At 40.2% G+C, this 55,857-nt stretch carries 65 protein-coding genes (1 of these 65 only partly in view); 35 read left to right on the top strand and 30 right to left on the bottom strand.

All coding sequences use genetic code 11. From position 1 onward, the window contains the following. Positions 1–103: 103 nt before the first annotated feature. The 3 genes from C2M33_RS11110 to C2M33_RS11120 form a co-directional block, all read right to left on the bottom strand. The gene (locus C2M33_RS11110; RefSeq protein ID WP_063702752.1) at positions 104–529 is read right to left on the bottom strand and encodes a secondary thiamine-phosphate synthase enzyme YjbQ; all 426 of its coding nucleotides are present in this window, start codon (positions 527–529) and stop codon (positions 104–106) included. Then, positions 526–993, bottom strand: a complete 468-nt coding sequence (locus C2M33_RS11115) for a chemotaxis protein CheX (protein WP_063702750.1) — start codon at positions 991–993, stop codon at positions 526–528. The genes C2M33_RS11110 and C2M33_RS11115 overlap by 4 nt, the downstream gene beginning before the upstream one ends. A 75-nt stretch (positions 994–1,068) precedes the next feature. Continuing rightward, positions 1,069–1,503: a transcriptional repressor gene (locus C2M33_RS11120; RefSeq protein ID WP_063702748.1), complete on the bottom strand. Its 435-nt coding sequence runs from the start codon at positions 1,501–1,503 to the stop codon at positions 1,069–1,071. A gap of 95 nt (positions 1,504–1,598) precedes the next feature. Here C2M33_RS11120 and C2M33_RS11125 point away from each other — a divergent pair, with 95 nt between their 5' ends. The 5 genes from C2M33_RS11125 (at position 1,599) to C2M33_RS11145 (ending at position 4,993) form a co-directional block, all read left to right on the top strand. Then, positions 1,599–2,219, top strand: a complete 621-nt coding sequence (locus tag C2M33_RS11125) for a MarC family protein (RefSeq protein WP_063702745.1) — start codon at positions 1,599–1,601, stop codon at positions 2,217–2,219. A gap of 97 nt (positions 2,220–2,316) precedes the next feature. Next, entirely contained in the window at positions 2,317–2,799 is a 483-nt protein-coding gene (locus tag C2M33_RS11130; RefSeq protein ID WP_063702743.1) for a hypothetical protein, read from the top strand. 530 nt (positions 2,800–3,329) lie between these two features. Beyond that, the gene (locus C2M33_RS11135) at positions 3,330–4,022 is read left to right on the top strand and encodes a hypothetical protein (RefSeq protein WP_105174465.1); all 693 of its coding nucleotides are present in this window, start codon (positions 3,330–3,332) and stop codon (positions 4,020–4,022) included. A 66-nt stretch (positions 4,023–4,088) separates the two neighbouring features. Beyond that, positions 4,089–4,418, top strand: coding sequence for a hypothetical protein (locus tag C2M33_RS11140; RefSeq protein ID WP_105174466.1), 330 nt, complete (start codon positions 4,089–4,091; stop codon positions 4,416–4,418). Positions 4,419–4,474: 56 nt separating this feature from the next. Continuing rightward, positions 4,475–4,993, top strand: coding sequence for an HD domain-containing protein (locus C2M33_RS11145; RefSeq protein WP_158685583.1), 519 nt, complete (start codon positions 4,475–4,477; stop codon positions 4,991–4,993). Positions 4,994–5,092: 99 nt separating this feature from the next. Here the strand turns inward: C2M33_RS11145 and C2M33_RS11150 are convergent, their stop codons facing one another. Then, positions 5,093–5,350 (bottom strand): pyocin activator PrtN family protein, encoded by a 258-nt coding sequence (locus tag C2M33_RS11150; protein ID WP_105174468.1) that lies wholly within the window; start codon positions 5,348–5,350, stop codon positions 5,093–5,095. Positions 5,351–5,613: 263 nt separating this feature from the next. Further along, positions 5,614–5,961, bottom strand: coding sequence for a helix-turn-helix transcriptional regulator (locus tag C2M33_RS11155; protein WP_105174469.1), 348 nt, complete (start codon positions 5,959–5,961; stop codon positions 5,614–5,616). A gap of 523 nt (positions 5,962–6,484) precedes the next feature. On the opposite strand from C2M33_RS11155, the gene C2M33_RS11160 reads away from it, so the two are divergent. Then, a complete protein-coding gene (locus C2M33_RS11160) occupies positions 6,485–7,105 on the top strand; it encodes a recombinase family protein (RefSeq protein ID WP_233999167.1) in 621 nt (206 codons plus the stop codon). 161 nt (positions 7,106–7,266) lie between these two features. Here C2M33_RS11160 and C2M33_RS11165 read toward each other — a convergent pair whose 3' ends face one another. Beyond that, positions 7,267–8,205, bottom strand: a complete 939-nt coding sequence (locus tag C2M33_RS11165) for a hypothetical protein (protein ID WP_105174471.1) — start codon at positions 8,203–8,205, stop codon at positions 7,267–7,269. A 453-nt stretch (positions 8,206–8,658) separates the two neighbouring features. Here C2M33_RS11165 and C2M33_RS11170 point away from each other — a divergent pair, with 453 nt between their 5' ends. The 5 genes from C2M33_RS11170 (at position 8,659) to C2M33_RS11190 (ending at position 14,427) form a co-directional block, all read left to right on the top strand. Beyond that, positions 8,659–9,798 (top strand): SIR2 family protein, encoded by a 1,140-nt coding sequence (locus C2M33_RS11170; RefSeq protein WP_105174472.1) that lies wholly within the window; start codon positions 8,659–8,661, stop codon positions 9,796–9,798. After that, positions 9,795–11,573, top strand: a complete 1,779-nt coding sequence (locus tag C2M33_RS11175) for an ATP-binding protein (RefSeq protein WP_105174473.1) — start codon at positions 9,795–9,797, stop codon at positions 11,571–11,573. Before C2M33_RS11170 ends, C2M33_RS11175 begins: the two co-directional genes overlap by 4 nt. A 673-nt stretch (positions 11,574–12,246) precedes the next feature. Then, on the top strand, positions 12,247–13,365 hold the full coding sequence (locus C2M33_RS11180; protein ID WP_105174474.1) for an SEC-C metal-binding domain-containing protein: 1,119 nt from the start codon (positions 12,247–12,249) through the stop codon (positions 13,363–13,365). A 211-nt stretch (positions 13,366–13,576) separates the two neighbouring features. Beyond that, positions 13,577–14,056 (top strand): Panacea domain-containing protein, encoded by a 480-nt coding sequence (locus tag C2M33_RS11185; RefSeq protein WP_105174475.1) that lies wholly within the window; start codon positions 13,577–13,579, stop codon positions 14,054–14,056. Further along, positions 14,053–14,427, top strand: coding sequence for a hypothetical protein (locus C2M33_RS11190; protein WP_105174476.1), 375 nt, complete (start codon positions 14,053–14,055; stop codon positions 14,425–14,427). Before C2M33_RS11185 ends, C2M33_RS11190 begins: the two co-directional genes overlap by 4 nt. 107 nt (positions 14,428–14,534) lie before the next feature. Here C2M33_RS11190 and C2M33_RS11195 read toward each other — a convergent pair whose 3' ends face one another. From C2M33_RS11195 to C2M33_RS11205, 3 genes are all read right to left on the bottom strand, one after another. After that, positions 14,535–15,251 (bottom strand): YagK/YfjJ domain-containing protein, encoded by a 717-nt coding sequence (locus C2M33_RS11195; RefSeq protein ID WP_105174477.1) that lies wholly within the window; start codon positions 15,249–15,251, stop codon positions 14,535–14,537. 141 nt (positions 15,252–15,392) lie between these two features. Further along, positions 15,393–16,835 (bottom strand): hypothetical protein, encoded by a 1,443-nt coding sequence (locus C2M33_RS11200; protein WP_105174478.1) that lies wholly within the window; start codon positions 16,833–16,835, stop codon positions 15,393–15,395. A gap of 260 nt (positions 16,836–17,095) precedes the next feature. Beyond that, positions 17,096–18,166, bottom strand: coding sequence for a tyrosine-type recombinase/integrase (locus C2M33_RS11205; RefSeq protein WP_105174479.1), 1,071 nt, complete (start codon positions 18,164–18,166; stop codon positions 17,096–17,098). A 231-nt stretch (positions 18,167–18,397) separates the two neighbouring features. On the opposite strand from C2M33_RS11205, the gene dusA reads away from it, so the two are divergent. The 7 genes from dusA to C2M33_RS11240 all read left to right on the top strand — a co-directional run bounded on the left by dusA (position 18,398) and on the right by C2M33_RS11240 (position 23,208). Then, positions 18,398–19,390, top strand: a complete 993-nt coding sequence (dusA, locus tag C2M33_RS11210) for a tRNA dihydrouridine(20/20a) synthase DusA (RefSeq protein WP_105174480.1) — start codon at positions 18,398–18,400, stop codon at positions 19,388–19,390. Positions 19,391–19,626: 236 nt separating this feature from the next. Next, on the top strand, positions 19,627–20,301 hold the full coding sequence (locus C2M33_RS11215) for a PspA/IM30 family protein (RefSeq protein ID WP_063702741.1): 675 nt from the start codon (positions 19,627–19,629) through the stop codon (positions 20,299–20,301). 10 nt (positions 20,302–20,311) lie between these two features. Continuing rightward, positions 20,312–20,518: a PspC domain-containing protein gene (locus tag C2M33_RS11220; protein WP_054554145.1), complete on the top strand. Its 207-nt coding sequence runs from the start codon at positions 20,312–20,314 to the stop codon at positions 20,516–20,518. Positions 20,519–20,527: 9 nt separating this feature from the next. Continuing rightward, positions 20,528–20,854, top strand: coding sequence for a hypothetical protein (locus tag C2M33_RS11225; RefSeq protein ID WP_063702739.1), 327 nt, complete (start codon positions 20,528–20,530; stop codon positions 20,852–20,854). An 80-nt stretch (positions 20,855–20,934) separates the two neighbouring features. After that, positions 20,935–21,441 carry a copper chaperone PCu(A)C gene (locus C2M33_RS11230; RefSeq protein ID WP_063702737.1) on the top strand — a complete coding sequence of 169 codons (507 nt, stop codon included), beginning with the start codon at positions 20,935–20,937 and terminating at the stop codon, positions 21,439–21,441. 8 nt (positions 21,442–21,449) lie between these two features. Continuing rightward, positions 21,450–22,436: a DUF2333 family protein gene (locus tag C2M33_RS11235; RefSeq protein WP_063702735.1), complete on the top strand. Its 987-nt coding sequence runs from the start codon at positions 21,450–21,452 to the stop codon at positions 22,434–22,436. 4 nt (positions 22,437–22,440) lie between these two features. Further along, a complete protein-coding gene (locus C2M33_RS11240) occupies positions 22,441–23,208 on the top strand; it encodes a TIGR04219 family outer membrane beta-barrel protein (RefSeq protein ID WP_063702733.1) in 768 nt (255 codons plus the stop codon). Positions 23,209–23,241: 33 nt separating this feature from the next. Here the strand turns inward: C2M33_RS11240 and C2M33_RS11245 are convergent, their stop codons facing one another. Next, positions 23,242–24,129, bottom strand: a complete 888-nt coding sequence (locus C2M33_RS11245; protein ID WP_105174481.1) for a TIGR03899 family protein — start codon at positions 24,127–24,129, stop codon at positions 23,242–23,244. After that, positions 24,098–24,604, bottom strand: coding sequence for an SRPBCC family protein (locus C2M33_RS11250; protein WP_082874024.1), 507 nt, complete (start codon positions 24,602–24,604; stop codon positions 24,098–24,100). The genes C2M33_RS11245 and C2M33_RS11250 overlap by 32 nt, the downstream gene beginning before the upstream one ends. Positions 24,605–24,863: 259 nt before the next feature. Here C2M33_RS11250 and C2M33_RS11255 point away from each other — a divergent pair, with 259 nt between their 5' ends. Together C2M33_RS11255 and C2M33_RS11260 are read left to right on the top strand one after the other, a co-directional pair. Next, complete coding sequence (locus tag C2M33_RS11255) at positions 24,864–27,059, top strand: bifunctional diguanylate cyclase/phosphodiesterase (RefSeq protein ID WP_105174482.1); 2,196 nt, start codon at positions 24,864–24,866, stop codon at positions 27,057–27,059. A 284-nt stretch (positions 27,060–27,343) separates the two neighbouring features. Next, the gene (locus C2M33_RS11260) at positions 27,344–29,521 is read left to right on the top strand and encodes a YgiQ family radical SAM protein (RefSeq protein WP_063702727.1); all 2,178 of its coding nucleotides are present in this window, start codon (positions 27,344–27,346) and stop codon (positions 29,519–29,521) included. A 78-nt stretch (positions 29,522–29,599) separates the two neighbouring features. Here C2M33_RS11260 and mgtE read toward each other — a convergent pair whose 3' ends face one another. The 12 genes from mgtE to C2M33_RS11320 form a co-directional block, all read right to left on the bottom strand. Continuing rightward, complete coding sequence (gene mgtE / locus C2M33_RS11265; protein ID WP_063702725.1) at positions 29,600–30,958, bottom strand: magnesium transporter; 1,359 nt, start codon at positions 30,956–30,958, stop codon at positions 29,600–29,602. Between the two features lie 210 nt (positions 30,959–31,168). Beyond that, positions 31,169–31,441: an HPr family phosphocarrier protein gene (locus C2M33_RS11270; RefSeq protein WP_054561108.1), complete on the bottom strand. Its 273-nt coding sequence runs from the start codon at positions 31,439–31,441 to the stop codon at positions 31,169–31,171. A gap of 13 nt (positions 31,442–31,454) precedes the next feature. Next, positions 31,455–32,300, bottom strand: coding sequence for an RNase adapter RapZ (rapZ, locus tag C2M33_RS11275; RefSeq protein WP_054561107.1), 846 nt, complete (start codon positions 32,298–32,300; stop codon positions 31,455–31,457). Then, complete coding sequence (ptsN, locus tag C2M33_RS11280; protein WP_063702723.1) at positions 32,301–32,753, bottom strand: PTS IIA-like nitrogen regulatory protein PtsN; 453 nt, start codon at positions 32,751–32,753, stop codon at positions 32,301–32,303. It lies immediately after the preceding gene. Between the two features lie 3 nt (positions 32,754–32,756). After that, positions 32,757–33,044 carry a ribosome hibernation promoting factor gene (gene hpf / locus C2M33_RS11285; RefSeq protein ID WP_036971325.1) on the bottom strand — a complete coding sequence of 96 codons (288 nt, stop codon included), beginning with the start codon at positions 33,042–33,044 and terminating at the stop codon, positions 32,757–32,759. A 27-nt stretch (positions 33,045–33,071) separates the two neighbouring features. Then, positions 33,072–34,568: an RNA polymerase factor sigma-54 gene (locus C2M33_RS11290; RefSeq protein ID WP_063702721.1), complete on the bottom strand. Its 1,497-nt coding sequence runs from the start codon at positions 34,566–34,568 to the stop codon at positions 33,072–33,074. Positions 34,569–34,683: 115 nt separating this feature from the next. Then, complete coding sequence (gene lptB, locus C2M33_RS11295; RefSeq protein ID WP_062566533.1) at positions 34,684–35,409, bottom strand: LPS export ABC transporter ATP-binding protein; 726 nt, start codon at positions 35,407–35,409, stop codon at positions 34,684–34,686. After that, a complete protein-coding gene (gene lptA, locus C2M33_RS11300) occupies positions 35,406–35,927 on the bottom strand; it encodes a lipopolysaccharide transport periplasmic protein LptA (protein ID WP_063702719.1) in 522 nt (173 codons plus the stop codon). Before lptA ends, lptB begins: the two co-directional genes overlap by 4 nt. Then, complete coding sequence (lptC, locus tag C2M33_RS11305; protein WP_063702717.1) at positions 35,917–36,471, bottom strand: LPS export ABC transporter periplasmic protein LptC; 555 nt, start codon at positions 36,469–36,471, stop codon at positions 35,917–35,919. The genes lptA and lptC overlap by 11 nt, the downstream gene beginning before the upstream one ends. Further along, positions 36,468–37,019: a 3-deoxy-manno-octulosonate-8-phosphatase KdsC gene (kdsC, locus tag C2M33_RS11310; RefSeq protein ID WP_063702715.1), complete on the bottom strand. Its 552-nt coding sequence runs from the start codon at positions 37,017–37,019 to the stop codon at positions 36,468–36,470. Before kdsC ends, lptC begins: the two co-directional genes overlap by 4 nt. A gap of 3 nt (positions 37,020–37,022) precedes the next feature. Then, entirely contained in the window at positions 37,023–37,994 is a 972-nt protein-coding gene (locus tag C2M33_RS11315) for a KpsF/GutQ family sugar-phosphate isomerase (RefSeq protein ID WP_063702714.1), read from the bottom strand. Between the two features lie 3 nt (positions 37,995–37,997). After that, positions 37,998–38,966 carry a calcium/sodium antiporter gene (locus C2M33_RS11320; protein WP_063702712.1) on the bottom strand — a complete coding sequence of 323 codons (969 nt, stop codon included), beginning with the start codon at positions 38,964–38,966 and terminating at the stop codon, positions 37,998–38,000. A gap of 248 nt (positions 38,967–39,214) precedes the next feature. Here C2M33_RS11320 and C2M33_RS11325 point away from each other — a divergent pair, with 248 nt between their 5' ends. From C2M33_RS11325 to murA, 7 genes are read left to right on the top strand one after another with little or no spacing between them, the layout of a single operon-like run. Beyond that, positions 39,215–40,033, top strand: coding sequence for an ATP-binding cassette domain-containing protein (locus C2M33_RS11325; protein ID WP_105174568.1), 819 nt, complete (start codon positions 39,215–39,217; stop codon positions 40,031–40,033). Continuing rightward, positions 40,026–40,805: a lipid asymmetry maintenance ABC transporter permease subunit MlaE gene (gene mlaE, locus C2M33_RS11330; protein WP_105174483.1), complete on the top strand. Its 780-nt coding sequence runs from the start codon at positions 40,026–40,028 to the stop codon at positions 40,803–40,805. The genes C2M33_RS11325 and mlaE overlap by 8 nt, the downstream gene beginning before the upstream one ends. Before the next feature lie 13 nt (positions 40,806–40,818). After that, complete coding sequence (gene mlaD / locus C2M33_RS11335) at positions 40,819–41,367, top strand: outer membrane lipid asymmetry maintenance protein MlaD (protein WP_063702708.1); 549 nt, start codon at positions 40,819–40,821, stop codon at positions 41,365–41,367. Between the two features lie 2 nt (positions 41,368–41,369). Further along, entirely contained in the window at positions 41,370–42,047 is a 678-nt protein-coding gene (locus C2M33_RS11340) for an MlaC/ttg2D family ABC transporter substrate-binding protein (protein ID WP_063702706.1), read from the top strand. Continuing rightward, complete coding sequence (locus C2M33_RS11345; RefSeq protein ID WP_105174484.1) at positions 42,040–42,333, top strand: STAS domain-containing protein; 294 nt, start codon at positions 42,040–42,042, stop codon at positions 42,331–42,333. The genes C2M33_RS11340 and C2M33_RS11345 overlap by 8 nt, the downstream gene beginning before the upstream one ends. Before the next feature lie 5 nt (positions 42,334–42,338). Continuing rightward, a complete protein-coding gene (locus C2M33_RS11350; RefSeq protein ID WP_063702702.1) occupies positions 42,339–42,596 on the top strand; it encodes a BolA family protein in 258 nt (85 codons plus the stop codon). A 15-nt stretch (positions 42,597–42,611) separates the two neighbouring features. Further along, entirely contained in the window at positions 42,612–43,871 is a 1,260-nt protein-coding gene (murA, locus tag C2M33_RS11355) for a UDP-N-acetylglucosamine 1-carboxyvinyltransferase (RefSeq protein WP_105174485.1), read from the top strand. A gap of 67 nt (positions 43,872–43,938) precedes the next feature. Here the strand turns inward: murA and C2M33_RS11360 are convergent, their stop codons facing one another. The 3 genes from C2M33_RS11360 to C2M33_RS11370 all read right to left on the bottom strand — a co-directional run bounded on the left by C2M33_RS11360 (position 43,939) and on the right by C2M33_RS11370 (position 47,039). After that, positions 43,939–45,021: a trypsin-like peptidase domain-containing protein gene (locus C2M33_RS11360; RefSeq protein ID WP_105174486.1), complete on the bottom strand. Its 1,083-nt coding sequence runs from the start codon at positions 45,019–45,021 to the stop codon at positions 43,939–43,941. Between the two features lie 98 nt (positions 45,022–45,119). Further along, positions 45,120–46,472: a Do family serine endopeptidase gene (locus C2M33_RS11365; protein ID WP_063702696.1), complete on the bottom strand. Its 1,353-nt coding sequence runs from the start codon at positions 46,470–46,472 to the stop codon at positions 45,120–45,122. Positions 46,473–46,595: 123 nt separating this feature from the next. Next, a complete protein-coding gene (locus C2M33_RS11370) occupies positions 46,596–47,039 on the bottom strand; it encodes a YhcB family protein (RefSeq protein WP_063702694.1) in 444 nt (147 codons plus the stop codon). Positions 47,040–47,207: 168 nt separating this feature from the next. On the opposite strand from C2M33_RS11370, the gene zapE reads away from it, so the two are divergent. From zapE to C2M33_RS11410, 8 genes are all read left to right on the top strand, one after another. Beyond that, positions 47,208–48,296, top strand: coding sequence for a cell division protein ZapE (zapE, locus tag C2M33_RS11375; RefSeq protein WP_105174487.1), 1,089 nt, complete (start codon positions 47,208–47,210; stop codon positions 48,294–48,296). A 355-nt stretch (positions 48,297–48,651) separates the two neighbouring features. After that, a complete protein-coding gene (rplM, locus tag C2M33_RS11380; protein WP_062568574.1) occupies positions 48,652–49,080 on the top strand; it encodes a 50S ribosomal protein L13 in 429 nt (142 codons plus the stop codon). A gap of 8 nt (positions 49,081–49,088) precedes the next feature. Next, positions 49,089–49,481 carry a 30S ribosomal protein S9 gene (gene rpsI, locus C2M33_RS11385; protein WP_095209788.1) on the top strand — a complete coding sequence of 131 codons (393 nt, stop codon included), beginning with the start codon at positions 49,089–49,091 and terminating at the stop codon, positions 49,479–49,481. A 668-nt stretch (positions 49,482–50,149) separates the two neighbouring features. Next, positions 50,150–50,740 carry a ubiquinol-cytochrome c reductase iron-sulfur subunit gene (petA, locus tag C2M33_RS11390; RefSeq protein WP_063702692.1) on the top strand — a complete coding sequence of 197 codons (591 nt, stop codon included), beginning with the start codon at positions 50,150–50,152 and terminating at the stop codon, positions 50,738–50,740. Next, a complete protein-coding gene (locus C2M33_RS11395) occupies positions 50,740–52,005 on the top strand; it encodes a cytochrome b (RefSeq protein WP_063702690.1) in 1,266 nt (421 codons plus the stop codon). Before petA ends, C2M33_RS11395 begins: the two co-directional genes overlap by 1 nt. Further along, a complete protein-coding gene (locus tag C2M33_RS11400; protein WP_063702688.1) occupies positions 52,002–52,739 on the top strand; it encodes a cytochrome c1 in 738 nt (245 codons plus the stop codon). The genes C2M33_RS11395 and C2M33_RS11400 overlap by 4 nt, the downstream gene beginning before the upstream one ends. Before the next feature lie 79 nt (positions 52,740–52,818). Next, on the top strand, positions 52,819–53,445 hold the full coding sequence (sspA, locus tag C2M33_RS11405) for a stringent starvation protein SspA (protein ID WP_063702686.1): 627 nt from the start codon (positions 52,819–52,821) through the stop codon (positions 53,443–53,445). Continuing rightward, positions 53,445–53,885, top strand: a complete 441-nt coding sequence (locus C2M33_RS11410; protein ID WP_063702684.1) for a ClpXP protease specificity-enhancing factor — start codon at positions 53,445–53,447, stop codon at positions 53,883–53,885. The genes sspA and C2M33_RS11410 overlap by 1 nt, the downstream gene beginning before the upstream one ends. A gap of 65 nt (positions 53,886–53,950) precedes the next feature. Here the strand turns inward: C2M33_RS11410 and dolP are convergent, their stop codons facing one another. The 4 genes in view from dolP to C2M33_RS11430 are tightly spaced (at most 37 nt apart) and all read right to left on the bottom strand, a layout consistent with a single transcriptional unit that may run on beyond the window. Continuing rightward, a complete protein-coding gene (gene dolP, locus C2M33_RS11415; RefSeq protein WP_063702681.1) occupies positions 53,951–54,517 on the bottom strand; it encodes a division/outer membrane stress-associated lipid-binding lipoprotein in 567 nt (188 codons plus the stop codon). Continuing rightward, complete coding sequence (locus C2M33_RS11420) at positions 54,517–55,104, bottom strand: SIS domain-containing protein (RefSeq protein WP_063702679.1); 588 nt, start codon at positions 55,102–55,104, stop codon at positions 54,517–54,519. Before C2M33_RS11420 ends, dolP begins: the two co-directional genes overlap by 1 nt. Before the next feature lie 32 nt (positions 55,105–55,136). Continuing rightward, a complete protein-coding gene (locus tag C2M33_RS11425) occupies positions 55,137–55,508 on the bottom strand; it encodes a YraN family protein (RefSeq protein WP_063702677.1) in 372 nt (123 codons plus the stop codon). Between the two features lie 37 nt (positions 55,509–55,545). Next, positions 55,546–55,857: the end of a penicillin-binding protein activator gene (locus C2M33_RS11430; protein WP_105174488.1), read on the bottom strand. The gene runs 1,566 nt beyond the window's last position; the window shows 312 of its 1,878 coding nt (coding positions 1,567–1,878); its start codon lies beyond the right edge, outside the window — the gene reads right to left on this strand; its stop codon occupies positions 55,546–55,548.

The raw sequence follows: 55,857 nt of genomic DNA on the forward strand, positions 1-55,857 counted from the left end.
CTCTAAAAAATCCCAAAAACACTTTCTTAAATAATTTAGTTAATACCAAGATTTGCTTACAGCTTACAGCTTACAGCTTACAGCTTACAGCTTACAGCTAGTTTTAGATCTGACCTTGAATCGTCGCGACAATGCGTCTAGCGCCACCATGATCACGGTGTTCACCTAAATAGATGCCTTGCCATGTGCCAAGCATTAAGCGGCCTTGGTTAATAGGTATGGTGAGTTCAGCACCTAATGTACTGCTTTTTATGTGGGCTGGCATGTCGTCATCACCTTCATAATCATGACGATAATAACTTTGTCGTTCTGGTACGAAGTGATTGAAGTGACTTTCCATATCCATTCGCACAGTGGGATCGGCATTTTCGTTAATTGTTAAACTTGCAGACGTATGCTGAATGAACAGGTGTAATAAACCGACTTTGTATTGCGTTATTTCTGGAAGTTGACGAAGTAGCTCGTCATCAATGATGTGAAAGCCTCGCGAGCGAGGCTTCAATTGAATGGTTTTTTGCTGCCAGCTCATAGTTTATCAAAGCTAACTTCAATATTGGCGTTACCATCAGCAGACGTGAATGGAATTAACACCTTGGCACCTTCACATTTATGGGCAATTGTATGTCCTTTACCAGACACCACAACTGGCGTTGCCATATCAAACTCGTAGCCTTTTTCGCCGAGTAAGTTTTTAGCACCACCTGTTACCATATTGGTAATTTCGCCTACCATGTCAGTGACTTCTTCATTGACTGAGTCTGGACGCTCACCGAGCATTCTTTCCATAATAGTCAGTGCTAGGCTTTCATCGAATGAGATTGAAAGTGAACCTTTAGTTTGTGGGCCAACCATACCAATTAAACCCGATACATCGCCACGGGCTAATTCGTCTTTCTTTAAGCTAGGTTTGCCCGGTTTTAATTCTGTTTGAGCCATCGTGCTCAATACATTTAATAATGATGATAAAAAAGGGTTGATGAACTCCACATTCATTATTTTCTTTCCCTTAGGTTTGCAGAAATGCCGTTAATCATACTTTAAGTGTAGTGGTTGTTTCAAACACCGCACTTAATCTTTGCATTTTTCGCACTTGCCGTGCGCTTCAATTGTTTGTCCAGAGACAATAAATCCACTTTCTGCAGCTAAGTTATTAAGTTCATGAGAAATTACTGTTGAATGTAATTCTTTTACATAACCACAGCTGTCACAAATTAATAATTGTACAGGGTGAATGTGATCAAAATGATGGCACAACATAAATGAGTTGGTGCTTTCAATTTTGTGAATAAAGCCAAGTTCCGATAAGAAATCGAGCGCGCGATAAATGGTTGCTGGTTTTGCGCCTGACTCAGTTAATTTGAGTTGTTCTAATAAGTCATAAGCACCTACACCACCTTGCGCACTAGCGAGCAGGCGGAATACTTTTTCACGGATAGGTGTGAAACGTGCACCACGATTATCGCATACTTGTTTTGCTTTACTGACGAGTGATTCTATGTTCATCTTCTCTTATCCTTACGCTACCGTGATATACTAACATACTGTATTGTAGTTGCAGTGTTTTTATTCGCTAACACGTTTTCAAGGGAGTTTTCTTAATGAGTGAATTGCTAGCTGCATTCATTTTCTTTTTCGCTGTCATTGATCCTATTGGTACTGTGCCTGTCTTTATTGCCGTTACACGCGGGGATGATGCCAAATTCAAACGAAAAGTCGCGCTAAAAGCGGTTGGCGTTTCGGCATTAGTTTTATTATTTTTTGTGCTTGCGGGTGAAGTACTTTTAAATGCGATCAATATTCCGCTTTCTGCGTTTCAAATTGCCGGGGGGATCGTATTATTACTTTTCGCTTTATCGATGATTTTCGGTGAAAGTAAGCCAGAAACTGAGATTAAAAGTGTTCGTAACAGTACCGAAACCGCAATTTTTCCATTAGCAATTCCTTCTATTGCCAGCCCCGGTGCCATGCTTGCGGCAGTTTTGATGACCCGAAATACTGAATACACGTGGTATGAGCAACTTATCACTTCATCAATCATGCTCTCAGTATTAGTGATTGTATTGCTGTTATTGCTACTGGCGACACATGTTCATAAGTTAATTGGTGATAGTGGCGCGAGTATTATTAGTCGAGTGATGGGGTTAATTTTATCGTCAGTCGCGGTTAACAATATCTTAGGTGGTATTGCTCACTACTTTGGTTTGAGTGTTGTTGCTTAGTTTAATTTAAAGTGCATTTTCAGTGATTTAAACTTTGAATTATTGCCTTCTTTTATCTAACTTAAAAGAAGGCAATATAAAATTTAAGGAACAAAGAATGCTAATCAAAAATGTAGTTATATCAGTATTTCTGATTTTTAGTTTGGGCGCCTGTACGGAGCCACCACCGGAAGATACCGGTAAACTTCGCGTGATTGAAGTCACAGACCATGAGTTTAAAATTAACGGTGAGAGTGCCGTAACATTAATTATTGGTCGAGGCCATGTTGCTGAATACAGTTTTTCAATTCGTAAAAGCGATCTTAAAAAGGGCACGTTATTACAATCAGTGTCTGACAGTAACCCTAATGTGAGAGCTGACGCGACATTCTTTAGTGAATATTATGTGCAATCCAAAGATCACGACACCCATGTATCGGTCGAAATTGTTGAAATTGACCCCGTAGAAGAAGTTGCCCGCATTGCAGTAGGTGCTAAATTAGTTAACTTAAAAGATAAAGATTTCAAAGAATTAGAAATAATTATTTTTGAACTCACAGGACAAAATCTAGAAAATTTATTGAATGAAGTGAAAATTTAGTCTTTTCACTTTTAACGTATCAATCACAGAAGTGAGTTTGCAGTACACTTCTTCACCTCTTTTCATCATTTGATCTTCGATTAAGCCATGCCGTGAGCGTGCTTCGGTGGTATAATAAGCCCAATTTTTCATTCCGACACATAGCTAACTTTTGATGTGTCAGCGCTATTGATTAGCGTTAATCGTATTAGGTAATTTAAGTTGCAAGTAAACGCATTGATCTTTAAAGGGGCCATGTTATGAGCACGACGACATTAAACCGCCGTTTTTCAGTGGCACCCATGTTAGATTGGATGTTTTGTCATTATTAATCAATGAGTTAGGTTTGGTGTGGGAGACTCTAGGGAGACCGAAACTCAAATCAATCCTCCAATATTTTCCATTATTTTTTTTCGTGTGTCTTGCCACATAGTATTTACTGTAGTACTTTAAAACCTCACAAATCGAAATCGATACTTAGATACAGATTTCACTCAATAAACATTGGGTGGAGCGTCTAAGTTCGTCTCGCTCCGCCCCTAGGAGCAAATATGAATATGTTGTACAACGATTCCCACAAAAGCATCTATTTCGCTTTATGTCAAAATTACAAACCAGTTTTATTTCGGAAAAAGGCTCTGGTTGAGGAATTTAAATCTAAGTACTATCAAGAGTTAGTTTTAACTTTTGGCAACTTAATAGGCGATGAGAAAGGTATAGAAAAATTCGCTCTCTTCAAACTTTTGACCGAAGGTTTTACTGATTCAGATTCAGGATATATTGAGCACTTTTATAAAGTGCTTTGTGATGGCAGCTTTATTATTAAAGAGAAGCTTATTGAAAATCGCTCAGATGTTAATTCCGTTGTAAGTAAACTCGAAGTTGATTTCGTAAGAAATACTAAACTAAGGTTAGCATCCTTCGTAAAGGATATAATAAAAGAAGAACAGAGAAAAGCTTCAAGGCCGCCATATGCTACAGAACAACAACTAGGTTTTAAAAAGAAATTTAGCTTCGGTTGTGAATATTTAGGTATCTCAACTTATGGCCATTTACATGCTTACTTGAAAGAAGATGGTAATTATCACTTTGAGTATGAGTTCTACGAACTTGAATTTTGTGATCAACACGCTGAAAAATCACATAACTTAGCTAATTTCTTAGCTAGTCTATATAACGCAGGTATTGAAGAGCTGGATCTAACAGCTCCTGAATTAGTTGTGCAGAACAAAGAGCAATACTAAAACGGTGCCGTATCGTTATTTAATTAACTTAGTAAATGGCAAGCTATTGGAAGGTGGGGATTACCCATGAATAATGTTTTTAAACTTAGTTTTATCAAAAAATCACCTAGAGTACCCTTTAGTGAGTTAAAACTTGTGAAACGAAAAGATGGTGGCTTTAGAGAGCATCCTTCTATGTTTTTTAAGAGACGTTGCCTACATAAGTTTACTGATATGAGTTTGCAAGACATTGCTGCTTTTTTAGATATCGAGTATGCGGTCATGGAGTTGTTTATGGAAGCTAAGTTGGCAGTTGATCCAGTGTTTGCTGAGAAGCTTAGCAAAGGTACAAACTTTTGTGCTGCAACATGGTTGGAGATACAGCGCCAATATGATGAGTACATCAAACAGCTTTGATGAAGTGGATACATAACTGTAACAGTAGAACAGTTCAATGTTTAGAAGGTGCTAATATGAGCTCTCACAAGCTTTTAATAAAGTCACTGAATTTGGCTTCAAACTATCATGCGCAGCAAAAGCGAAAGTCAGATGGCTCTCCTTATATTAATCATTTAATAGAAGTGGCAGCTTTACTTACTGATATAGCTGAAATTGATGATTCCGATGAGCTAAGCGCCGCAATACTTCATGACATCTTAGAAGATACTGATGTTACTAAAGAAGAGGTACATAAAGCCTGTGGTGAACGTACTCTCAAGTTGGTAGAAGCGCTTTCTGATAATAAGTCGCTATCATTGGAAGAGAGACGTAAAGAAACGCTTAGAATGCTTCCTAATAAGCCTACTGAGGTAAAGCGGATCAAGTTAGCAGATTTATGTTCTAATGCTTCTGCAATTCCATCAGGGTGGACATTTGAGCGGCAGAGAGAATATTTTCGATGGTTAGATCAAGTTGCTGAAATTTGCAAAGAATCTAGTCAGCCTTTGTATAGTGAGTATTTGAGAAGAAGAGCTGTACATATTACTGAATAGTGTTCTCAAGTTGGTTATCATTTGTAACAATATTAAGAATTGCCAGATAAGTCTTCGATTTGAATCTAATCTGGCATTTTATACTTCAAAGTTAAGTTCTTAATGGTAACTAACTTTTGCAAATTCTTGCTTTGCTTTTTCCCTCTGCTCATCAATGAAATTGGCTAGGTCTATCAAGTGCACATAATACGGTGCCTTCGCAGATTCAGATAGTTTAAATACGCTGATAGGTAATTGACCTAGATTAGCTTTATTCATCGCAGTTCGATATGAGCAACCGAAGTATGTCTCACAAATATCAAATAATGGGATGATTGTTTGTTCGTATTGAGCCAACAACATAAATGAGGTTTTCATAATACTTGTCCTACTAATTTCGATTCAACGGTAAAGTTGAAGCCACTTTTGAATATAGACATAAGCGAGAAATGCGAACTTAGTAGGTGGAATGGATAAGTTATTATTCAGGTTATCTCGTCGCGAGCTGGTACGAGGCCTATGCTGGAACAATGAGTTATCAAATATTAAGAGTTTATTATTGCTACTTACGTCTTTTGGTTTTTTGTTTTTTAAGAGAGTTTATATACTAATTATGCAGCAAACATACACTTGCTATATAGTTAGGCTGTGTAATCAGTGATGTAAGTTGAATCATACATCCATTCAAGAATGTCACTTAAAAGCCACTTATGATTATCATTGCCAAATGTTCGTCGAGGTGGAAAAAGTGCGTTCTTTTCAAGTTTATCTATTTCATTATTGGTTAAGCCTGCCATCTTCATACAGTCTTCTAAATTGATAAACATATCCAACACTCCAGTATAGCGGTATATTGTTGGTGTGTTGTCCTTGTTTGAACTCAAGCCATCACGCCTTTCTTCTAATTTTATGGCTCGTTGTTCTACAATAAAGCTATTAGAATTCATATAAATCTCATTTTTTATTGAATCGATGTCTATATCACACATTTATTTCTCCAATATTTTTCTAAAATTGATTAACAAGTCACTAGTGACTAAATTCCTGTCATCAGCCACTTGTACTTTTTAAGGCTGCGAATTAAGTGTTAATAAACTATTTTATTTCGCAAATTTTTCGTACATCCCGATGACATTGGCTAGCACATTAAAAATCTCTACAGACACTGTCAATACTGGTTTTTCGGTGTTTTTTGATAAGCGTTATGACGGTTTGATGAAAGTTGCTGCGGCACAGGAAAGTTCGCTAAAAAGTAGTTTTTTATTACATTGAATCGAACGGTTGTATTTTATACAACAAAGCGATGGTTGTTTGGAAACTTTATGAGTTTGTTTGCAATTGGAAGAAGCTCTCTTGTTTAGTAGTCGCAATCAACTATAGCCTAATTAGATTTTATGCAGCCTCTCTATTCTTAGTTTTAACCTATCAATAGGTATTGTTTTTTATACCTATTGATATTTTATCAATAGGGGCTATCATGATGGAACCTAATGAGAGTGAGAGTTGAGAATTGTGAATACAAGGATATATCTAAGAGCAAGTACAATAGAGCAGGATGCTAGCCGAGCAGAAGAGCTTCTACTTTCATTCTGTGCTAACCATAACCTTAATGTTGTTGCATGTTATGTTGAAAATTACACTGGCACACAACTAGCACGACCTAAACTTAGTCAACTATTAATGGAGTCTTGCCAAGGTGAGATTCTTCTGGTGGAGAGTGTTGACCGATTATCTCGTCTGCCATTTGATAAGTGGCAAGAACTGAAATCAATAATCAATCAAAAAGGGCTGCGCCTAGTTGTTGCTGATCTTCCTACCACGCATGCTCTTATGAATGGAGATGAATTGACTAATAATATTCTGAGTATTATTAACAATATGCTGCTTGATTTAATGGCAACAATGGCCCAGTTGGACAATGATAAGCGCAAAGAGAGGATTAAGCAGGGGCAAGAAAGAGCAAAAGCAGCAGGTAAAGTGATTGGCGGTAGAAGCAAAAATCCTGAGATACGTGAAAGATTGGTCAGCTACTTTGAAAAAGGGCTCAGTGTTGAAGATATGGCTAAATTAGCAGGGTGCAGTGTTGCAACAGTATATAGGGTTAAGAAAGAATACAGGCAGAGTGCAGATTAATTGAGCATTTTGCTTTAACACTGCTTTTCAATTACATCCAAAGGTAGATTCACTTCAATGTTATGGTCTACAAAAGTTTGTGATTGAAAGCGAACAATAGAGAGGGCTTAGAACATGATTAAAAGGGGAGATGTATAGCCAATTGCCTTCATCTAATTACTCTACCGTAAAGGGGAGGTAGCACTTTTCTCTATGTTTAAAATGATCTCTACAGCCTCTTTCATTGACTCGTCTAACTGCCCTTGTGTGGGTAATTCCGATGCTACCTCATTAATATTCAAAAGTGCAGAATATAATTCAAATTTATAAAATGGGTTTAGCCCAATGATGTTTCCTAGCTCGTTATTATCAGATTCTTTGCAGTGGATAATTTCATTACACATGTTAATGCTTTCTTCAATGTTCCATTTATTTATAAATAGAAGTAAGCCACAAAATGCTTGTAAAATAGAGGTGTCTCTTATTCCGTTTAGAGGTGCTCTAAAGCTATCTAACATTGCATTGCCCAGCGTGATAACACTAAAGTATTCGTTTACTAACTTCCTAACATCAAAAATAGGCTTACCTATATGATTTCGAAGCTTTTCAATATCACGTCGTTTAAAATTGAAGTTTGTCTGATTAATTATTTTTTTTAGAGTACCTTGGTCATTAGCTATAATCATATCTAATGCTAATTTATTAATTACAGAGTCAGCGTTAATGACCGGAGATAGAGCTGATTGTATATCCAAGTCTTTTCTGAGGCGGTAAACTTGATATGTAAAAATTTTATCTGCTGTGAAGTCTAAATGAACAATGTTGTTCTTTTTAATATTAAAGTGCCAGTGTCTAAACTCTATAATATCACTTTTTTTTATAATTTTGTTGGTTAGAGCTTTCGATATCAATCCCCCAATAATCCTTGTTAAATGCGAATTGGATTTACTAAAAGTGAAGCTTTGATAGTTCGAAGTTTTATCCTTAAACGGCTTTATTGTTTTTAAGTCACAAAACTCATGGTGTGATTCATTTCCATGAATATCAATAAAGCGAAAATGGGGTTGGCGTAATGCGGTGTTGCGGTGGCCTTTGGCTCCAGAAACAATAGTTGCGTTCATAGCTGCGCATGAAGGGCATTGAACATCTTTGCGAACAATAGCTCTTTCATTGTCAGTAATTTGAGTTAACTCTGGGTCCTTTTTTAATGTTATGACCAATCAATGAAAAGTATTGAAGCGCATCAATTTCTCGAGAAAAACGTTTACTAAATCCTGTTATTGCCAATGTAGCCTCCGAGAGTCTTAAAATCTAATATCGACTAAATGGATCTTCTAACACCCAAGAATGACTTCACTTTAGGTTCATTATTGTTGTAACACTTATTCTAACTTATTTCTATTGCTACATTTTCTAGCACAGTAATCTATATCCCAAGAGCCACTTCGATAAATTGTGTATATCTAAAATAAGCCAAACTCTACTACATTGATCATTGTAGAGTTTATCGATAATCTGCATATCAATAGTGTAAATAATCGCCACTTCAATAATTATTGTGAGAACTTGCCCCTATGAAGGCTTTGAAAATAGATCTGAACGACCTACATGATAAAAACATAAGCTATTTGATCGGTGCAGGAGCATCAGCAGATTTGTTTCCTACTCTTGCATTGGACATGCAAACAGGTGATGAGTGGGAAACGATTGAGACCCTTGCTACAAAGTTTGACACTCAAGATGCTAAACATCTAAAAACCCTATTATTCATGTATTACTACAAGGAATGTATTGAGCCTGTAAGTTCTATAGATTTCGAGAAGCTCAATGATAAAGAAAAAGTAGTAATAGATAATTACAAAAAATTCATGGAATTGAATCTAGAAATCCTTCGTAGAAAGCAGGGGTATGATAGAAAAATTAATTTTTTTACTACAAACTATGATTCCTGTTTAGCTTATGTTGCTGATAAATTATTTGAAGAAAAAACCTTTCGATTCAATATTAATGATGGTTCTAGAGGCTTTCACAAAAAAGTTCTTGAGGCTCGAAACTTCAATTGCATGACTCTCGAATCTGGTATTTTCGATAGAAATAGAGAGGTGCAGCGGCAAATTAATCTCATTCATCTCCATGGTTCTGCTTACTGGCGGAAGCATAACGAATCTATCCTTGTAGATTATTCTTCTGTGGATCAAATTGTTTCAGAAGAGTCAATCGACAGCATGTATTATGGTGAATTTAAAGAAATGTTGGAAAGCGGCACATGTACAATAGTTGACTTGCTTTCAATAACCATCGATACACATAACGCTGATACATTTAATGAAGTGCAGGAGAAATTTTATAAAGAGTACAATGAACTGCCAATAGTGAATCCTACAAAATGGAAGTTTCATGAAACAGTTTTTGAGGAGCATTATTATCAGATGTTGCGACATTTAAGTTATGAGTTGGAAAAGCCAAATAGTGTTTTAATAGCATTTGGCTTCTCTTTTGCTGATGAGCACATAAGAAACCTGATTAAGCGCTCTTTAGTTAACCCTACCCTAGAAGTCTATATCTGTTGCTACAAAGAGTCGATGATCAATGAATTGCAAACTTATTTTTCTGATTTTAATAATATTAAATATATTGTTCATGAAGCCGGAGATAAATTAAATTTCACTTACTTTAATTCTCGAGTTTTAACGCTTGGTGAAGGTGAGGTATGAGCATTTCCGTAGGTGAGGTTACAGCAGTAAATGGTATTCAGATTACGTTAACAGTTGACGAGACATCTAATAAAGACACTATTTTTTATGAAGGACATCGGTATAAAGGTATTTCAATCAGGGAGTACATCTCAATTCAGAGAGGCTTCCGTGACATCATATGCATTGTCGAGGGAGAGTACTTAGATGAAAGGCGCTTTCAAGAGAGCCCTGATAAAATTTTTTTCGTAAGAAGGGTGAATGTTCGTCCTATTGGCTATATTGAAAATGGTAAATTTTTTGAAGGTATAAAGTTCTTACCTTTGATTTGTGATCCCGCATTTTTATTACCAGAAAAGGTATTAAAAACAGTTTACTCATCTAGTGCAGAGTCCGATTTCTGTATTGGTTCGTTGCTAAAGGAAGGTATCGCAATCTCATTACCTTGGCAAAAGTTGTTTAATACCCATATTGGTATTTTTGGGAATACAGGTAGTGGTAAATCTAATACCTTAACGAAGTTATTCACTACTTTGTTTGATGAAAAACATGAACAAATCAAAGCTGTGAGTAAATTTGTCCTTCTCGATTTTAATGGTGAATATATCAAAAACCAAATAGTGCCGTATGAACATAAGCACGCAATAGATCTGAATACCAGTACTTCAAGAGATAAGTTTCCATTGGCAGAAAATGAATTCTGGAATACAGAGACGTTATCAATTTTATTTCAAGCTACCACAAATACCCAAAAGCCATTCATTAATAGAGTTCTGAAAGGGCGTTCTAAATACGGAACAGGCCAAGCAAGCGTTCTACAATATTTGAAATATACAATTAAATTTTGCTTTACTTCATCGTCACAGAAACCCGAAGTTCTTGATCTCCTGAAAAGTGTCTTAAAGTGTACAAATAGCGAAGCAATTCTTAATAAAATCAGTTGGCATGGAAGCAAATATAAACTCTCACTGGCGAATCGAAATGAGGTGTTTTTTAACGGAGAAAATCAATACGAGATCTACCTTAGAAATACAGTTGATAACATTCAAATCTATGACCTTGATGCATTCCAAGAGTTTAAAGCTCTATGCAAATTGAGGCTAATTAATGACTTGATGTTTAACTTTGTTCAATTCGATCATATACAACCACTTTTAAAACGAGCTGAGTCTTCATTAGGAGGGTTATCTAAGGTAATTAAAGTTGAGGCACAAACTGCGACTGATAAAAAGGCAATAACTGTTATCTCACTTCGCAACTGCAATCCAGATGTAAAGAAAATAATCCCTCTTCTAGTTACTAAGCACTATTACAATTTACACAAGAAACTGATCAAATTAAGTCCACCAGAAAAGACACTGCATTTAATAATTGATGAAGCTCACAACATCCTCTCTCAGCAATCCGTTCGCGAACAGAGTAGCTGGAAAGATTATCGTTTAGAGCTGTTTGAAGAGCTAATTAAGGAAGGTCGAAAGTTCGGTGTGTTCTTAACATTATCTAGCCAGCGTCCAGCAGATATATCGGCGACTATCATGTCTCAGTTACATAATTTCTTTATCCATAGATTGGTTAATGACCGTGATTTATTCTTGTTAGATAACACTATAAGTACATTAGATTCTGTTTCTCGGTCATTAATCCCAAATCTATCAAGAGGCTCTTGCATTATAACAGGTACATCTTTTGATTTACCGATGCTTATAAAAGTTGATGAGCTTAGTGATAGTAGTAAACCAGATAGTAATGATGTTGCGTTAGAAGAGCTATGGTCAAAAAAAGATAAACAGAATTAATAGCTGGGATAGCGCTTTGTAAATTGGTGCCTAAATTAGCAATGTTTAAATAGACTGCTAGTTACTAAAGACAGTATTTTGTATAACTATAGGCTTTCATAGCGTTTATTTTTGGAGAAGAAGTTGCGGTTACGGCAACTGGCTAGGTATGGCTAATGGCATTAATTTAACTGCGCCGCAGAGGGCTAACTTTTCGTACCGCCATCGACTCCCTTGATTCGACTGTAATAAAAAAAACCTTTTAACTTAAATGAAATACAGTATAGAGGGACACGACGCTTGTTATTAAAGCTTTATGAGTAGAAGTGAAAATAGCTTGAGTTCGAAAACAACTGTGCCAGAGTAGGTTTCGACATTTATAGAGACAGTTATTATATCAATACAGGATAACGACAAGGGGTAGCACAAAATACATATCGACTACCCCTCTGATTTGACCATCAAAATTTAAATAGTCTTTGGCTAGCGTAATTTAAAACCTTTGCACCGCAGCTTTTCTCAACAATATTTGAAATAGTTTGTCTTGCCGTGTAATTGGTCAGAATTAATTACGCAGCTATTAGCTGGCACTATTTTGAAAAATTAATTATAACAGTTAGTTACTGGTGGTATGTTTTGAATTGCTTATATTTTTCACATTTAATTGAGTCAGTAAGTTAGGGGGAGGGAATATATGAAAATGGGACGCAATGAGAGTTGTTGGTGCGGTTCAAATAAGAAATTTAAGCACTGTCATTATGGGCGAGAGAAGCAAGCTTCGATAACTAAAGGGGAGGCTATTGACTATAGCCAAAAAAATGCTTTACGAAAATATTGTAGTGTTCCAGATGAGCTTAAACATGAATGTAGCAAAAAAATTATCAATGCCCATACCATATCGAAAAGTGGAAGCCTTAAAGAGATTGCAGATGAGAGTAATCATGTATTAGGTTTAAAAATCAGCTTGCCAAACTTAATTAAAAGCGAAGGAAAACTAACTCCTGAAAAGATAGGGATCAATCAGGCATCTACATTTAAAGGGTTTTGCTCAGTACACGATAAATCGCTTTTTGCCTGCATTGAGGATAGAGAGTTTGTTGGAGATGAAGAGCAATGTCTGGCATTAATGTATCGGTCAATTGCGAAAGAGCTTTATGCTAAAGAGGGAGGGTTAAACACATCCGAATTTATTAAAGGAGGTGACAAAGGTAAAGGGCTAATGGAGCAACTGTTCATCCAAAAATTCGTTTTAGATCAACAGAAAGGGATTAAAGCTGCAATTCAAGAACTCTCGGAAGTGAAATCAAAGCTTGACGATCAGCTTCTAAAAAAATCTTACGGTAATTTGAGTCACCTTATTATTGAATCTGAATCACCTATGCCAGTCGCTGTTTCCTCGGTGGTAGCCCCAATTACTGATTTCGATGGTAATTTTATTCAAGACTTGGGTGACTTAAATGTTGTAGCGGAACAGTTAATCTTTAACTCCTTTTCTAGTAATGGTAAAGGATATGTAGTTTTTAGTTGGTTAACAAGCTCAACTAAAGTTCTAGCATTTATTAACTCTCTACTAGCTAAAGATACTGATAAAATTTTTAGTGGACTAATTCGGTTTTTCTACGGGGCTGCTGAAAATACATTTACATCACCTGAGTGGTGGAATGATTTAACGGTTGAACAAAAAGGTAAAATTGAGGAACTAATAATGTCAGGAGTAAACCCGTTTGAATTTGAGGCTCAAAACCTACTGAGAGATGATGGTATTGACTTTTCAGGGTGGGAAATTGGTAGTTTGAGAAAAGTGAATTTCTAATACCTTATCCAAGCTAACGAAACATAGCGTTATGTTTGTGCTTTGTTTTAAGTTTCAAGCTTGCGCTTCTAGTATTGAGAAATGTTAAAGCAATCGGGTCTCAACGTTTTAAATGGTAGGTAAAGCAGAAGTGCTTACACATACTACTGGACAGGATAATAGTTGAGTATGATAATAACTGTAAGAAATTTGAGTTTGGAGTTAGGGGACTATGGCTAACGCAGTTGATGTTGCAAGAGAGTTTTTGAGACTAGCTAAAGACGCTGGTCAGCCTTTAACTAATATGCAAATACAAAAATTAGTATATATAGCTCATGGAGTCCACTTAGCAAGAGAGGACGAAGCCTTACTTGATGAAGAGGTTAATGCTTGGAAGCATGGACCTGTAATTCCTGCGGTATACCTTGCCTTTAAGCAATATCTTAATAAAGAAATCGATTTATCAAAAGAAGCTAGAGAGAATGTTCCTTTATCACTAAAAGAAAAAGATAGCGTTAAATTTACTTTTGATAATTTTGCAAAATATAACGGCTGGACATTAAGAGATATAACGCATAAAGAAGGTAGTCCTTGGCATAAAATATGGTTTGATGGCAATGGGTATGAGACATACAACGCTGAGATTCCAAACCGTACTATTAAAGAGCATTATAAGAATATTTTTAGAACAAATAAGGTAACTGCATTGTGAGTTTGGACTTAACAGGGATCGTTAGTTTAGATGATACTCCTCCCAACGCTGAGCAGGAAATTTCTGATGACAGCCAAGAAATAAAGCTTCAAAAATTGCAAGCTGAGATAGATGCCTTAAAAGCTAGTACTGAGAATACAAGAAACAATACTCAATTAAAAAAAGAATTAGCATTCAAAATATTTGAATTTATGATTCAGTTTACGACATTTATAGGGGTCATTTTAGGAGCTTATGTTGCCCAACATATATTCCAAAATAAATCTATACCAGATAATGTGTTAATAACTCTTATTACAACTACTTTTGCTACCGTCATTGGGTTAATGGTAATTATTCTTAAAGGATTATTCGGATCAAAGGGAAGCTAGCCAACTAGACTTTCATTTTACTTGTGAGCTTTATTATTGATACAACCCAATTGTTATGCTCAATAATATAAGGTTACTGATTACATTAAAAGTTTATCATCTCAATATTAAGCCATAGAATCGAAAAGTTTCACTGTGAGCGTTTGCTTTTCATCTACATACGGCCGCCAGTTACTATCAGTTTTTGCATTAGCTTTGCTTGAATGGTAGTCGTTAGTCTTATCACCTCGTAAATAGTTATCTTTAGTTCTTACTTTTGCGAGATATGACAATCGAAATATTTCTTCTAAGTATGCTTTTTTATTAGCGCTAGTGTTTATAGCCCTTAATTTTTTGAAAGCAGGTAGCCCTGTGTTGACTTGCTTATCATGAGCTTTGCTCCACCTTACTGAAACCCCTAAACTTTGCTCTAAGCTTGTAACAAGAGCTTTCAGGTGCTTTCTCGTTAAATATAACTTGGCATCTAAACACAGAACAAAATGATAATGTTGGTTAGTATTGTTAGTCGTATTCTCACGAACCCAAACATAGCGAAGTTGGGTATCTTTTTTAATTCTATGTATTTTAGCCGCTAGCCTTTTGATAAAAGTTGATGCAGTTCGGTTATCACTTGGCAAACATGTGTCTTTTGCGGCACGTAGGTCAAATCTATAAACTCTTACTTCTTCACAATGACTTAAAATTGCGTCCAGTTGCCCCTTTATGGATTGTAAAATTTCTACGTACATACCGTGGCCATGCAGGTTTTCAAAAGCAGGGTCATTTTGTACTTTACAGGTTAATTCGTCTAACTTAATGAACTTACTTTTATCTATTCTCTTCATGTCTCAAATCGCATTGATTCCCTTAATAATATAGGGCTCTCATAAACCATTGTGGGTTTTATCTTGTATTTATTGGGATTTTGCCACGTTCATGAGTGTTTTTATAAGACACTTATAGAAGGAGCAAATTAAATATTTCATTTAGTCGAACGCCATCGAGTCTCGAGGTCTCTTGTTAAGTTGTTTTATTAATTCATGGACTGAACTAAGTTCATCATTAACCCATTCGTTTAAAGCGTTATCTAACAGGTCTTTTGGTTTGTCTTTAGCCATATTTATTAGGTAGTTAACTAATGAAAAATTAAGCTGGGGCATTTCAGTTTTATTGAGTAATTCACACACGATACTGTGTAAATGTTTATGTATACCCTCTGAGGTTTTAAAAGATGCAGCTATCCAGCTTCCAAACATTTTTAACTCGGCTTCTGTAATAGGTAAGTGTTCTGGGTTTATATAGTATTTACTATTAGTTGATGAATACATTGATTCAAAACGGTAACTATTATCAGGGTGATGAAAGTGATGTATGACTGTACGATTATCTGGAGTTCTAACAATAGCTCTGTTGTCGTCATAAGCTACTCTAACTTTTTTGCCCGTTAACTCCATTGGGAGAGATATTACTTTGTTCAGTTCGGCTATAGTCGCTAACTGAGCCTTGTTTACTTTAAAAGTCTTTAATCTTGTTAAAGGTAACTCAGCCTTCGATTTAAGTATGGCTGTGCTCGTGATTTCATTAATTGATGAGTCAGGTCGTATATAGCCTTGTTGTTGACAGTATGAAATGAAATTGGGGCAAAAGCTGCTTATTTTACCACAGTACTTATTACTAAATTCTTGGGCTTGACTTCTCAATTGTAAAAAAGGGGAGCGAGTCCTTCTACTAATCCGTTTAACTATTTGTATTTTATTACCTTGCAAACTCTGAAAGTTAGCTGCTAAGTCATTATTGATTGAGTTAAATACGCTATTGTGGAAACGCACATTTACTTTTATTACGGACTCACTTGCATTGTGGCAAGCGTATACAAGCATAGCAAAAAGAGTGCTGTAGTCATTTTTTTCACATATACCAACAAGTATGTTATCTGTCAGTGTTTGCTGTGCGAAGAAAATAACTGCCTTTTTGAGTTCACCTGTTTCTGTATCCAGCGCAGCATTTTTCAGCACTACATACTCACAATTTAGTACTCCATATTGCTGCCTTGTTTTCTTTGGTAAGGGTGAGCTTTTAGACCAGTCCTTATATTTCTTTAAGAATGTCGTATAGCCATAGGTTTTTCCTTTAGTATGCTTTAGGTAATGCGTGTATAAACTTTTAACTGATGCTTTGTTACGTATATCAAGGTAATACAGTTGCTCAAAATCAGGCTCCACTCTTTGATATACAAGGGTAAGCAGTTCATCATCAGTAATGTTTTGAAGCTTTTTTTTACTTAAAGCTGAATCACAGCTGGTGATTACTTTATGTGCTGTTGATTTAGAAATTCTTAATGATTTACTAATTACGCCTACAGATTTAGCTTCACCTCTAAGTTGAAGCACTTTGCGTATAATTTCAGCATCTAATTTTGAGTACCGCATTGTGTTGCCAAGGATTAAAAAAGTAGGCGCACATTACCTCAATTTCAAATGTGAAGTCAAACCTTTAAGTTGTTGTTATATAAAGAAAATCATTGTACAACGATTTGTTTTTTACACATGAATTAGTAATTAAAAGCAACGTTGTACAACGATTTTTGCAGGACCTTTACATTTTAAAGTTAGGGATATCGGCTATGAATTAGTTGCGTAGTCTTGATTAGTAGCCACACTCTTCTGGGAAAAGATATTTACGTAAGCCCTTAACTAACAGTTACATTATCACGATGTAAATCCTCAGGGTTTAAAGAGGTATAGACATTCCAAAGTACCTTTAAATCCTTATGGCCAGTTACTTGAGCTACTTGTTCAAGACGATACCCCTCTTCAAATAGTCGGCTAGCGCCTTCTCGTCTAAGGTCATGATAACGCAAGTCCTGAATGCCAAGTTTTGTTCTGACCCTTTGAAAAGCACTTGAGACAGATTTTGACTTGTATGGAAAAACTAATTCACTATGTTTAGGTTGTTTCATTAGTATTAGAAAGGCGTCGCCCAGTAATGGAACCCTCATATGGTTACCAATTTTCTTTCTTGGGTCTTTTCGGTCACGAACTAATATAGTTCGCTTTACTTTGTCTAAGTCATCCCACCTGAGAGCGCAGATCTCCCCAATTCTCATGCATGTTAAAATGCTAAACTGAAAAATATCGCTTAAAGGAATTGTCGCTGATTTATGCATCTCGCGTTTTTTTATTTCAGGAAGCAGGCGATCAATTTCTTCATTTGTTGGGCGGCGGCTCCGCCTCTTGCTTTTACCTATTAGCTGCATATGCTCTAACATTGGCTTTGCTTCTATAAAGGGAGCGTCTGATATATTTAAATTCCATACTGGTTTGGCAGCAGAAAATACTGATTTCAAGTAAGAGAAGTCATGATAGGTTGTTGCAGGGCTTATACCCGTTTCTATACGTTCTCTCATATGTTTAATAATGTCAGAGGCATGAAAGTCACAAACTAAATATGATGAAATGTCGTATCTCCTAAGCATTTCTAAGCATTTTCGCTTTGTTCTTTTTAGCTCATTTCCAAGCTTGGGATCATCTAAGTATCTATCGATAAGTTCCCCAACAGTTATGTTCTCAACAGGCCTAGAGATACCATTTAAGTTAATCTCATTCCTTCGGCGTATGCCCCAAGTATTAGCAAATGCTTTTTTGTCAAAAGTTTTACTCTCTTGATGTATGACTCTACCTTTTTCTTTTACGACTACCTTGCAGCGGTAATTGGTAGTTCCATCAGATTTTTTTCGTTTTTCGATGTAATGTGATGCCATGGCTATTCCTATACCACAAGCTCAACTTGAGGAATAAATTGACCATGACCAATCGAACTGTTTTTTATATAATACATACTCATGTGCAGGTACCTTAATTCATTATTCATTCGGTTTCTTGGGAGACTATTGGGAGACCGAGAGTGTTAAAATAGCTAAAAAACGCGAAGAATAATGAAAGATAACCAACCTGTTATCAAGCTTTAAATTGTTGATGTATAAGGTAAATTAATGAAAAACCCTGCGCCACAGTCGAATACGTTAGATAGAAAATTTTCCGTGGCACCCATGTTAGATTGGACTGATCGTCACTGTCGAACCTTTCACCGTAAAATGACTAAGCATGCTGTGCTGTACACTGAGATGGTGACAACCGGCGCTATTTTATTTGGTAAAGGCGATTACCTACACTTTAATGAGCATGAAGGCCCTGTGGCATTGCAACTTGGTGGCTCAGATCCTGAAGCATTAGCTAAGTGTGCAAAATTAGCAGCAGAGCGTGGCTATCATGAAGTAAATTTAAATGTCGGCTGTCCGTCTGATCGCGTGCAAAATGGCCGCTTTGGTGCTTGTTTAATGGCAGAGCCTAAACTGGTTGCTGACTGCGTTGCTGCAATGAAGGCCGAAGTGACTATTCCTGTTACAGTTAAAACGCGCATTGGTATTGATGAGCAAGACTCGTATGAGTTTTTATGTGCTTTAATTGAAGCGAGTCACGATGTTGGTTGTGATGACTTTATAATTCATGCGCGTAAAGCGTGGTTAAATGGTTTAAGCCCGAAAGAAAATCGTGAGATCCCACCACTTGATTACCCGCGCGTTTACCAGTTGAAAAAAGATTATCCGCAACTGCACCTAAGCTTAAATGGTGGGGTGAAAACAATTGCTGATAGCGTAGCTCACCTTGATTATGTTGATGGCATTATGATTGGTCGTGAGGCGTATAGTAATCCGTTTATTTTGTCTGAGGTTGACGAAAACATTTATGGTGATGACGCATTTACGCTGAGTCGCCATCAGGTTGTGCGCTCTATGTATGACTATATTGAAGATGAAATGAGTAAAGGCGCTAACTTTTGGCATATTGCTCGCCATATGTTGGGGATTTTCCAAGGCCAACCTGGCGCGCGTGGTTTTAGACGCCATCTTTCAGAAAAAGGTCATGGTAAAACGGCTGACTTATCTGTTATGGATAAAGCTTTAAGTTTTGTCCCAGAAGCCTAATCACAAAGCCTATTAAAAAAGCCACATATTGTGGCTTTTTTTGATCCTAAAATTTGGTGAAAAAGTTAATTTTTTAGTCAAATTAGTTATTTCTCATTCAGCCATTAGTCAGTCAAAATTTTAATTCTATTTATTCAACTTATTGTATTTAAGTAATAAATTTATTTTATTTGTTAGTTGGCACAAGAATTGGAATCTCCTAGCTGTATTAACCCAATAATCAACAGGAGAGTCACATGGGTGTATTAAATCGCGTAAATGACATTATTCAGGCAAACCTTTCTGCAGCACTAGACAAAGCTGAAGATCCTGAAAAGTTACTTAATCTACTCGTGCAAGAAATGCAGGATGCACTGACTGAATGCCGTGCAACCGCTGCGACATTTTTAACGCAAGAAAAGCAAATGAAGCGCGAAATTGCAGCCAAACAAGCAAAAGTAGCTGACTGGCAAGCGAAAGCAGAAAAAGCACTCAGTAAAGATCGTGATGATCTTGCTAAAGCTGCACTGATTGAAAAGCAGCGCATAACGACAGAAATCGAAGCGCAACAAGCTGAAATGGATAAAGTGGCAGAGTCACTCGCAAAATTGACTGAAGATTGTCAGCGTTTACAAAATAAGCTTGCTGATGCAAAAGCTAAACAGCTGACTTATATGCAAAAAGAGCGCGTTGTTACAGCACGTTTAAAAGTAAAAGAGCAGCTACATAGCAGCAAAGTTGCAGATGCATTAGCGCGTTTTGACTACTTAGAGCAGCGCGTTGAAAACATTGAATCACAAGTTGAAGCGTACGAGCTTACGCAAAGTGATGCAGCAAATTCAACAGCAGCACAAATTGCGGCTCTTGAGAAAAATGATGCAATCGATAAAGAGCTTGCTGATTTAAAAGCAACGATGAAGCAGTCGGCTTAGGAGGTAAATGATGAATACTTATCATACATCAACACGTTGGTACCGAGATCTAAGTAACAAAAAGATATCGGGTGTGTGTAGCGGATTGGCTGCGCGCTTGGGCTTCCCTGTATGGTCAACACGTTTAGTCATGATCATATTGCTTATTCAAATGCCACTGTTAATTGGCGTGGGTTATTTAGTGGCTCATTGCACTTTACCAGTGAAAGGTTACTAGGAGTCGATTATGAAAACGTTAGCTATCATCGTCTTGGCAATGCTTTTACTGTGTACTGATGCGGTTTCTTTTGTCTCGTTCGACTCATGGCAGTTACCTTTATCAATTGCTGATATGAGTTGGGCTGGACTTGAAGTCATCGGAGCAATAGTAGCTGTGATTGCTGTTGTGGCGGGTGTTGCGCTATTCACTATTGGGCTGCTTGGCGCAGGTGTTGTTGCTCTGATTGGTGTTGTGCTTGCGTTTTTATTCGGCTCAATAATGATTGCATGGCCACTATTACTAATCGCAGCATTGTGTTGGTTGATTGCTGATAACAAAAAATCGCCAGCTTAAGGTACTAATAAACTGCCTTAATACATAAAATATGCTAAATTTAGCGGGTAAGTTAATGTCTTAACAAGGATTAAAACATAATGAAACTGTGGCCCGCATTCTCTTTTCTTACCGCAAGTTTATTCTTTAGTACTTTTTCATCTGCCCATAGTGGTCATGACCATAGCGATGTTGCCGAAGTCACTGTAAGCAACGCGCAGGTACGTGAGTTTTTACCAGCCAGTAAAGCCAGCGTGGCTTATTTAACTATTACCAACCCGAGTGAGCAGGCAACAGTATTAACTAAAGCTGAGCTTGATGGTTTAGGACGCGTTGAAATTCATCAGCACACTCATGTAGATGGCATGATGAAAATGGAACAGGTTTTATCATTAAAGATTGATGGTCATAGCAGTGTTGAGTTTAAACCCGGTGGTTATCACTTGATGGTGTTTGAACCTGAAGATCAACTAAAAGCAGGGCAAGAACGAAAACTCACGCTATATTTTAATGATGGCAATCGAGTTTTTACTCAAGCCAAGGTTGTGTCTTTGCAAGAGATGTCTGAACAGGCATCACAAAAAAGTAAAGAGCACTCACATCACTAGGAGGTATCATGTCTGAGCATAAAGGAAAAATAGCCAGTGCATTACTTATTATACTAATTGTTTTTTACGCGATTGCTGTTTACTGGAGTAGTGAACCAGCTCGTATGGATGTTGTTGGCAAGGCAAAACAAGAAGCGCAAATGCGCGGCGAAAAATTTGTCACCGGCTACACAACAACAACGACGTTAATCAATGTAGCAAGTACATTATTAAATAAACCTGGCGGCTATTTATCTAACGATATGATGCCACCAAGTGTGATGATGGATAACATGCCGGCATGGGAATATGGCGCGCTTGAGATGACCCGTGATTTGGTGTTGTCGATGCGTAAAGATTTCAGCCGTTCACAGTCTCAATCAACTGAGCACGAAGCACTTAAAAAAGCCCAGCCGCAATTTAATATTAGCTCGGTAGCATGGGCGTGGCCAAGCGCTGAAACTGAGTATCAAAAGGGTATTGATTTACTTATCGTATACCGTACTCAAATTGCTGATCAGAACGATCGTGATAGCCAATTTTATGCCCGCGCAGATAACTTACGTGGCTGGTTAAAAGAAGCAGAAAAACGCCTTGGTAGTTTAAGCCAGCGTTTAAGCGCAAGTGTTGGTCAAGATCGTTTAAACACTGATTTAGCAGGTGATACTGCGGCTCATCAAGCAACTTATGCACCTTTGCAAAACCAAGTGAAAACATCTTGGTGGCAAATTGACGATGTGTTTTATGAATCGCGTGGTGCAACGTGGGCATTACTGCACTTTCTACAAGCGGTTGAATATGATTTTGCCGATGTCTTAGAAAAGAAAAACGCCCGTGTTAGTCTGCAACAAATTATTCGTGAATTAGAGGCCACGCAAGAAACGGTGTGGAGCCCAATGATCTTAAATGGCAGTGGTTTTGGCTTTGTAGCTAACCACTCATTGGTCATGGCGAATTATATTTCTCGAGCCAATGCGGCTCTAATTGAACTTAGCGAACTTTTAGCGCAAGGATAAAATGATGAAAAAGTACTGTTTAGCAGCTGCCCTTTCAATGGCCTGTTTAGCTCCAACAGCGCAAGCTGATACATTATTAGGCTTATACCTAGGTGTTGATGGCTGGCAATCAGATAACAGCGGTAGTTTTGCTCAAGACGGAAATCTACAAAGCTTTAAATTTGATGATGAAACGTTTACGAGCTACTACGCAGCACTTGAGCACCCAGTGCCGTTAGTACCAAACCTTAAACTAAAATACACTGAGCTTGAGTTAAATGGTGACACTACACTTGATGAAACGTTTAGCTTTGGCGGTTCAGATTATGTGGTAGGTACACAAGTAGGCACAGTAAGTGATTTATCACACATCGACTACATCCTATATTACGAAATCTTTGATAATGATTTGGTTTCTATTGATTTAGGTGTGAATGCTAAACAATTTGATGGTGAAATTGTTGTAACTGGTACATCGCAAGACGGTGGCCAAAATACCACTGAGCGCGTTGATTTTTCTGGTTTTGTACCGTTAGTGTATGGCCGTGCTGAAGTTGGCTTACCATTTACTGGTTTAAGCGTATTCTTTGAAGGTAGTTTACTGGCTATCGATGATAGCAAAATTCAAGATTACCAAGCAGGTATCGCATACGCTTTACTTGATAACTTAGCAATTGATATGGACATTAAAGCGGGCTACCGCTCAATGACCTTAGAGCTTGATGATATTGATGACATCTACACAGATTTAGATGCGTCAGGCCCATTTGCGGGTATTCAAATCCACTTCTAATCGAGTCTTTCGATTTATATTTAGCTGGCAGCTTTATTTTAGAGTTTGCCAGCTAACTTCAAATTCATCTTCTAATGATGTTGAAAGTATCTGTTTATAAGCTTTATTTATGGGCGATGCGATTAGCTTTCTTAACTCGTCACCCGTTTGAGTAAATTTATAATAACTGAGTACTAAGTCATTGCTTTTTGCTTTTAAAACCAAGCGTTGATTCATAAAGCTCAGTACCAGCTCTTGGCCTGCTTTTAAAACTGCTGATTCGATTTCTTTTCGATACAGCAAGTTAATATCCATCAGGGTAAGAATGTCAGGAAAGCTCACTGGGGTTTTCCCTAGGTTAAATGACACCTTGTTACCTTTTCTAAGCAAATCAAATAGCGATGGTTTCTTGTAAAAGCCGAGTAAAATTAGGTGGCTGTTATCTTTTTCATTAAAGCCACACAGTGATGTACAACGCTGAAGGGCATCTGCTTCGCGCTGAGTCATGTGCTTAAGTGTTTGCAAGCTTTTAATTGAAAAGGTACCCGGTGACACGGTTTCACCGGCTAATATTTTAGCCCACAGTTTTTGCATTGAAGAGTTTGCTGTGTCTTCGCACAAACTAATAAAACGCTCTATCCAATCAAAATCCGGTTGTTGTTGCCCTGTGACATCCGGGCAAAAAGCCATAGCCATCGCCATAATGGTTTCGATATTTTCTTGGCGTTTTATAAATTGAATTTCTTGGCGAGTGTGCGCACGCTCTAAAAGAGTCGCTTGCGCTTTAATTTGATAGGCAAGCTGCTGTTGACCTTGTGGTGAATAGCTGTCATCACCAGCATGATTAATCCTGACCGATGAGGCTTTATGAATAGGGTAGCCGAGTTGGTTTTCTATGATATTGGCAAGATTAACTCTCGCTTGAGCCGCTTTCACTGTCATCGCTCACAATGGCCTTGTTTGTTGTTGCTAACTGCGCATGGGTTTTAATGTTATTGAGTGCCAACGTCACCGTGTTATTGAGAATATATTGGCTTAATAAAGCAAGGTAGCCACCAATGATAGGGGTGTTTACCTCTCCTTGTAACGAACACTCGATAGTTACCTCATTACCCGCACCTGTAAAGCGGATTGTGCCCTGAGCAATGTGTTCTTGGTTAAATAGAATATTAAACGAAAGCTGAGTGTTGTCGAGTTGCGTGATGGTCATCTCGCCTTCGCCAAAACGACTTTGCCAAAATTGATGCGCACCCACACCTTGGCTAGGCTCTGCAATGGTAAATTTAATACTTGGATCAACTGCTTGCCAAGGTTGCCATTTTGGCCATTGGCTAAAGTCACCAACAAGGCTGGCAATTTCTGCACGACTAGCATTCACTTTAATTGATTTGTGAACGGTATACTGTGGTGAAAGCATCAGCCCTATCACAAGCGCAATTAGCGTACTGAAAAAAATCGCTTTTAGGGTAAAAATGAGTATTTTAATAATCTCACCTCAGGCAATTGTTTTATAACTTTCATAACATTATACGTAACATAGACTATAATCTGTTTGATACTATATAAGCTATCACTAATGTATCATAGTTAAATAAGTGATAGAATTTTGAGCATCGCTGTAAAATGGAGTGGCGCCATAGTTACAGTATTACGGGGATCACTCTAAGGAATTATTAATGGCATCAGAGAGTAACGACTTTTTGTTTAGTGACCAAGATGACGAACAGTTAGTGGATGAAACTGTCTCTGATTTTTGGGACGTATTAATTGTCGATGATGATCCAGAAATACATTCAGTGACTAAGCTTGCTCTTTCAGGTGTTGAATTCTGGGATAAAGGGTTGCGATTCCACCATGCCTACTCTGGCGCAGAAGCGCTCGAATTACTTAAAAATGACCACTCGATTTCGGTAATTCTACTTGATGTGGTTATGGAGTCTGATGATGCTGGCTTGCAAGTTGTTAAGCAGGTTAGAGAGTGCCTCAATAATCACAATGTGCGCATTATTTTACGTACCGGACAACCCGGTTATGCACCTGAAGAAAAAGTGATCCGTGAATACGATATCAACGACTACAAAACAAAAACAGAACTAACACGTAGTAAGCTTATTACCGCACTGGTTACTGCTATTCGCTCTTATGAGCAAGTCTGTCAGCTCGAATTTCAAAGCCGTGCTTTAAATAATATTTTGTATGCATCAAAAGCCATCCTCGGCTTTACCGATATTAAAGCTTTTTCGATGGCGGTTATTAAACAGCTATCAATTATTTTAGATTGCGAACCGCAGGGGTTACTGTGTGGCTCAATCGAAGATGACAACCAAGTTTATGTATTAGGCGGCTGCGCTGAATACAATGAGTTTATAGGCCAAGGGATTGAGCAACTTGATGATGGTCGTATCATCATGCAAGTGAATAATTGCCTAGCCCAAGGCGATCATCAGCATACTGATGTAGACAGTACCTATTTATTAAAAAGCAAAAATCGCCAAGCAGCGATTTACATAGAAACAGAGCACACGCCAAGTCCTACGCAACTACAATTTGCAGAAATCTTTTTAACTAATGTGAGTGTTGGTCTTGATAATGTTAGGTTGTTCAACCGTTTGCGTGATGCTGCATATAAAGATATTTTAACTGGCTTATCAAATCGTAATGACTTTATGAACAAAGTAGAGCGTTACTATCAGCCGGGTAAAAGCGACTTTGTATTTTTACTAATTGATGTTGCGCAATTCTCAGATATTAACAATGGCTTAGGCCAAGAAATTGGTAACTTATTACTTAATGCCATTGTTGATAGGCTGCAACAAGAATACCCAAATGCAGAGCTGCTTTCGCGCATTGGTGCCGACGTGTTCGGGTTGTTGTTACCTGTTCACGAATGTGACGTTGAGTTACTTCGTGAGCATTTAAGTTTACCGTTCAATGCTGGTGAACACATTTTACCAATCAACTTTAAAATCGGTTTATGTTACCAAGGTGATTTCCAACAAGCCGGGATCGAGACCTTAAAACTCGGTTACATTGCGTTAAACCAAGCTAAAAAACAATCTTCTGAAATGGTGGTGACGTATACCCCAGATATGGAAGAGCAGATGGCATGGCGTTTGGGGATCATCAGGCAGCTTCGCCAAGATTTTGAGCAACGTAAATTAGAAGTGTGGTTTCAACCGCAACTTGATTTAAATACCCTCGAAATTATAGGTTGTGAAGCGCTGCTGCGTTGGCCCTCAGGAAATGGTCAGTATATTTCTCCGGCGATTTTCGTTCCTATGGCCGAAGATGCTGGTTTAATTGTTGAAATTGGTCAATGGGTGCTAGAGCAAGCATGTATGCAGCAAAAACGCCTAGAAGCGATGGGATTTGCAATTAGCATTGCAGTAAACGTCTCAGTGCCACAATTTAAAGTTAAAGGCTATGCTCAGCAAGTAAAAGACACGCTTATTAAATACGATGTAGAACCGCAGTATATTGAACTTGAAGTAACCGAAAGCGTGGTTATGGATGAGCTTACGAATGTGATCACAACTTTAAAAGAGCTCAAAGAGTTTGGTATCGAGATTGCGATTGATGACTTTGGTACCGGCTTCTCATCATTGAGTTACTTGCAAAAACTGCCATTAGACAGACTCAAAATTGATCGTGCCTTCATTAAAGACTTACCAGGTCAAGATTGTCAGGCGATTGCCGCATTAATTATTTCTCTTGGTGCAAGGTTAGGTTTAAAAACCATTGCTGAAGGAGTCGAAACCCAAGCGCAAGCAGATTATTTAGCTCAGCTTGGCTGTGATGAAGTGCAAGGCTTTATGTACGCTAAGCCTATGCCAGAAAAAGAGTTAATTACCTACCTGCAAGCTAAGCAATAGCTAGTTACAGTAAGTGCATATGAATTAAACCGCGCCCTTCAATATGTAGGGCGTTTTGTTTTCTATAATAATCTATAAGACTGAGGTATAATACCAACCCGCGATAATACTTAGTCATTTTGAGAGATTAAACCTGTCGCTACCTGCGTTAAAAATTTCTGATTTAGAACAACTAAATAACGAAATTTTTGCCTTGATATCAACGAGGTTTTATTGCCTCAAAATAGACCACTTAATTAAGCGAGTTGGTATAATTCGCCCCTTTTGTTAGCAGAGTACACTTTATGAGCGCATTAAAAGCCGAGCGAGGCCTGTTTTCTTACCCTAAGTATTGGGCTGAATGCTATGGCACGGCGCCATTTTTACCAACCACTCGTGCAGAAATGGACGCGTTAGGTTGGGATAGCTGTGACGTGATCATTGTTAGTGGTGATGCGTATGTTGACCACCCAAGTTTTGGTATGGCTGTGATTGGACGTATGCTTGAGTCGCAGGGTTTTCGTGTGGGTATTATTGCGCAGCCTGATTGGAACTCAAAAGATGCCTTTATGGCGTTAGGCAAGCCTAACTTATTCTTTGGTGTTACAGCGGGTAATATGGACTCGATGATCAACCGTTATACTGCTGAAAAGCGTATGCGTCATGATGATGCGTACACACCGGGTAATATAGGTGGTAAACGTCCAGACCGTGCGGTGGTTGTATATAGCCAACGCTGTCGTGAAGCTTATAAAGATGTGCCGCTGATTATTGGTGGAATTGAGGCGAGTTTACGCCGTATTGCTCATTATGATTATTGGCAAGAAAAAGTACGCCGAAGTGTGTTGTTTGATGCCAAAGCTGACATTTTAATTTACGGAAACGCTGAGCGCCCACTTGTTGAAGTCGCTCATCGTATTGCTGCGGGTGAGTCGGTTGAGACAATCCAAGATATTCGTGGTACCGCGGTTATTCGTAAGGAGCCATTACCGGGTTGGCGTGGAAGTGACTCAACTGCAATTGATAAAATCGGCAAAATTGATCCAATTCCAAACCCATATGGCGCAGATGATGTGGGTTGTAGTAAGTCTGAATTTAAACAAGCGGGAATCGATTTAAGTGCTGAGGCGGCTAAGCCAATCACTATTCAGCCTGCGCGCCCTAAGCCTTGGGAAAAGACCTACGTTAAGCTACCAGCGTATGAGCAAGTAAGCGTGAATAAACCGCTTTATGCTCATGCCTCGCGTATTTTGCACCAAGAAACAAACCCAGGTTGTGCACGTGCGTTATTTCAACGCCATGGCGACCGTTCTATTTGGGTTAACCCGCCAGCATTTCCACTTGAAACCGAAGAAATGGATGGCGTATTTGGTTTGCCTTATCAGCGCATTCCGCACCCAAGTTACGGTGATGAAAAAATCCCAGCCTATGAAATGATTAAAACCTCGGTGAACATCATGCGTGGTTGCTTTGGTGGTTGTTCTTTCTGTTCGATTACAGAACACGAAGGACGCATTATTCAAAGCCGTTCTGAGCAATCAATTATTGATGAAATTGAGCAAATTCGTGACAAGGTGCCGGGATTTACAGGTGTTATCTCTGACTTAGGCGGACCGACAGCGAATATGTATAAGTTACGCTGTAAGAGCAAAAAGGCAGAGAGCACGTGTCGTCGTTTATCATGTGTTTATCCTGATATCTGTAAGCATATGGACACGGATCACACTCCAACCATTGAGCTTTATAAAAAAGCCCGTGATGTAAAAGGTGTGAAGAAAATTTTGATCGCGTCTGGCGTACGCTATGACTTAGCCGTTGAAGATCCACGCTACGTTAAAGAGTTGGTTACCCATCACGTAGGCGGGTACTTAAAAATTGCCCCTGAGCATACTGAAGATGGACCATTATCTAAGATGATGAAGCCGGGCATGGGTGCTTACGATAAGTTTAAAGAGCTATTTGATAAATACTCAAAAGAAGCGGGTAAAAAGCAGTATTTGATCCCGTATTTTATTTCTGCTCACCCAGGAACAAAAGACGAAGACATGGTGAACATGGCGCTGTGGCTAAAGGCTCATGACTTTAAACTTGATCAAGTACAAAACTTTTATCCATCGCCGATGGCTAATGCAACAACGATTTATCACACAGAGATGAACTCGCTGCGCAATATTAAAAACAATACTGAACAAGTTCCAGTACCAAAAGGTGCGCGTCAGCGTCGCTTACACAAAGCGATTTTACGCTACCACGATCCAGCTGGCTGGCCGATGATCCGCGAAGCGCTGAAAAAGATGGGCAAAGCAAACCTCATTGGTAAAGGGCCAAACTGCTTGGTACCTGAAGAAGGCCGTAATGAAAAAGCGGCGCAGGGTAAAGGTGGAAAAGGCCGTGCGGCACTGACGCGTCACACCGGGTTTAGCCAATTTAAAAAGGCCAACACGAAACCTAGAGTGGGTAAAAATAAGCAGCGTGCAAAGTAAATAGAAACAAATACGGCCCTTTAAGGGCCGTTTTTATTTATACCAATTCGCTTAATTAAGTAGTATTGCGAATTGGTATTAGATCAATAACCAAGTTGCGGTGCCTAAAAAGGCAAAGATACCAACAATATCAGTGACGGTTGTCAGCACTACACTCCCGGCAAGGGCTGGGTCTATTTTCATTTTTTTGAGGATTAGCGGAATACTCGCACCTGCAATACCGGCTGCGACAAGGTTCATAAACATTGCAAACGCTAAGACCGCACCGAGCTTAAAGTCCCATTGCCATAGAGCAACCACGCCAGCAATTAAGACTGACCAAATAACACCATTAAGCGCACCAATTGCTAACTCTTTAAGTAGTAAGAAGCGTTGGTTAGTTTGGTTGATATGACCTACGGCTATACCACGAATAACCAGTGTCAGGGTTTGGCTGCCCGCAACACCTCCCATTGAAGGGACGATACCGTTTAGCACCGCCAAAATAGGTAAAATTGCTAAGGTGTTTTCAAAAAAGCTTGCCACAATGGCTGCTAGCAATGCGGTTAATAAGTTAACCCCAAGCCAAATAGAGCGACGCTGCGAACTCTTTAGTACTGGCGCAAAGGTATCTTCTTCATCGTCTAGACCCGCGAGGCTTAGCATACTGTGCTCTGCATCTTCACGGATTACGTCAACGATATCATCGATGGTAATACGACCAAGCAAGTGGGCGTTATCATCAACAACAGGGGCTGAAATCCAGTTGTGTCGTTCGAACAGTTGCGCGACATCACTTTCATCCATCGAAATTGGAATTGACTCACAATCTTCATCCATTAAGTCTCTGACAACTTTATCGGATGAATTAGTGAGTAGGGTGGTTAACGAGAGCGCCCCTAAAAAGCAATTATGCTTATCTACCACGTACAGATCATCAGTGCCCTCTGGTAATTCGCCCCTTAAGCGTAAATAGCGTAATACTACATCGAGGGTAACATCTGGACGAATGGTTACCGTATCGCTGTTCATCAAGGCACCGGCTGAGCGCTCTTGATAAGAAAGTGCTTGCGTTGCTCTCTCTCTATCTTGCGAGTCCATGGCACTGACAACGTCTTGATATACGGTATCAGGAAGACTACGTAGGACTTCACCTAAGTCATCGTCGTCCATGTCTTCTGTGGCTGCAGCGATGTGCTCAGGCTCCATCTGGGCAATAATGCCAAGACGTACATCTTCAGACAGTTCTTCTAGAACATCACCGCGGACATCTGGGTCAACCAGTTGCCAAAGCATACGACGAATTTTATGAGGAGAAGATTCAAGTAAAAGGGCTGTATCACAAGGCGCCGTTTTAGCTAACATACCGCGCACTTGAACAAATTGACCACTATTGAGTGACTTGGTCACTTGTTTGAGTTGTTGTAGTGGGTAATCTTGTTCAAAGGCTTCTGGCATTGGCGTCCTTACAACTGAAAAAAGTTTAAATAGGCTAAGCAAATCAGCATAGTTGCTTTGTGGTGTATTTGCAGAGATATCGTCGCACTGCGATAAATTTATTAAGAGTTTTGTAATTTAGAGAAGCGAGCGATATAAAAGTAGGATATTTAAAGGGAATTTTAAATATCCGAATTAAGTTTACCGTAAACCCCGAAGGCTTAGCAAATGCTATTCTTGCTCGTGAAAGCGTTGCGCAATTAATTCGCCAATTGCCGTTAATGCGGCATCAGCATCCGGGCCTTCGCATACAACGCGAACTTCTTTACCTTGGCTGCTTTCAAGTAGCATTAACGCTAACACGCTGTCGCCTTCGGCTTCTTTATCGTCTTGATAAAGGGTAATTTTGGCATCAAATTGCAGCGCTAATTGCGCCAAAACAGTGGCAGCACGAGCATGTAAACCAAGTTTATTTTGAATTAAAAAAGTATCTTCAGCGTGCATTCTAGGTGCCTAATTAAATGTCTTGTTCACGGTGACGAATTTTTACATTGGCATGGCTTTTCGCAAAGCTTTCACCAATTGTTTGCGCTAAATAAACAGAGCGGTGTTGGCCACCGGTACAACCAATTGCAATAGTTAGGTAACTGCGGTTATTGCGCTCTAAATGTGGCAACCATGTTTGCACAAAGGTCTGTATTTGCCATGTGAACTTTTGCACTATGCTGTGGCTCGCAAGATAATCTTTTACTGGTTGATCAAGGCCTGTTAGCGGCTTTAAATCTGGCTCCCAGTGTGGATTAGGTAAAAAGCGTGCATCAAATACGTAGTCAGCTTCTTTTGGTATACCGTGCTTAAAGCCAAACGACATAAAGGTAATAATCAGCTTTTTATCTTTTTTACCTAAGATCTTTTCGCGAATTGATTCAGCTAACTGATGAACACTCAAATCGGTGGTGTCAATCATAAAATCAGCGCGGGTGATCAGCACATCGAGCAATATTTTTTCTTGTTTAATAGCAAGATCGAGTGGCAAAGAATCAATCGATAATGGATGTAAGCGGCGTGTTTCTGAAAAGCGCTTTATCAGGGTTTGATCATCACTATCTAAGTAAAATAGCGTTGGGTTTGCAAACCCTGGTAGGTATTCAAGAATATCATTAAATTCTTGCTGCTCTTTCGGTAAGTTACGTACGTCGATACTGACTGCTATTTTATCGTAATTATCAGATACGCTACGTACGAGTGAAGGCAGCAAATTCACTGGAATATTATCAACGCAATAATAGCCTAAGTCTTCAAGTACTCGTAAAGCGACCGATTTACCTGAGCCTGAGCGACCGCTGATAATGATTAATTCCATTTATGCCTCTGCTGATATGACCTGAAACAGTTGCTGATCGGTTGTAGCACTGCGTAACTGTTTACAAAATTCTTTATCTTTAAGTCTATCAGCAATTGTTGATAAGGTCTTTAGGTGAAGCTGACAGTCACCATCTGGTACGATGAGTGCCACAAATATATCAACCGGGCGGTTATCAATAGCATCAAAATTGATGGGTGATTCACTCACTATGATAAACGCATGGGGTTCATCGGCACCGCTCATTCGACCATGGGGAATAGCAATACCGCGACCGATGCCGGTGCTGCCTAGTTTTTCTCGGTTGAGCAAAGCATCTAGGATATCTTGTTGCGATAAATGAGGAAGCTGCTGGTGGGCCAGTTCGCTGATATATTCAAGAATTCTTTTTTTGCTATTAAAAAGGACCGCAGCTTTGCTGCAGTCCTGGTTAGTAAGTGAACTTAGTTTCATAATTTAATGTCGAGCTAATTTCTCTTTGTGTTTAATGACTTGGCGATCAAGCTTATCGATCAGTGAGTCAATGGCTGCGTACATATCTTGATGTTCTGTAGAAGCGAACAATTCGCCTCCGTTTACATGTAAAGTTGCTTCTGCTTTTTGGCTTAATTTTTCTACATCTAGAATGACATGAACATTATTTATATGGTCAAAATGCCTTTCTAGTTTCGCAAACTTGGTGTTTACATAGTCTCTTAATGAATCAGTGATTTCTACATGACGACCAGTTAAATTTAGTTGCATAAGCATTTTTCCTTCTATGTAAAACGTCTAAATCAAACTCTTGCGCTGATTAGACGGAGGTATTGCTAGAGACTCACGATATTTTGCAATTGTACGTCTAGCTACTTTAATTCCTTGCTCAGCCAATATATCTGCAATTTTACTATCACTCAATGGTTTAGCTGAGTTTTCTGCGGCCACTAACTTCTTGATTAAAGCGCGTATTGCCGTAGAAGAACACTCACCACCATTTTCGGTGCTGACATGGCTTGAGAAGAAATATTTCAACTCAAAAATACCCCTCGGGGTATGCATATATTTTTGCGTTGTTACACGTGAAATTGTCGATTCATGCATTTCGACCATTTCAGCAACATCATTTAGCACCATCGGCTTCATCGCTTCAGGGCCGTGCTCAAAGAAAGCTTGTTGTTGTTGAACGATACAGTTGGTTACTTTTAATAACGTATCGTTACGGCTTTCTAAGCTCTTAATAAACCACTTTGCTTCTTGTAAGTGAGAGCGAATAAATTGGCTGTCGCTACTCGATTTTACTGAGCGAGACATAGCCGCATATTGGCTGTTTACTCTAATCTTTGGCATACAATCTGGGTTTAACTCAACCACCCAGCGACCTTTTACTTTTTTCACTGATACATCAGGTATAACGTACTCAGACTCTTCGCGTACTATGCTATCCGCAGGCTTAGGATTTAAGCTGTGAATAAGCGTCATCACTTCTTTAAGCTCATTTTCTTTAAGCTTAGTCTTTTTCATCAAAGTGCGATAGTCGCGACTCGCTAATAATTCGATATGCTCAGATAAAACCATTTTAGTTTCAGCTAAATATGGTGTGCTAGCGTCAAATTGACGAAGCTGAATACACAGGCATTCTTGTAAACTGCGCGCGCCAATACCAACAGGATCGAATAATTGTATTCTTTTTAAGACCGCTTCAACTTCATCAAGTTCGATTTCTTCTTCATCGTTATTTTGATTAAAGCTTTCGACAATATCTTCACAGCTGATCGTTAAAATACCTGAGTCGTCTATGGCTTCTACTATGGCTACGGCAATCGCTTCGTCAGTTGGGCTAAATGGCGTGAGCTGTAATTGCCACATTAGGTATTCTTGTAGGGTTTCAGTTGATGCGCCTTGGTAAATAGACTCATCTTCAGGCATAGGTCCTGATGATGTTGATGGGGCAGCACTCATGTACTCGTCCCACGTGACGTCCATTGCTAAGTCATCACTTACGGTGTCTTTATTGAGGGCGTCACTGCTTTCTTGCTCGTATTCGCTAGGTGCTTCTTCTGCAGACGCGCTTAGTTGCATATCGTCAGATTCAGCTTTTTGCTCATTCTTACCGATACTTTCTTCGTTGTAATCAGCCTCTTCCACTTCAAGTAGGGGATTACTATCAAGCGCTTCTTGAATTTCTTGCTGGAGATCCAATGTACTGAGCTGCAACAAACGAATCGCTTGTTGCAGTTGTGGAGTCATTGTAAGTTGCTGGCCCATGCGCAGCTGTAATGATTGCCTCATGTATCCCTAACAATCCTTTTTAAGTTATCGATGACTGTGCTGTGACAGTTAAAAAATTATCGATTTATTGTCATTGTTATAAGTCTAGCAGATGCTCTAGTCGGTGGCGTAATGGTTACAGCCTGAATTGCTCGCCTAGATATACATCACGTACAGTTTGGTCAGCTAATACGTGCTCAGGTGTGCCTGATGCAATTAGCTCCCCATGAGAAACAATGTAGGCTTTTTCACAAACATCAAGGGTTTCTCTAACATTATGGTCAGTAATGAGTACCCCAATACCGCGGTTTTTTAGGTGCTCAATAATTTTCTTTATATCTAACACTGAAATTGGATCAACACCAGCAAAAGGCTCATCTAAAAGGATAAATTTAGGATTTGCGGCTAATGCGCGAGCAATTTCAACGCGGCGACGTTCGCCACCTGACAGCGCCATACCTTGGCTGTCACGGATATGTTGAATGCTAAATTCGTCGAGTAAGCTGTTTAGCGTTTCTTCGCGGGTGGTTTTATTTAGATCTTTACGGGTTTCTAAAATTGCCATCAAGTTTTGATAAACCGTCAACTTTCTAAAAATTGACGACTCTTGCGGCAGATAACCAATACCTAAACGTGCGCGGCTATGCATTGGTAAAAGCGTAATGTCGTTATCATCAATGCTGATTTTACCTTTGTCGCTAGGTACTAAGCCTACAATCATATAGAAGGTTGTCGTTTTACCTGCGCCATTTGGACCAAGTAAACCAACAATGCTGCCAGCTTCAACTTCAAGGCCTACATTTTTAACCACTTGGCGGCCTTTGTAGCTCTTAGCTAAAAGCTCTGCTTTTAATGTGCTCATGGTTGGCCTTTGTTATCTTTTTTGTTTTCAACTGGAACGAGGATCGTGTGTACGCGATCTGTTGAGTTTTCGTCTTTTTCTGCGCTGATCAGCTGTTGAGCCATATCGTAGGTAATGCTTTTGGCCGTTACTTTTTGACCCGATTGAGTGACTTCAGCTTCGCCATTGAGTGTTAAGAAGCGTTTCGCAACATCGTAACGTACTTCTTGTGCACTGGCGCTCATTACGGTGCCATCAGCTTGCTTTTCTTCGAAATAAGCAGGATTACCTGTCGCGATAATTAATTCGACAGTGCCTTCGGTGTCTCCACCGTGTGCTTCAAGACGCTCAGCTGTAATACGACGATTACCATGCACGATCTCTACGTTACCTTCGAATATGCCAACGCCATCTTTTAGTTTACCAACTTGGCGGTCTGAGCTAATGCTAATTTGTGCGCCAGTTTGCTCAGCAGCCGCGCCTGAAAACGCGATCAATAAGCTTGGGATCAGGAGTAGTTTCTTAAGTTTATTGGTCATAGTATATGGTTCGTGTATGGTTAGTTAACTCAACAATTTCGGTTTTTAGATCGGCTTTTAAGCCTTTCCCGGTAATCTTTAAATTCGGTCCTGTTAGCGTCACAGGTTGCTTAGAAAACATGGTCATTTTATCAATGTCGACATTAATGTTTTCAGCTTTAATATCTTCGATCATGCCGTTGTGGGTTAAGTTTTTAGCAACCACATCCCCTTCAAAAATCAGCTGATCGTTTTCGTATAAAGTGGCTTCTTTGGCTTTTACTTGCCATACCTGCTGGTCGCCATAAATCGTAAAAATTGGTTGTTCAAAAAAGGTAAACCCTAATTGTTGATACAACTCCATTTTGGCGGCCGCCACCTTATGACTAATTTTGCCTTGTTCGTCATACGCAGTTTGCTTTAAGGCAACGGCTGTATAATCAGGCGATGCTATGATCTCGTCTTCACTACTTATTGCGTCTGTTGATTGATTAAAGTACGGGTACCATAACCACACCATGCAACAAACAAAAACAATACTCAGTAAAATACGGGCTATATTCATGCGCTGGTTCCATCGCTAGTTAACGGCTTGCCGTTTTCTAACATCAGTAAATCAGTTAATTCACGCACGGCTCCAAAGCCACCCGGTAATAACGTGGTGTAATGAGCCAGCTTTTTAATAAGCGGGTGTGCATCGTTTACAGCAACAGCAAACCCCACTTTTTCCATTACTGGTAAGTCTGGACCATCATCACCAATATAGGCAATTTGTTCATCTGTCAGCGCCAGTTTATCTTTTAACTCTTGATAAGCAATCAGCTTATCTTCTTGTCCCTGATAAATGTGCTGAACTGTTAGGCTAGTCATTCGCTGCTGAACTATTTGTGAATGGCGGCCAGTAATCACCGCGACGTCAAAACCACTATTAATAAGCGCTTTGATGCCAAAGCCATCTTTTGTATTGAACGCTTTCAGTTCTTCGCCATCATTGCCTAAATAAATGCGACCATCAGAAAACACACCATCTATATCGCAGATTAGCAATTTTACTTTTTGTGCGCGCTGACTTACATCAGGGCTAAGTGGCTGGTATAGCTCAGCGAATGTCATTGCTTAAAGAACTCCTGCTTTTAATAAGTCTTGCATATTAAGGGCACCAATTGGCGTATTGCTTTGATCCACCACAATTAAACCATTGATACGCTTACGTTCCATAATGTTTAAAGCCTCTGCTGCAAGCATATCTGGGCGCGCAGTTGTGCATGAACGAGTCATTACTTGGCTAATTGCCGTACTATGAATATCAATACGTTGCTCTAAAATTCGGCGTAAGTCACCATCAGTGAATAATCCGGCTAACTTTTCATCCGCACCAATCACCGCTGTCATACCAAGGCCTTTGGCAGACATTTCAATGAGTGCATCTTTAATGCTTTGTGTTTCGCTAACAATCGGCGTGGCATCGCCCGCGTGCATGACATCATTCAATGTCAGTAATAAACGCTTACCTAAGCTACCACCAGGGTGTGAAAGCGCAAAATCGTCGGCAGTGAAACCACGGGTTTCAAGTAGCGCAACCGCCATTGCATCACCCATTACTAACGTTGCTGTAGTACTTGCGGTTGGTGCTAGACCTAATGGACACGCTTCTTGGCTAACTTTGATGCATACATGTACATCAGACAGTTTGGCCATAGTTGAATCAGGGTTGCCTGTTAATGAAATCATCTTTGCGCCAATGCGCTTAATAACAGGAATAATGCTAAGTACTTCGCTGGTCTCACCTGAGTTTGAAATACACATCACCACATCATCGCGAGTGATCATACCTAAATCACCGTGGCTTGCTTCACCTGGGTGAACAAAAAACGCCGGTGTGCCGGTGCTAGCAAGGGTCGCAGCAATTTTATTACCAACATGGCCAGATTTACCCATACCTATAACGATAGTACGACCAGTGCATTGGTACATTAGCTGGCAAGCGTTATCGAAATCTTGGTTAATGTATTGCTCAATTTCTTGTAAGGCTTGTGCTTCAATTTCAAGTACGCGCTTGCCTTGCGCGATAAAGCTTTGTTGTGTCATTGATTATCCTATTTGGCTAAAAATATAGCCCTGATATGCAATAAATGCGACTAACAATAAGCCACCTTCTACTCTATTGATACGACGAGCACCTTTAAAGTTCAATGACATGGCAATCAATACAATCGTTGCTGCAATCATGATAAGTGCATCGCGGTTTGCCGCAGAAGGGTCAATAATTGATGGGTTGATAATACCCGCAAGAGGTAATACGGCGAGTAAGTTAAATATGTTTGAGCCAACGATGTTGCCAAGCGCTAAATCGTCTTCGTTCTTTAATACCCCTGCAATACAGGCTGCCAGCTCTGGTAAGCTGGTACCAATAGCAATAATGGTTAAACCAATGACTAGGTCTGATAAGCCAAAGTATTTTGCGATATCAACGGCTGATTCAACTAAAAAATGTGAACTGATTGGCAATAAAATCATCCCGATGACTAACCAAAACACGGCAGATTTAGTACTCACGTTGTCTGGCACATCTTCACATGCTTCGCTAACAAAGGGGTCATCTTGATTTTTGGCACGCAGAGAGATAATAACTAGGCCTGCTATAAACACCACAAACGCAAGCATTAAAGCGACGCCCTCAGCGAATGAGAAGTAGTTGTCTGAGAATACATACCAAGCGGCTACTGAGATTAACAGCACTAATGGCATTTCGCGTTTTAATGTCATTGATGACACGGAAAGGGGACGCAGTAAGGCTGTGACGCCAAGCACAAGTAAGATATTAGTAATGTTAGAACCAACCGCATTACCAACAGCGGTATCTGTTTTATTGGCAAGTGCCGCAGATGCAGACACCATCATTTCAGGGGCTGATGAACCCATAGCAACAACGGTTAAACCAATGATTAGGGTGGGGATCCCCATATTTTTTGCGAGTGCAGCCGCCCCATATACAAACCGATCAGCACTCCAAACGAGCGCTGCAAAACCAATAATTAAAATGACAAAAGAAGTCACCATTGTGATACGCCAACATTACTTATACAGATGACTGCAAATAGTAACAAAAGCGAGCATGAAAGTATAAGTAAAAGAATGAGCTGGCGAGCATAAAGCCAGTGTCGTGAGGAAACTAAATTTCAGCGGTGGTTAAGTTCTTTGCAGCTAGCTTTAGAATTTATTGAAAGGAAATATTACAAAATTTTACGATTTGTTTTTTCCATCTTGACTAAAAAACCCTTAAAATGGCAAAACTAGTGAAAAACGTTATGGAGAGCGACTTGTCGCAATCAATAGTAGAAATCAAGGATGTAACCTTTTCACGGGGCGATAGAATCATATATAAAAATATGAGTTTTAACATTCCGAAAGGCAAGATTACCGCTATCATGGGACCGAGCGGCATTGGTAAAACCACCATGTTGCGCTTAATTGGCGGTCAGCTTAAGCCTGATTCTGGTGACATTTTATTTGAAGGCAACAGCATTCCTAGCATGACTCGCAAGGAACTTTATGCTGCCCGCACGAAAATGAGTATGCTGTTTCAAAGTGGCGCGTTATTTACCGATATGTCAGTGTTTGACAATATCGCTTTTCCTTTGCGCGAACATACTCAACTTAGCGAAGATTTAATTCGTCTTGTCGTTTTAATGAAATTACAGGCCGTCGGTTTACGTGGCGCACAAGATTTGATGCCATCTGAGCTTTCAGGTGGTATGGCTCGCCGTGCTGCATTGGCACGTTCAATTGCCCTCGATCCAGAACTTATCATGTATGATGAACCCTTTGCGGGCCAAGATCCTATCTCAATGGGTGTGCTAGTTAAGCTGATTAAATCACTGAACGAAGTGTTAGGTTTATCATCACTTATCGTGACCCATGATGTTACTGAGGTGATGAGCATTGCTGATCACGTTATCATCATTGCTGATCAAGGGGTGATTGGCGAAGGTTCACCAGAGCAAATGCAAAACCATGAATCTGAACTTGTTCAACAATTCTTAAATGGTTTATCGGATGGTCCTGTTCCATTCCATTTCCCAGCTCCTGCGTACGATGATGAATTACTAGGAGTGCACAATGCTTGATCTATTTCAGAAGTTAGGTCACAAGACATTAGGGCGCTTTGCAGCGCTGGGTCGGTCTACTCAAATGTTGTTTGGTGCATTATTGAATATGCCAAACTTCAAAAAAGGCACACCTTTACTAATTCGCCAATTATATATGGTGGGCTCACAATCTCTTTTAATCATTATGGTATCAGGCCTGTTTATCGGGATGGTGCTTGCCTTGCAAGGTTATACCGTGCTGGTCGGTTATGGTGCAGAAGACAGCTTAGGTCCCTTAGTGGCATTGAGCTTGTTACGTGAGTTAGGCCCTGTAGTAACAGCATTACTGTTTGCAGGCCGCGCGGGCAGTGCGCTTACCGCTGAAATCGGCTTAATGAAAGCAACCGAGCAATTATCAAGTTTAGAAATGATGGCGATTGATCCACTTAAACGCATTATTGCGCCGCGTTTTTGGGCTGGTTTTATCAGTATGCCATTGCTTGCATTAATATTTTCTGCGGTTGCTATTATTGGCGCTCATTTAGTGGGTGTTGATTGGCTTGGTGTTGACTCCGGAAGCTTCTGGTCAATCATGCAAGCGCAAGTGTCGTTTCAACAAGATATTGTGAACGGCATGATTAAGAGTTTTGTATTCGCCATGATCGTGACGTGGATTGCACTTTATAAAGGCTACGACTGTGTTCCAACTTCAGAAGGGATCAGTAAAGCGACAACAGAGACCGTTGTGCACTCGTCATTGGCAGTATTAGGTTTTGACTTTATTTTAACAGCGGTAATGTTTACCAGCTAATTAGGGTATAAAGATGAATTCACGGAAATTAGAAATTTTAGTTGGCTTTTTTGTGGCACTTGGTATTGCTGCATTTGCATTATTAGCATTTAAAGTTGCGAATGCCGGCATCAGTGGTAGCGGCGAAACCTACCAGCTAAACGCAAAGTTTGAAAACATTGGCTCTTTAAAAGCGCGAGCGCCGATTAAAGTAGGTGGTGTGGTTGTTGGTCGAGTTGAATCTATTTTTATTCACCCGAAAGAGTTTGTGCCAGTGGTCAATATGGCGATAGATGCAAACTACCTGTGTAAATTTTCAGACACCACATCAATCTCAATTTTAACATCAGGTATTTTAGGTGAGCAGTATTTAGGTATTAACCCAGTAATCGCTCCAGACTCTGCAGAAAAGCGTTGTATGGGTGAAGATGTTACAGCCAGTGCCGATGATGCAGGACTTGATGATTTATTTGGTGTTGAGAGTAAAGCACTTGCAGATGGTGACTACATCACAGATACCAAATCAGCACTTGTTCTTGAAGAGTTAATCGGTCAGTTCTTATTCAACCAGGGAGGTGAATAATTATGTTTAAGAAATTTATATTGTGTATTGCTGTGCTGTTTAGCCTAAACGCACATGCTGCAGAGCCTAAGGTTGACTTAAAAGACCCGTACAAAATGGTCCGTACCGTGTCTGATAACACCTTTGCGCGCATTACTAAAGACCAACCTCTTATCGCAAAAGATAAAGAACATCTACGTGTTATCGTAGAAGAAGAGTTGATGCCGTACATTGATTACAAATATGCAGCACTGCGCGTACTTGGTAATCATGTATCAAAAGTGCGTGCAATCGAAGACAAAGATGAAAAAGCGAAAGCGATTAAAGAGCTTCAGCGTTTCATTGACGTTTTCCAAAAGTATTTAATTGCTACTTACGCAGGTGTATTTACTCAATACACTAACCAAAGCGTTGAGTTCGCTCCAGCGCAGCCTTTCAAAGGTCAAGATGTGGTGGTGGTTAAAACGAAGATAGTTGAAGCAGGTAAACCTGATATTAGAATCGACTTTAAAGTACGAGAAGACCGCAGTGGTGACTGGGGTGCGTACGATATGATTGCAGAAGGTATTAGCTTACTTGACGCTAAACAAAGTGAATTGCAGGGCATTTTACGTCAGCATGGTCTAGATTATGTAAGTGACTTACTAGAGCAAAAGAGTCAACTTCCAGTGCAATTTAGAGGCGATGGTGGCGATGAGTAAAATCGACATTACTCAACTTGAAGATAACCAGTTTCGGGTTAGTGGTGAACTGACTCGAAATTCAATTGGCCGTGAACGCCTTCTGAACGTCAAGCCAGATTCTATACATAAAACATGGTATTTTGACCTTTCTGGGCTATCTAGGGTTGACACAGCGGGCTTAGCTTGGTTAATTCACTCTTTCGCAGAATTAAAGCAGCAAGGTATTCACCTTGAACTGCAAAATAGCCCTGAGCAATTGCAAAATTTAATGCAGTTGGGTCAGGTCACAAACCTATTTGAGTGAGATTTATGGAAACAAGCCAAGTCGAAACGTTATTACGCGACGAATTAAAACTAGATGAAGTGATTGTTAAAGCAAATGGTAGCCACTACGAAGTGATTGCTGTTGGTGAGTGTTTTGATGGTTTATCTCGCGTGAAGAAGCAACAGTTGGTTTATGGTCCGTTAATGTCAACAATCTCAGACGGTACAATTCACGCAGTATCTATTAAAGCGTTCACACCGACTGAATGGAAACGCGAACAAAAATTCATTTTACCTCAATAGTTGCAGGGCCTCCTCATGGATCAATTTGTTATTCAAGGTGGCACCTCGCTGGCAGGTGAAGTCACTATTTCTGGCGCTAAAAATGCCGCTCTTCCAATTCTTTTTGCTGCGCTTTTAGGGCAAGGTAAAAGCACTTTTAGTAATGTTCCTCGCTTGCGCGATATCGGTACCACCGAAGCCTTGTTAAAAACGCTGGGCGCGAATGTCGAGTGGCAGCAAGACAAGCTCGTTATTGATGGCGCGACGGTAGATAAAACACTTGCTCCGTACGAGCTAGTAAAGCAAATGCGTGCCTCTGTGCTTGCTTTAGGTCCTTTGGTTGCTCGTTTTGGTGAAGCACAAGTATCACTGCCTGGTGGTTGTGCGATTGGTGCTCGTCCGGTTGATATCCATATTCAAGGTCTTGAGCGCATGGGCGCTATCATCAAAGTTGAAAATGGTTATATCAATGCCAAGGTTGATGGTCGCTTAAAAGGCGCTGAAATCTTTATGGAGATGGTCAGTGTTGGCGCAACAGAAAATCTACTTATGGCTGCAACGCTAGCTGACGGTAAAACGGTTCTTGAAAATGCAGCTCGCGAACCTGAAATTACGGATCTTGCTAATTGCTTAATTGCGATGGGTGCGAAGATCAACGGTGCTGGCACTAGCCGTATCGAAATCGAAGGGGTTGAGTCACTATCGGGTTGTGAGTACAGCATTCTTCCAGATCGCATTGAGACAGGTACTTTCTTGGTTGCTGCGGCAATGGCAGGCGGTGAAGTGCTTTGTAAAAATACAGACCACCATAGTCTTGACCCTGTGATTGAAAAGCTACGCGCTACCAATGCCTTGGTTGAAGTCACAGATAACAGCATTTACCTTGATATGCGAGGCCGTGAGTTAAAGGCAGTGAATATCAAAACGATGCCACACCCAGGTTTCCCTACCGATATGCAAGCGCAATTTACAGCTTTGAATGTGGTAGCGAAGGGCAGTGCAACCATCACAGAAACGATTTTCGAAAACCGTTTTATGCACGTGCCTGAATTACAGCGTATGGGTGCTAACATTCGCTTAGAAGGGAATACGGCAATTTGTGGTGATACAGAACGCTTATCGGGCGCACAAGTAATGGCAACAGATCTACGTGCGTCTGCAAGTCTAATTCTTACTGGCATAGTTGCTCAAGGTGAGACTATTGTTGACCGCATCTATCACGTAGACCGTGGTTATCAACGTATTGAAGATAAGCTGAGTGCGCTAGGTGCTAATATCAAGCGCCGTTCAAGCTAATCGCTAAGACTTATAAAAAAGGCCTAACATTTGTTAGGCCTTTTTTGTATCTGTATTACCTAAGTAACTACTGCTCGTCTTCGAGTTCTGCAACAGTCACCATTACTTTTAAGATTTTGCCATCGCGGTAAATCTCAAATTCGAGTTCTTTACCTGGTTCTGTATTCGCTAATTTTTCGAGTACTTGTTGTGGGTTTGCAACAGTAATACCGCCAATTTTAATCACAATGTCGGTTTCTCTAATACCGGCTTTCCAAGCTGGGCCAAATGGATCAAGCTGCGAGATACGCATACCTGCGACAGGCGTAAAGTTATCGCTAACATCTTTACCTGTGCTATCAATGCCTGTGCCACTAAAGCCTAAATAGCCACGGACTACACGGCCATGCTTTATTAGTTTATCCATCACATCTTTGGCAATCGAGTAAGGCACTGCAAAGAAGATACCTTGAATATCGAGGTTCTCATGGGTTTTAAATTGTGCCGAAGTGATACCTACTAAGTCACCTCGTGAATTGACAAGCGCCCCCCCTGAGTTACCTACGTTAATCGCAGCATCCATTTGTAAAAGGCTACTGTAAGGGCTGTCGATTAAGTTTTGCTTCCCTGTTGCACTGATAATACCTTGGGTGATGGTTTGACCTAAATTAAGTGGGTTACCAATCGCTAATACAACATCGCCAACACGGGGCTTGAAGCTATCGTTAACAGGAATTTTAGGTAAATGTTCTGCGCTGATTTTTAAAAGTGCTAAATCTGTTTGGGTATCAAAGCCAATCACTTGTACATCATAAAAACGACGACCATCAGCCAGCGTGACAATAATGAGATCGGCATTTTTGATCACATGGTAGTTAGTCAGAATATAACCGTCTTGAGTCATGATAACGCCCGAACCAAGGGCTTGAACGGTATTTTGACGTTTATAGCGAGGTTGATTCGAAATGCTTTCTGAAAAAATAGTAACGACTGACGGCGCTGCTTTTTGTACCGCATCAGCAAAGCTCATATGCTCAGAAGACATCGCTGCGGGTAGATTCATACTCGGTAATAGCGTGCTACGAAGACTTGGGTTAAATAACACCACTAAAAAGGCAATGCCTAAACCAGTGAAAAGCGGGGGAAGAATAAATTTAAAAAGTTTTAGCACGGTATTCTTATTATCAATGAGCAATCCCTTAATGATGGCACAAAAAAAATAACAGCGGCAAGCACCGCTGTTATTTTTTCATGATTTATCAACTAGGTTTACTGAATAAGTACGAAAACAAGCTCTCTACCACGTTTAACACCTAGTACTATGTTACCTTTGGTATTTTCGATGATCTTGTTCATGTCGCGAATTGTTTCAACACGTTGACGGTTCACTTGCATGATCACGTCACCTTCTTCAAGGCCAACACGAGCAGCAGGAGAGCGTGCTTCAACACCGGTTACTTCAACACCTTTACCATCACTCTTTTGTGTATTTTCAAGGGTTGCACCTTGGAATGCTGGGTGTGTCTCTTCGCCAGCAGCAGTGGTTGCTGATGCACCATCTAGCGTGACACTAACGGTTTTCACTTTACCATCTCGATAAAGGCCAAGTTTCACTTTTTTGCCTTCACCAAGGGTGGCAATTTTGCTGCGCAGTTCATGGAAGCCACTAATTTCAGTGCCATCGACGCTAATAATTACATCACCGGCTTTGATACCCGCTTTGCTTGCTGCAGTATCATCCATTACTTGCATAACGTAAGCGCCTTGTTTTACGTCAAGCTGCTGTGCTTTAGCAAGGCCAGCGTCAAGTGGGCGACCCGAAATACCTAACGAGCCACGACGCACCTCGCCGTGTTCGATAATTTGGTCAACTAGGTTTTTCATCATGGTAGAAGGAATAGCGAAGCCGATCCCCACGTTACCGCCAGATGCGCCTAAAATAGCAGTGTTAATACCGATAAGCTCACCATTTAGATTTACTAACGCACCGCCTGAGTTACCTTGGTTGATAGCGGCATCGGTTTGAATAAAGTCTTCATAACCTTCTATATTTAAACCGCTGCGGCCAAGCGCACTAACGATACCTGATGTAACTGTGTGACTTAAACCAAATGGGTTACCAATGGCCACAGCAAAATCACCTACACGTAATTGATCTGAATCGGCAATTTTAAGGGCCGTTAAATCTTCAGCGTCAATTTGTAGTAAAGCAATGTCTGATTCTTTATCGCTACCAATTTTGGTCGCTTCGTATTCTCGGCCATCCTCTAAGGTTACCACCATTTTTTCGGCATCTTCGATAACATGGTTATTAGTTACCACGTAACCTTCTTTAGCATCAATGATCACACCTGAGCCTAGGCCACTAAATTCACGCTTTTGACTGCCCCCACGAGGAACACCAAAAAAATCATCAAATGGTGTCGCACGGCGGCGGACTTCTTTTGAACCTGATACTTGAATACTCACCACACCTGGTGTGATTTGCTCAAGCATAGGCGCGAGGGTTGGCAATTGTTGACCATTAACAGCAACAGGAAGTTTTGCCATTGAAATTGCAGGGCTTAATAATAAGCTTGAAGATAAAATAGCAGCACTGATAACAGATAATTTCATTTTCATAGTCTGGGTTTACTCCACTTCAGAGATAAAGCAAAAACTAAAAAGGGCTGCATAAGCAGCCCTTTTCTTGGTTTAGATATAAAGCTGTTATATCTAAAGACTATGGGGTCAAAAAAAAGTTCATCAAGAGGCTTTAGAATGTTCTGAAACTTTCTGTGAACCGGTAAATAAGCCTGTTTCACCGACAACATAGTCAGCAGGTTGAGCTTCTGCGCTTGAACGATCGCCTCTGCGGTCTTGCAGTGAGTTTTGTAGTTGCTCAGTCGTTTCTTTAGAAAAGAACGGCTCATTTGGGTGCTGTTTTTTATCAGCAAGTAATAGTTTGTTTGTTTCTTCTACATGGTTTAGCAGCTGGTCGTAGTTATCTTTCATTTTAGATACTAGTTTACCTGTGCTTGCTAGGTGATCAGCTACATCTTGGCGGTATTGCTCAAGTGCATTGTTTGCTTGCTCGACTTGTTGTTCTAGTTCGTCTTGCTTAAATTGTTTTTTGGTTACAAAAGCACCAATGAAGAATGCTGAAATTGCAACGATAATTAGAATACCTACCCAGGTAATTGTGCCCATAAACCTACCCCTTTGGGAAAAAATAACAAAAACAAATACTTTATAGTCCAATCATTATTAAAATATGCTTAATTTGATTGTGAAATCATACTGCGGGTTAATATACCCTGAGATACGATGCGTGTTAATATACTGTGCAAATTTAACTGTGTTTTATTGTAACGACCTATGACTCCTTGGCAGAAATACCAACAAGATTTACAACGTGAAGACTTCGTACATGATGCAGCGCAAGAAAATGCAGTGCGCCATTTGCAAAGACTCTATGATGACCTAACGGCAGACAAACCCGCCGCGAAGGGATGGTTTGCCAAACTATTCTCTAAAGATAGCACGCCGAGTATAAAAGGGCTGTATTTTTGGGGCGGAGTAGGCAGAGGTAAGACCTATTTAGTTGATACTTTCTACGAAGCTTTACCCACTGACCGTAAAATGCGTGTGCACTTTCACCGTTTTATGCATCGCGTGCACGATGAGCTTAAAAAGTTAAAAAATACTAGTAACCCATTAAATGTGGTTGCAGATATCTTTAAATCTGAAACAGACATTATCTGTTTTGATGAATTTTTTGTGCAAGATATCACAGATGCAATGCTGCTAGGTGGTTTGATGGAAGCCTTATTTGAGCGCGGTATCGTGCTGGTTGCGACATCAAACATTGTGCCTGATGAGCTGTATCGAAACGGTTTACAACGGGCGCGCTTTTTACCTGCGATTGAATTGGTAAAAGCCAACACTGAGATTGTTAATGTGGATTCGGGTGTTGATTATCGCTTACGTACCCTTGAGCAAGCAGAAATTTTCCATAGCCCGCTTGATAAGCAAGCTGATGATAACTTATTTGATTATTTCGATAAGCTGTCGCCAGAGCCAGGTGTGCTCGATAAGGCTATCGAAATTGAAGGGCGTATGATCAAAACCCGTAAAGTGTCAGACTGTATTGCTATGTTTGATTTTAGCGAATTGTGCGAAACAGCTCGCAGCCAAGTTGATTACATGGAAATAAGCCGACTCTATAACACGGTGATTTTGTCGAATGTAAAAGCACTTGGTCAAGCCAATGATGATGCGGCACGTCGTTTTATCGCATTAGTGGATGAATTCTACGAGCGCCATGTAACCTTGATTATCTCAGCAGAAAAGCCAATTACTGAGCTGTACAGCGAAGGTAACTTAAATTTTGAATTTAAGCGTTGTATTAGTCGACTACAAGAAATGCAATCGCTAGAATATCTAGCTAAAGAGCATCTAGCTTAGTGAGCTGTCAGCTTTCAGCCGTCAATTTTTAGCTGACCGAGAAGATGGCTTAATTATTTGTGTTTTGAACAATAATAGCTTTGCATCCATTTTCTAATGGTTTTTATTTAGTCTGACTGATCTGACTTCTGACTTTTGTTTTTTTAGAATAAAAAACAACCATCATATAGCAATGTGGTTTAAGTGCTGGTATACTCCCGCGTCTGCCACGTTGCGTTCTATTGCCAGATATTAGTTTAGCCTCTAATTGACGGCTCAAAGTCTTAAACTCGAAGGGGTTAAAGCATTCAACTTAGAGCGGTAATTAATAATAATTACCTGTGGTTTTAAATTAAAAAACATTGGATTTTAATAAATGAAAACGTTTGTTGCTAAGCCAGAAACAGTAAAACGTGACTGGTACGTAGTTGACGCTGAAGGTAAAACTTTAGGTCGCATCGCTACTGAAATCGCTCGTCGCCTACGCGGTAAGCATAAAGCTGAGTACACTCCTCACGTAGATACTGGTGATTACATCATCGTTATCAACGCAGAGAAAGTTACTGTTACTGGTAATAAAGCAAAAGACAAAATGTACCACGCACACACTGGTTTCCCAGGTGGTCTTAAGTCTACTACTTTCGACAAGCTTCAAGCTGCAAAGCCTGAAATGATCATCGAAAAAGCTGTTAAAGGCATGTTGCCACGTGGTCCTTTAGGCCGCGCTATGTACCGTAAACTTAAAGTTTACGCAGGTACTGAGCACAACCATGCTGCACAACAGCCTCAGGTTCTAGACATTTAAGGAGCACTATCATGGCAAATCAATACTACGGTACAGGTCGTCGTAAAAGTTCAAGTGCTCGCGTATTCTTACGCCCAGGCACTGGTAACATCGTAATCAACAAGCGCTCTCTAGAAGAGTACTTCGGTCGTGAAACTGCTCGCATGGTTGTTCGTCAAGCATTAGAGCACGTAGAAATGACTGAAAAGTTTGACCTACACATCACTGTTTCTGGTGGTGGTACTACTGGTCAAGCTGGTGCTATCCGTCACGGTATCACTCGTGCACTTATGGAGTTTGACGAGTCTCTACGTCCTACACTTCGTAAAGCAGGTTTCGTTACACGTGATGCACGTAAAGTTGAGCGTAAGAAAGTGGGTCTTAAGAAAGCACGTAAGCGTCCACAATTCTCAAAACGTTAATATTTACGTTTATCAGAATACCAAAAACCCAGCTCCGGCTGGGTTTTTTGTTTTTGGAGCTGTCAGCCGTCAGTTTCTAGCTGAATGAGAGGTGAGCTTACTGCTTGAATGAACAAGTTCTTGCCAAGGCATAATATTCCCATACGCTTTCTCGCATCTCGCATCTCGCATCTCGCATCTCGCATCTCGCATCTCGCATCTCGCATCTCGCATCTCGCAGATGTACAAAAACCTACCTTTTTTTCGTTCGATATTTAACCACTGTTAATAATTAGTACGTATAACAGTAAAAAAACTTCAAGATTTAGCAAAATTAGCTTAAATCCATCAGTTAATTGATGAAATTTTTTGCTACAATTGGGGGGCAAGTAATGTGAGTGAGTTCAACAACAGCTAATGCAGAATTCTGTTTCCTCTTAGTGAGGTTGATCTTGGTCAGTATATTGTTTTTTTATATGCGTTATCATAACCAGCGGCTTCATACTCGAGCTAACCTAAATTAATAATTCATTAAATCGGGTTTATTCGAGCATGAGACTGTGAATAACCTTGTTTTAATCAAGGGTTTTAATTATGATCGCGTCTATTTTGAAATTTCTAAAAATTAACCTGCTGTAACTGATGTTCTCAATATGGCAAGTGTTGGGAATCATAGTGGAGATAAGTGGATGAGCAATGCGCCTGTAGACAATGGCCGACGTCGCTTTTTAACCATAGCTACCTCTGTTGTTGGTGGTGTTGGTGCGGCTGGGGCTGCTGTTCCTTTTATTGCGTCTTGGAATCCAAGTGAGCGAGCTAAATCTGCGGGTGCGCCTGTAGAAGTAGATATCAGCAAGCTTGAGCCAGGGCAATTAATACGTGTTGAGTGGCGAGGAAAACCTGTTTGGGTTATTAATCGTACACCAAAAATGCTTGAACAGATGAAAGAACATGAAGGTCAACTTCGTGATCCTGCATCTGAAGAGCCTCAACAACCTGAATCATCAACAAACGAATACCGTTCTCAACGTCCTGAGATCTTCGTTGCTGTTGGTATTTGTACGCACTTAGGTTGTTCTCCTAGCTTCCTACAAGGTGGCTTTGGTGAAAAAGTAGAGGGCACAGACGACGGTTTCTTCTGTCCGTGTCACGGTTCTAAATTTGATATGGCTGGTCGTGTATTCCAATCTGTACCTGCACCATTAAATCTAGAAATCCCTCCGTATACCTTCCTTGATGACACGACTATTCTAGTCGGTGAAGAAAAAGGAGTGGCGTAATGTTTGGTAAAATTATTGGTTGGATCGACGATCGTATTCCAATGACACGTGTTTGGAACATGCACATTGCACAGTATCCAGCACCAAAAAACTTTAACTTCTGGTACTTCTTTGGCTCACTAGCCATGTTAGTACTTGTTAACCAAATCGTAACTGGTATCTGGTTAACAATGAACTTCGTACCGTCTGCTGAAGGTGCTTTCGCATCGGTAGAATACATCATGCGTGATGTTGAATACGGTTGGTTACTTCGTTACCTTCACTCAACAGGTGCATCAGCGTTCTTTATCGTTGTATATCTGCACATGTTCCGTGGCATGATCTACGGTTCTTACCAAAAACCACGTGAACTACTGTGGTTATTCGGTATGTTCATCTTCTTAGCGCTTATGGCTGAAGCTTTCATGGGTTACTTACTTCCTTGGGGACAAATGTCTTTCTGGGGTGCACAGGTAATCATTTCACTATTCGGTGCGATTCCGGTAATTGGTGATGACTTAACGCTTTGGATCCGTGGTGACTACGTAATTTCTGGTGCTACGCTTAACCGCTTCTTTGCACTACACGTAATTGCATTACCTTTAGTAATCGTTATCTTAGTATTCTTACACATTGTTGCACTACACGAAGTGGGTTCAAACAACCCAGATGGTGTTGAAATCAAGCGTAAGAAAGGCACTGTTGCTGAAGAAGATAAGCCTAAATTTAAATTCCACGAGTATTACACCAACAAGAAAGACATTGTTGATGCAATCCCGTTCCACCCTTACTACACAGTGAAAGATATTGTGGGTGTGGTTGGTTTCTTAATCTTATTCTGTTGGGTTGTGTTCTTTATGCCTGCGATGAATGGTTTCTTCTTAGAAGCGCCAAACTTCGAAGCTGCTAACCCACTGAAAACACCAGAGCACATTTTCCCTGTTTGGTACTTTACGCCATTCTATGCGATTCTGCGCGCTATCCCAGATAAACTAATCGGTGTTATCGCGATGGGTGCATCTATCGTAGTGCTTGCGTTACTACCTTGGATTGACCGTGGTTCGGTTCGCTCTATTCGTTATCGTTGTGGTTTCCATAAACTTAACATCGCACAATTCGTGGTAACGTTCGTTATCTTGGGTTGGGTTGGTGCTACACCACAAACTGATTTCAAAACGCTGTTATCACAAATCACGACTGTGACATACTTCATGTTCTTCGTATTGTTATTTGTTTACAGCAAGAATGAGAAAACTAAGCCATTACCAACGAGGTTGACGAAATGATGAAAAAGCTAATTATCGGTTTATTCGCATTGTTGCCATCGTTGACAATGGCAGCAGGTCCTTCGGTTCCTTTAATGGATGCGAACATTGACCTGAAAGACAACGCGTCTTTACAACGTGGTGCTAAATTGTTCATGAACTACTGTCTTGGTTGTCACCAAATGCAGTATCAACGTTATGAGCGTACGTTCCGCGATATCGGTATTCCTACTGAAATTGGTCAAGAGCAACTAATTTTTGATGGCTCTAAAGTAGGTAGCCACATCAAGAATGCGATTGATAAAGATGACGCAGCTAAATGGTTTGGCGCAGCGCCACCGGATCTTACGCTTGTAGCGCGAGTTCGTGGTACTGACTGGATCTACACTTACCTGAAGTCATTCTATAAAGATGAATCTCGTCCGTTTGGCGTAAACAACGTTGTTTTCCCATCGGTAGGTATGCCACACGTTCTTCAAGAACTACAAGGTTTACCAACACCAATCACTGAAGAAGTGGAAGAACACGGTCACACAGTGACTAAAGTTGTTGGCACTGAAACAGATGGTTCAGGTGAAATGAGTGACGACGAGTACGATCGCGCTGCTCGCGACCTAACTAACTTCTTAGCTTACGTTGGCGAGCCGTCACGTTTAGAGTCAGAAGCGATAGGTATTAAGGTAATTGGTTTCCTAGTGATTCTATTTATCTTGGCATTCATGCTGAAGAAAGAATACTGGAGAGATGTTCACTAATCCTGGGCATTTTGAAAGGTAATTTTGTAATAGGGGCTTAAGCCCCTATTGCTGTTTTTGTAATATAATGGAGGTAGGCATGGCCGTAGCTGCCAATAAGCGCCCTGTAATGACCCTGTTTTCTGGTGCTAACTGTATGTATAGCCACCAAGTACGTATCGTACTTGCTGAAAAAGGTGTAAGTGTTGACATTCACCTGGCTGAAAAGGATAACCTGCCAGAAGCACTTCATGAGATTAACCCTTACGGTACAGTACCAACACTGATCGATCGTGAGCTTGGTTTATATCAGGCAAACATCATCATGGAATACCTTGATGAACGTTTCCCTCATCCTCCACTAATGCCAGTTTATCCGGTTATGCGTGGCCGTAGTCGTCTGATGATGCATCGTATCGATACGGATTGGTATAGCCTAGCTAACAAAATCACTAGCGGTAGCAGCGAAGCTGCGCAAGCACGTAAAGAGCTTACAGAAGCGTTACTTGCAATCGCACCAATCTTCTCTGAAGCACCTTACTTCATGAGCGAAGAGTTCAGCTTAGTTGATTGTTATTTAGCACCGCTACTTTGGCGTTTACCTGAGCTTGGCATTGAGCTTACAGGCGCAGGCGCAAAAGAGCTTAAAGAATACATGTTGCGTTTATTTGAGCGTGAATCATTCCAAGCTTCACTAACTGAAGCTGAGCGTGAGATCCGTTTATAATGACGCCTAATCGTCCTTATTTACTACGCGCCTTCTTTGATTGGATTGTTGATAATCAGTGCACACCTCACTTAGTGGTGAACGCTGATTTTCCTGCTGTACAAGTACCAACACAGTTTGTGCAAGACGGTCAGATCGTTTTGAACATTAGCCCATCAGCGGTAACACAATTTGCAATGGACAACCAACAGCTTAGCTTCAATGCGCGCTTTGGTGGTCAACCAATGCAAGTGTATGTACCTATGGGTGCTGTGCTCGCAATTTATGCACGTGAGAATGGTGAAGGGACTGTATTTACTGCAGAAGAATTCATCGAGGACGAAGACGATTTTGCTCCGGTATTAGAAAGTGTTGAAACAGCTGACGATATTACGCCAGATGATGAACCACCAACTAAGCCAGAGAAGAAAAAAGGTGCTCACTTACGAGTGATTAAGTAACCTTATTCAAATAAAAGAAAACCCGCTATTAAGCGGGTTTTTTATTATTAATTAATGGGTTGGCGTTACAGATATTCAAACACTTTAATAACACGTTCAACGCCTGATACGTTACGTGCTACATCAACCGCTAAATTCGCTTCAGAATCGCTCACTAAGCCCATTAAAAAGACTTCGCCATTCTCTGTTACTACTTTGATGTTATTGCTGCTGATGCTCTCTGTGGTGAGTAATTGCGTTTTCACCTTAGAGGTTAACCAAGAGTCGTGCGTTTGCGTGCTCATACCAATATTTGAACCAATGCGAATTTGGTTGTGAATTTTACGAATACCATCAACGCCTTCAATAGCACGTTGTGCTTCATCTTTCATTTCTTGGTTAGCTACTTGGCCGATCATTAGCACGATACCATTAACGCTGATAACGTTAACGTTGGCGTACTTGTGAAGGCGCTCGTTTTCACTAATAGCGATAGAGCTTTTAATTTCGATGTTGTTATCGTCAATTTGCGAGCCAATTGTGCGGCGATCATTCGCGGCAGTTACAGCACCCGCTGTACCAGCGACAACAGCAGCTGCACAGCCTTGCAGCAATAAAACGGTACCAAATACTAGTAAAGACTGTTTAAACATTAATTTTCTTCCTGTGGGAATAAGGTTAAATCGATAAGCTCACTTAGGCAGTGTAAATTCACTAAATGCGACTCAACAATGCGGCTTGGGCGTTTTGATGGCACACGAATTTCAACGTCATTTGGACCAAGTAAGCCAACTAATTCACCACCATCATCGCCAACAAGCACAATCACTTTCATATCACGGGTTAGCGCCGCTTCGACCGCTGAGATAATTTGCTTTTCATTACCATTCACGGCAATCGCTAGTAAAAGATCGCCTTGCTGTGCAAATGCACGAATTTGTCTTGCAAAAGTTTCGTGCTCATCATTGTTTGCAATTGCACCTAAGTTAACTTGCTCTTGTGCGAGCGCAACAGCGGGTAGGCAAGGGCGCTCGGTTTCATAAAAGTTAATTAATAGCCCTGCCATGTGCTGTGCCAACATATGACAGCTTGGGGTGCCACAACAGAGCAATTTATTGCCGTTAATAAGGCTTTGTGCAATTGTGAACGCTGCTGACTCAAGTGCACTTGGCAACACTTCACCCGCTGCTATTTGAACCTGAATATTTTCGGTAAAGATTTTTTTAATCGTTTCTTGCATAACCTACCAAATTAAGCCGACGCCAAACGGCGTTAGTAAACATTTTTAAACCAGTTTAGGGTGCTGTTAAGCTCTCCTGTAATAGCAACATAATCTATCCGCATTGCCTGGTTTGAGATCTTTTTCTCGGCAAGATAATGGCTAATAGTACGCCTTAATCGTTGCTGCTTTTGTTTGCTGAGCGCATAGTTTGCACCACCACGCAGGGCGTTTTTTCTAAATTTTACTTCTACAAAAACCAATGTTTGCCCGTCACGCATTATTAGGTCGAGCTCGCCGTACTTGCATAAGTAATTGCGCTCAATGGCTTTTAAGCCATGTTGTATTAAATACTGTTCTGCCTGATGTTCGTAATACAGGCCTTTTTCGCGGCTATTTTGCCACAATTGCTTAAACCACGACATAGCTTCATCCTTGAGCTAATACCACATTCTAAACGGTTTACTCGGCGGCATTGATGCCAATAGCAGATTGCATAAATAATGGGATTGGCTGCTCCGTTGCCAAATCAACCGCAATGATTTGCTTGTCTTTATACTGCGCCCAATCCAAAGAACGAGTAACGTAACCATTGCTGGCAATGCTTAACTGCCCACTAATACCGCTAAAGCGTTTGCCTTGTACCATGCTCAGTTGTTTTACATCACCGAGCATGCTGGCTGCATCGAATGCCATAGCGAATAAACGTTGACTTATATCGGCATTCTCAGGCCATAAACTTTCGTACTGCTGGCGTAAATTATGTTGTGAGAT

It is taken from the genome of Pseudoalteromonas sp. T1lg122, from assembly GCF_002964825.1.
Lineage (GTDB): Bacteria > Pseudomonadota > Gammaproteobacteria > Enterobacterales > Alteromonadaceae > Pseudoalteromonas > Pseudoalteromonas gelatinilytica.

What these genes read in the sequence shown, in the direction of transcription:
- C2M33_RS11110 (WP_063702752.1), bottom strand. Translation starts at nt 529, where the DNA reads ATGAGCTGGCAGCAAAAAACCATTCAATTGAAGCCTCGCTCGCGAGGC.
- C2M33_RS11115 (WP_063702750.1), bottom strand. Translation starts at nt 993, where the DNA reads ATGAATGTGGAGTTCATCAACCCTTTTTTATCATCATTATTAAATGTA.
- C2M33_RS11120 (WP_063702748.1), bottom strand. Translation starts at nt 1,503, where the DNA reads ATGAACATAGAATCACTCGTCAGTAAAGCAAAACAAGTATGCGATAAT.
- C2M33_RS11125 (WP_063702745.1), top strand. Translation starts at nt 1,599, where the DNA reads ATGAGTGAATTGCTAGCTGCATTCATTTTCTTTTTCGCTGTCATTGAT.
- C2M33_RS11130 (WP_063702743.1), top strand. Translation starts at nt 2,317, where the DNA reads ATGCTAATCAAAAATGTAGTTATATCAGTATTTCTGATTTTTAGTTTG.
- C2M33_RS11135 (WP_105174465.1), top strand. Translation starts at nt 3,330, where the DNA reads ATGAATATGTTGTACAACGATTCCCACAAAAGCATCTATTTCGCTTTA.
- C2M33_RS11140 (WP_105174466.1), top strand. Translation starts at nt 4,089, where the DNA reads ATGAATAATGTTTTTAAACTTAGTTTTATCAAAAAATCACCTAGAGTA.
- C2M33_RS11145 (WP_158685583.1), top strand. Translation starts at nt 4,475, where the DNA reads ATGAGCTCTCACAAGCTTTTAATAAAGTCACTGAATTTGGCTTCAAAC.
- C2M33_RS11150 (WP_105174468.1), bottom strand. Translation starts at nt 5,350, where the DNA reads ATGAAAACCTCATTTATGTTGTTGGCTCAATACGAACAAACAATCATC.
- C2M33_RS11155 (WP_105174469.1), bottom strand. Translation starts at nt 5,961, where the DNA reads ATGTGTGATATAGACATCGATTCAATAAAAAATGAGATTTATATGAAT.
- C2M33_RS11165 (WP_105174471.1), bottom strand. Translation starts at nt 8,205, where the DNA reads ATGAACGCAACTATTGTTTCTGGAGCCAAAGGCCACCGCAACACCGCA.
- C2M33_RS11170 (WP_105174472.1), top strand. Translation starts at nt 8,659, where the DNA reads ATGAAGGCTTTGAAAATAGATCTGAACGACCTACATGATAAAAACATA.
- C2M33_RS11175 (WP_105174473.1), top strand. Translation starts at nt 9,795, where the DNA reads ATGAGCATTTCCGTAGGTGAGGTTACAGCAGTAAATGGTATTCAGATT.
- C2M33_RS11180 (WP_105174474.1), top strand. Translation starts at nt 12,247, where the DNA reads ATGAAAATGGGACGCAATGAGAGTTGTTGGTGCGGTTCAAATAAGAAA.
- C2M33_RS11185 (WP_105174475.1), top strand. Translation starts at nt 13,577, where the DNA reads ATGGCTAACGCAGTTGATGTTGCAAGAGAGTTTTTGAGACTAGCTAAA.
- C2M33_RS11195 (WP_105174477.1), bottom strand. Translation starts at nt 15,251, where the DNA reads ATGAAGAGAATAGATAAAAGTAAGTTCATTAAGTTAGACGAATTAACC.
- C2M33_RS11200 (WP_105174478.1), bottom strand. Translation starts at nt 16,835, where the DNA reads ATGCGGTACTCAAAATTAGATGCTGAAATTATACGCAAAGTGCTTCAA.
- C2M33_RS11205 (WP_105174479.1), bottom strand. Translation starts at nt 18,166, where the DNA reads ATGGCATCACATTACATCGAAAAACGAAAAAAATCTGATGGAACTACC.
- dusA (WP_105174480.1), top strand. Translation starts at nt 18,398, where the DNA reads ATGAAAAACCCTGCGCCACAGTCGAATACGTTAGATAGAAAATTTTCC.
- C2M33_RS11215 (WP_063702741.1), top strand. Translation starts at nt 19,627, where the DNA reads ATGGGTGTATTAAATCGCGTAAATGACATTATTCAGGCAAACCTTTCT.
- C2M33_RS11220 (WP_054554145.1), top strand. Translation starts at nt 20,312, where the DNA reads ATGAATACTTATCATACATCAACACGTTGGTACCGAGATCTAAGTAAC.
- C2M33_RS11225 (WP_063702739.1), top strand. Translation starts at nt 20,528, where the DNA reads ATGAAAACGTTAGCTATCATCGTCTTGGCAATGCTTTTACTGTGTACT.
- C2M33_RS11230 (WP_063702737.1), top strand. Translation starts at nt 20,935, where the DNA reads ATGAAACTGTGGCCCGCATTCTCTTTTCTTACCGCAAGTTTATTCTTT.
- C2M33_RS11235 (WP_063702735.1), top strand. Translation starts at nt 21,450, where the DNA reads ATGTCTGAGCATAAAGGAAAAATAGCCAGTGCATTACTTATTATACTA.
- C2M33_RS11240 (WP_063702733.1), top strand. Translation starts at nt 22,441, where the DNA reads ATGAAAAAGTACTGTTTAGCAGCTGCCCTTTCAATGGCCTGTTTAGCT.
- C2M33_RS11245 (WP_105174481.1), bottom strand. Translation starts at nt 24,129, where the DNA reads ATGACAGTGAAAGCGGCTCAAGCGAGAGTTAATCTTGCCAATATCATA.
- C2M33_RS11250 (WP_082874024.1), bottom strand. Translation starts at nt 24,604, where the DNA reads ATGCTTTCACCACAGTATACCGTTCACAAATCAATTAAAGTGAATGCT.
- C2M33_RS11255 (WP_105174482.1), top strand. Translation starts at nt 24,864, where the DNA reads ATGGCATCAGAGAGTAACGACTTTTTGTTTAGTGACCAAGATGACGAA.
- C2M33_RS11260 (WP_063702727.1), top strand. Translation starts at nt 27,344, where the DNA reads ATGAGCGCATTAAAAGCCGAGCGAGGCCTGTTTTCTTACCCTAAGTAT.
- mgtE (WP_063702725.1), bottom strand. Translation starts at nt 30,958, where the DNA reads ATGCCAGAAGCCTTTGAACAAGATTACCCACTACAACAACTCAAACAA.
- C2M33_RS11270 (WP_054561108.1), bottom strand. Translation starts at nt 31,441, where the DNA reads ATGCACGCTGAAGATACTTTTTTAATTCAAAATAAACTTGGTTTACAT.
- rapZ (WP_054561107.1), bottom strand. Translation starts at nt 32,300, where the DNA reads ATGGAATTAATCATTATCAGCGGTCGCTCAGGCTCAGGTAAATCGGTC.
- ptsN (WP_063702723.1), bottom strand. Translation starts at nt 32,753, where the DNA reads ATGAAACTAAGTTCACTTACTAACCAGGACTGCAGCAAAGCTGCGGTC.
- hpf (WP_036971325.1), bottom strand. Translation starts at nt 33,044, where the DNA reads ATGCAACTAAATTTAACTGGTCGTCATGTAGAAATCACTGATTCATTA.
- C2M33_RS11290 (WP_063702721.1), bottom strand. Translation starts at nt 34,568, where the DNA reads ATGAGGCAATCATTACAGCTGCGCATGGGCCAGCAACTTACAATGACT.
- lptB (WP_062566533.1), bottom strand. Translation starts at nt 35,409, where the DNA reads ATGAGCACATTAAAAGCAGAGCTTTTAGCTAAGAGCTACAAAGGCCGC.
- lptA (WP_063702719.1), bottom strand. Translation starts at nt 35,927, where the DNA reads ATGACCAATAAACTTAAGAAACTACTCCTGATCCCAAGCTTATTGATC.
- lptC (WP_063702717.1), bottom strand. Translation starts at nt 36,471, where the DNA reads ATGAATATAGCCCGTATTTTACTGAGTATTGTTTTTGTTTGTTGCATG.
- kdsC (WP_063702715.1), bottom strand. Translation starts at nt 37,019, where the DNA reads ATGACATTCGCTGAGCTATACCAGCCACTTAGCCCTGATGTAAGTCAG.
- C2M33_RS11315 (WP_063702714.1), bottom strand. Translation starts at nt 37,994, where the DNA reads ATGACACAACAAAGCTTTATCGCGCAAGGCAAGCGCGTACTTGAAATT.
- C2M33_RS11320 (WP_063702712.1), bottom strand. Translation starts at nt 38,966, where the DNA reads ATGGTGACTTCTTTTGTCATTTTAATTATTGGTTTTGCAGCGCTCGTT.
- C2M33_RS11325 (WP_105174568.1), top strand. Translation starts at nt 39,215, where the DNA reads ATGGAGAGCGACTTGTCGCAATCAATAGTAGAAATCAAGGATGTAACC.
- mlaE (WP_105174483.1), top strand. Translation starts at nt 40,026, where the DNA reads ATGCTTGATCTATTTCAGAAGTTAGGTCACAAGACATTAGGGCGCTTT.
- mlaD (WP_063702708.1), top strand. Translation starts at nt 40,819, where the DNA reads ATGAATTCACGGAAATTAGAAATTTTAGTTGGCTTTTTTGTGGCACTT.
- C2M33_RS11340 (WP_063702706.1), top strand. Translation starts at nt 41,370, where the DNA reads ATGTTTAAGAAATTTATATTGTGTATTGCTGTGCTGTTTAGCCTAAAC.
- C2M33_RS11345 (WP_105174484.1), top strand. Translation starts at nt 42,040, where the DNA reads ATGAGTAAAATCGACATTACTCAACTTGAAGATAACCAGTTTCGGGTT.
- C2M33_RS11350 (WP_063702702.1), top strand. Translation starts at nt 42,339, where the DNA reads ATGGAAACAAGCCAAGTCGAAACGTTATTACGCGACGAATTAAAACTA.
- murA (WP_105174485.1), top strand. Translation starts at nt 42,612, where the DNA reads ATGGATCAATTTGTTATTCAAGGTGGCACCTCGCTGGCAGGTGAAGTC.
- C2M33_RS11365 (WP_063702696.1), bottom strand. Translation starts at nt 46,472, where the DNA reads ATGAAAATGAAATTATCTGTTATCAGTGCTGCTATTTTATCTTCAAGC.
- C2M33_RS11370 (WP_063702694.1), bottom strand. Translation starts at nt 47,039, where the DNA reads ATGGGCACAATTACCTGGGTAGGTATTCTAATTATCGTTGCAATTTCA.
- zapE (WP_105174487.1), top strand. Translation starts at nt 47,208, where the DNA reads ATGACTCCTTGGCAGAAATACCAACAAGATTTACAACGTGAAGACTTC.
- rplM (WP_062568574.1), top strand. Translation starts at nt 48,652, where the DNA reads ATGAAAACGTTTGTTGCTAAGCCAGAAACAGTAAAACGTGACTGGTAC.
- petA (WP_063702692.1), top strand. Translation starts at nt 50,150, where the DNA reads ATGAGCAATGCGCCTGTAGACAATGGCCGACGTCGCTTTTTAACCATA.
- C2M33_RS11395 (WP_063702690.1), top strand. Translation starts at nt 50,740, where the DNA reads ATGTTTGGTAAAATTATTGGTTGGATCGACGATCGTATTCCAATGACA.
- C2M33_RS11400 (WP_063702688.1), top strand. Translation starts at nt 52,002, where the DNA reads ATGATGAAAAAGCTAATTATCGGTTTATTCGCATTGTTGCCATCGTTG.
- sspA (WP_063702686.1), top strand. Translation starts at nt 52,819, where the DNA reads ATGGCCGTAGCTGCCAATAAGCGCCCTGTAATGACCCTGTTTTCTGGT.
- C2M33_RS11410 (WP_063702684.1), top strand. Translation starts at nt 53,445, where the DNA reads ATGACGCCTAATCGTCCTTATTTACTACGCGCCTTCTTTGATTGGATT.
- dolP (WP_063702681.1), bottom strand. Translation starts at nt 54,517, where the DNA reads ATGTTTAAACAGTCTTTACTAGTATTTGGTACCGTTTTATTGCTGCAA.
- C2M33_RS11420 (WP_063702679.1), bottom strand. Translation starts at nt 55,104, where the DNA reads ATGCAAGAAACGATTAAAAAAATCTTTACCGAAAATATTCAGGTTCAA.
- C2M33_RS11425 (WP_063702677.1), bottom strand. Translation starts at nt 55,508, where the DNA reads ATGTCGTGGTTTAAGCAATTGTGGCAAAATAGCCGCGAAAAAGGCCTG.